Annotated in this window: 46 protein-coding genes and 1 riboswitch (1 of these 47 running past the window's edge); of the genes, 13 read left to right on the top strand and 33 right to left on the bottom strand. The window is 37.2% G+C overall.

Annotated features, from left to right (window positions below; genetic code table 11):
* Positions 1-223 precede the first annotated feature (223 nt).
* The 5 genes from B1B04_RS17720 to mutY form a co-directional block, all read right to left on the bottom strand.
* Positions 224-1,969, bottom strand: coding sequence for an ABC transporter ATP-binding protein (locus B1B04_RS17720; protein WP_079562729.1), 1,746 nt, complete (start codon positions 1,967-1,969; stop codon positions 224-226).
* Between the two features lie 192 nt (positions 1,970-2,161).
* Positions 2,162-2,386, bottom strand: a complete 225-nt coding sequence (locus B1B04_RS17715) for a hypothetical protein (RefSeq protein WP_079562728.1) — start codon at positions 2,384-2,386, stop codon at positions 2,162-2,164.
* Between the two features lie 115 nt (positions 2,387-2,501).
* The gene (gene ntdP, locus B1B04_RS17710; RefSeq protein WP_079562727.1) at positions 2,502-3,050 is read right to left on the bottom strand and encodes a nucleoside tri-diphosphate phosphatase; all 549 of its coding nucleotides are present in this window, start codon (positions 3,048-3,050) and stop codon (positions 2,502-2,504) included.
* A 339-nt stretch (positions 3,051-3,389) separates the two neighbouring features.
* Positions 3,390-3,566 carry a gamma-type small acid-soluble spore protein gene (locus B1B04_RS17705; protein ID WP_079562726.1) on the bottom strand — a complete coding sequence of 59 codons (177 nt, stop codon included), beginning with the start codon at positions 3,564-3,566 and terminating at the stop codon, positions 3,390-3,392.
* 82 nt (positions 3,567-3,648) lie between these two features.
* Positions 3,649-4,683, bottom strand: a complete 1,035-nt coding sequence (mutY, locus tag B1B04_RS17700; RefSeq protein ID WP_079562725.1) for an A/G-specific adenine glycosylase — start codon at positions 4,681-4,683, stop codon at positions 3,649-3,651.
* A gap of 205 nt (positions 4,684-4,888) precedes the next feature.
* Between mutY and B1B04_RS17695 the strand changes: the two genes are divergently transcribed.
* Complete coding sequence (locus B1B04_RS17695) at positions 4,889-5,875, top strand: metal-dependent hydrolase (protein WP_079562724.1); 987 nt, start codon at positions 4,889-4,891, stop codon at positions 5,873-5,875.
* Positions 5,876-5,914: 39 nt separating this feature from the next.
* On the opposite strand, the gene B1B04_RS17690 is transcribed toward B1B04_RS17695, so the two are convergent.
* From B1B04_RS17690 to recX, 3 genes are read right to left on the bottom strand one after another with little or no spacing between them, the layout of a single operon-like run.
* On the bottom strand, positions 5,915-6,184 hold the full coding sequence (locus tag B1B04_RS17690) for a YfhJ family protein (RefSeq protein WP_079562723.1): 270 nt from the start codon (positions 6,182-6,184) through the stop codon (positions 5,915-5,917).
* The gene (locus B1B04_RS17685) at positions 6,185-6,514 is read right to left on the bottom strand and encodes a YfhH family protein (protein WP_079562722.1); all 330 of its coding nucleotides are present in this window, start codon (positions 6,512-6,514) and stop codon (positions 6,185-6,187) included.
* Positions 6,511-7,314, bottom strand: coding sequence for a recombination regulator RecX (recX, locus tag B1B04_RS17680; protein ID WP_079562721.1), 804 nt, complete (start codon positions 7,312-7,314; stop codon positions 6,511-6,513). Before recX ends, B1B04_RS17685 begins: the two co-directional genes overlap by 4 nt.
* 303 nt (positions 7,315-7,617) lie before the next feature.
* On the opposite strand from recX, the gene B1B04_RS17675 reads away from it, so the two are divergent.
* On the top strand, positions 7,618-8,436 hold the full coding sequence (locus B1B04_RS17675) for a polysaccharide deacetylase family protein (RefSeq protein ID WP_079562720.1): 819 nt from the start codon (positions 7,618-7,620) through the stop codon (positions 8,434-8,436).
* Between the two features lie 44 nt (positions 8,437-8,480).
* Positions 8,481-9,860 carry a 23S rRNA (uracil(1939)-C(5))-methyltransferase RlmD gene (rlmD, locus tag B1B04_RS17670; RefSeq protein ID WP_079562733.1) on the top strand — a complete coding sequence of 460 codons (1,380 nt, stop codon included), beginning with the start codon at positions 8,481-8,483 and terminating at the stop codon, positions 9,858-9,860.
* Between the two features lie 551 nt (positions 9,861-10,411).
* On the opposite strand, the gene B1B04_RS17665 is transcribed toward rlmD, so the two are convergent.
* A complete protein-coding gene (locus B1B04_RS17665; RefSeq protein WP_079562719.1) occupies positions 10,412-11,590 on the bottom strand; it encodes an MFS transporter in 1,179 nt (392 codons plus the stop codon).
* A gap of 369 nt (positions 11,591-11,959) precedes the next feature.
* On the opposite strand from B1B04_RS17665, the gene B1B04_RS17660 reads away from it, so the two are divergent.
* A complete protein-coding gene (locus tag B1B04_RS17660) occupies positions 11,960-12,145 on the top strand; it encodes an SE1561 family protein (RefSeq protein WP_049668848.1) in 186 nt (61 codons plus the stop codon).
* Between the two features lie 46 nt (positions 12,146-12,191).
* Here the strand turns inward: B1B04_RS17660 and B1B04_RS17655 are convergent, their stop codons facing one another.
* Positions 12,192-12,983, bottom strand: coding sequence for a YwqG family protein (locus B1B04_RS17655; RefSeq protein WP_079562718.1), 792 nt, complete (start codon positions 12,981-12,983; stop codon positions 12,192-12,194).
* A 434-nt stretch (positions 12,984-13,417) separates the two neighbouring features.
* On the opposite strand from B1B04_RS17655, the gene B1B04_RS17650 reads away from it, so the two are divergent.
* Positions 13,418-14,956, top strand: a complete 1,539-nt coding sequence (locus tag B1B04_RS17650; protein WP_079562717.1) for a fumarate hydratase — start codon at positions 13,418-13,420, stop codon at positions 14,954-14,956.
* A gap of 392 nt (positions 14,957-15,348) precedes the next feature.
* Complete coding sequence (locus tag B1B04_RS17645; RefSeq protein WP_079562716.1) at positions 15,349-17,253, top strand: heavy metal translocating P-type ATPase; 1,905 nt, start codon at positions 15,349-15,351, stop codon at positions 17,251-17,253.
* Positions 17,254-17,308: 55 nt separating this feature from the next.
* Here B1B04_RS17645 and B1B04_RS17640 read toward each other — a convergent pair whose 3' ends face one another.
* Together B1B04_RS17640 and B1B04_RS17635 are read right to left on the bottom strand one after the other, a co-directional pair.
* Complete coding sequence (locus B1B04_RS17640) at positions 17,309-18,247, bottom strand: YihY/virulence factor BrkB family protein (protein ID WP_079562715.1); 939 nt, start codon at positions 18,245-18,247, stop codon at positions 17,309-17,311.
* A gap of 24 nt (positions 18,248-18,271) precedes the next feature.
* A complete protein-coding gene (locus B1B04_RS17635) occupies positions 18,272-18,598 on the bottom strand; it encodes a hypothetical protein (RefSeq protein ID WP_079562714.1) in 327 nt (108 codons plus the stop codon).
* 203 nt (positions 18,599-18,801) lie between these two features.
* Here B1B04_RS17635 and B1B04_RS17630 point away from each other — a divergent pair, with 203 nt between their 5' ends.
* The gene (locus B1B04_RS17630; protein ID WP_079562713.1) at positions 18,802-19,023 is read left to right on the top strand and encodes a DUF1128 domain-containing protein; all 222 of its coding nucleotides are present in this window, start codon (positions 18,802-18,804) and stop codon (positions 19,021-19,023) included.
* Between the two features lie 66 nt (positions 19,024-19,089).
* Here B1B04_RS17630 and motB read toward each other — a convergent pair whose 3' ends face one another.
* Together motB and motA are read right to left on the bottom strand one after the other, a co-directional pair.
* Positions 19,090-19,860 (bottom strand): flagellar motor protein MotB, encoded by a 771-nt coding sequence (gene motB, locus B1B04_RS17625; RefSeq protein ID WP_079562712.1) that lies wholly within the window; start codon positions 19,858-19,860, stop codon positions 19,090-19,092.
* Entirely contained in the window at positions 19,844-20,647 is an 804-nt protein-coding gene (motA, locus tag B1B04_RS17620; RefSeq protein WP_079562711.1) for a flagellar motor stator protein MotA, read from the bottom strand. Before motA ends, motB begins: the two co-directional genes overlap by 17 nt.
* 878 nt (positions 20,648-21,525) lie before the next feature.
* Between motA and B1B04_RS26475 the strand changes: the two genes are divergently transcribed.
* Positions 21,526-21,660, top strand: coding sequence for a hypothetical protein (locus B1B04_RS26475; RefSeq protein WP_276207769.1), 135 nt, complete (start codon positions 21,526-21,528; stop codon positions 21,658-21,660).
* Positions 21,661-21,840: 180 nt separating this feature from the next.
* Complete coding sequence (locus tag B1B04_RS17615; RefSeq protein ID WP_079562710.1) at positions 21,841-22,404, top strand: beta-class carbonic anhydrase; 564 nt, start codon at positions 21,841-21,843, stop codon at positions 22,402-22,404.
* A gap of 51 nt (positions 22,405-22,455) precedes the next feature.
* Here the strand turns inward: B1B04_RS17615 and B1B04_RS17610 are convergent, their stop codons facing one another.
* Positions 22,456-23,043, bottom strand: coding sequence for a GNAT family N-acetyltransferase (locus tag B1B04_RS17610; protein ID WP_079562709.1), 588 nt, complete (start codon positions 23,041-23,043; stop codon positions 22,456-22,458).
* Positions 23,044-23,329: 286 nt separating this feature from the next.
* A complete protein-coding gene (locus tag B1B04_RS17605; RefSeq protein ID WP_079562708.1) occupies positions 23,330-24,160 on the bottom strand; it encodes a polyphosphate kinase 2 family protein in 831 nt (276 codons plus the stop codon).
* A gap of 203 nt (positions 24,161-24,363) precedes the next feature.
* On the opposite strand from B1B04_RS17605, the gene B1B04_RS17600 reads away from it, so the two are divergent.
* Positions 24,364-25,077 (top strand): hypothetical protein, encoded by a 714-nt coding sequence (locus tag B1B04_RS17600; protein ID WP_079562707.1) that lies wholly within the window; start codon positions 24,364-24,366, stop codon positions 25,075-25,077.
* A 24-nt stretch (positions 25,078-25,101) separates the two neighbouring features.
* Here the strand turns inward: B1B04_RS17600 and map are convergent, their stop codons facing one another.
* From map to thiT, 3 genes are all read right to left on the bottom strand, one after another.
* Complete coding sequence (gene map, locus B1B04_RS17595; RefSeq protein WP_079562706.1) at positions 25,102-25,857, bottom strand: type I methionyl aminopeptidase; 756 nt, start codon at positions 25,855-25,857, stop codon at positions 25,102-25,104.
* A gap of 322 nt (positions 25,858-26,179) precedes the next feature.
* A complete protein-coding gene (locus B1B04_RS17590; RefSeq protein ID WP_079562705.1) occupies positions 26,180-26,725 on the bottom strand; it encodes a DUF7010 family protein in 546 nt (181 codons plus the stop codon).
* Positions 26,726-26,969: 244 nt separating this feature from the next.
* Positions 26,970-27,530 carry an energy-coupled thiamine transporter ThiT gene (gene thiT / locus B1B04_RS17585; protein WP_079562704.1) on the bottom strand — a complete coding sequence of 187 codons (561 nt, stop codon included), beginning with the start codon at positions 27,528-27,530 and terminating at the stop codon, positions 26,970-26,972.
* Positions 27,531-27,660: 130 nt separating this feature from the next.
* Positions 27,661-27,768, bottom strand: a riboswitch (TPP riboswitch).
* A 127-nt stretch (positions 27,769-27,895) separates the two neighbouring features.
* Between thiT and B1B04_RS17580 the strand changes: the two genes are divergently transcribed.
* On the top strand, positions 27,896-28,228 hold the full coding sequence (locus B1B04_RS17580) for a magnetosome magnetite crystal formation protein family (protein ID WP_079562703.1): 333 nt from the start codon (positions 27,896-27,898) through the stop codon (positions 28,226-28,228).
* Positions 28,229-28,434: 206 nt separating this feature from the next.
* On the opposite strand, the gene B1B04_RS17575 is transcribed toward B1B04_RS17580, so the two are convergent.
* The 9 genes from B1B04_RS17575 to B1B04_RS17535 form a co-directional block, all read right to left on the bottom strand.
* Positions 28,435-31,515 (bottom strand): AAA family ATPase, encoded by a 3,081-nt coding sequence (locus tag B1B04_RS17575; RefSeq protein WP_079562702.1) that lies wholly within the window; start codon positions 31,513-31,515, stop codon positions 28,435-28,437.
* Positions 31,512-32,669 (bottom strand): exonuclease SbcCD subunit D, encoded by a 1,158-nt coding sequence (locus B1B04_RS17570; RefSeq protein ID WP_079562701.1) that lies wholly within the window; start codon positions 32,667-32,669, stop codon positions 31,512-31,514. Before B1B04_RS17570 ends, B1B04_RS17575 begins: the two co-directional genes overlap by 4 nt.
* Before the next feature lie 231 nt (positions 32,670-32,900).
* Positions 32,901-33,815, bottom strand: coding sequence for an SGNH/GDSL hydrolase family protein (locus tag B1B04_RS17565; RefSeq protein ID WP_079562700.1), 915 nt, complete (start codon positions 33,813-33,815; stop codon positions 32,901-32,903).
* 30 nt (positions 33,816-33,845) lie between these two features.
* The gene (locus tag B1B04_RS17560) at positions 33,846-35,075 is read right to left on the bottom strand and encodes an aminopeptidase (protein WP_079562699.1); all 1,230 of its coding nucleotides are present in this window, start codon (positions 35,073-35,075) and stop codon (positions 33,846-33,848) included.
* A gap of 1 nt (position 35,076) precedes the next feature.
* Positions 35,077-36,225: a DEAD/DEAH box helicase gene (locus tag B1B04_RS17555; protein ID WP_079562698.1), complete on the bottom strand. Its 1,149-nt coding sequence runs from the start codon at positions 36,223-36,225 to the stop codon at positions 35,077-35,079.
* Positions 36,226-36,486: 261 nt separating this feature from the next.
* Entirely contained in the window at positions 36,487-37,188 is a 702-nt protein-coding gene (gene cuyB, locus B1B04_RS17550) for a cysteate racemase (RefSeq protein ID WP_079562697.1), read from the bottom strand.
* A complete protein-coding gene (locus tag B1B04_RS17545; protein WP_079562696.1) occupies positions 37,188-38,417 on the bottom strand; it encodes a carboxylate--amine ligase in 1,230 nt (409 codons plus the stop codon). Before B1B04_RS17545 ends, cuyB begins: the two co-directional genes overlap by 1 nt.
* A gap of 194 nt (positions 38,418-38,611) precedes the next feature.
* The gene (locus B1B04_RS17540; protein ID WP_079562695.1) at positions 38,612-39,598 is read right to left on the bottom strand and encodes a C39 family peptidase; all 987 of its coding nucleotides are present in this window, start codon (positions 39,596-39,598) and stop codon (positions 38,612-38,614) included.
* Between the two features lie 302 nt (positions 39,599-39,900).
* Entirely contained in the window at positions 39,901-41,403 is a 1,503-nt protein-coding gene (locus B1B04_RS17535) for a class I adenylate-forming enzyme family protein (RefSeq protein ID WP_079562694.1), read from the bottom strand.
* Positions 41,404-41,842: 439 nt separating this feature from the next.
* On the opposite strand from B1B04_RS17535, the gene B1B04_RS17530 reads away from it, so the two are divergent.
* Positions 41,843-42,439, top strand: coding sequence for a metallophosphoesterase family protein (locus tag B1B04_RS17530; RefSeq protein WP_079562732.1), 597 nt, complete (start codon positions 41,843-41,845; stop codon positions 42,437-42,439).
* 110 nt (positions 42,440-42,549) lie between these two features.
* Here the strand turns inward: B1B04_RS17530 and B1B04_RS17525 are convergent, their stop codons facing one another.
* The 5 genes from B1B04_RS17525 to B1B04_RS17505 all read right to left on the bottom strand — a co-directional run bounded on the left by B1B04_RS17525 (position 42,550) and on the right by B1B04_RS17505 (position 44,244).
* Entirely contained in the window at positions 42,550-43,131 is a 582-nt protein-coding gene (locus B1B04_RS17525) for a DUF305 domain-containing protein (RefSeq protein ID WP_079562693.1), read from the bottom strand.
* Positions 43,132-43,235: 104 nt separating this feature from the next.
* Entirely contained in the window at positions 43,236-43,409 is a 174-nt protein-coding gene (locus B1B04_RS17520) for a cysteine-rich CWC family protein (RefSeq protein ID WP_079562692.1), read from the bottom strand.
* Positions 43,410-43,543: 134 nt separating this feature from the next.
* A complete protein-coding gene (locus B1B04_RS17515) occupies positions 43,544-43,741 on the bottom strand; it encodes a gamma-type small acid-soluble spore protein (protein ID WP_079562691.1) in 198 nt (65 codons plus the stop codon).
* 15 nt (positions 43,742-43,756) lie between these two features.
* The gene (locus tag B1B04_RS17510) at positions 43,757-43,966 is read right to left on the bottom strand and encodes a hypothetical protein (RefSeq protein ID WP_079562690.1); all 210 of its coding nucleotides are present in this window, start codon (positions 43,964-43,966) and stop codon (positions 43,757-43,759) included.
* A 44-nt stretch (positions 43,967-44,010) separates the two neighbouring features.
* Positions 44,011-44,244 carry a hypothetical protein gene (locus tag B1B04_RS17505; RefSeq protein WP_079562689.1) on the bottom strand — a complete coding sequence of 78 codons (234 nt, stop codon included), beginning with the start codon at positions 44,242-44,244 and terminating at the stop codon, positions 44,011-44,013.
* A gap of 147 nt (positions 44,245-44,391) precedes the next feature.
* Here B1B04_RS17505 and B1B04_RS17500 point away from each other — a divergent pair, with 147 nt between their 5' ends.
* Positions 44,392-44,662 carry the 5' portion of a L,D-transpeptidase family protein gene (locus B1B04_RS17500; RefSeq protein WP_079562688.1) on the top strand. It continues 224 nt past the right edge of the window, so the window shows 271 of its 495 coding nt (coding positions 1-271); it begins with the start codon at positions 44,392-44,394; its stop codon lies beyond the right edge, outside the window.

Raw genomic sequence — 44,662 nt, 5'->3', positions numbered from 1 at the left:
ACAGCTTCTAATTTCACTTTTTCTTTAAATTTAACCATACAAAAACTGCACCTCCAATTGTTAGATTGAGTGTCTAATAATTGGGGAGCAGTTCACTTAAACGGAAGGCTATTTTTAAATTATTGACTCATTAATAAAATATTGGGATGATATTTTTGCTAAAAACCATAGGTCACGGAAATTAATCCCATGTTATAGATTTTTTCTATTATAACGTGGTGTATCAATCTAAATGTTGCACCTGGAATAAACTAAAGTAGGTGCCCTCTTTTTGCATTAATTGCTCGTGCGTACCACTTTCAATTAATTGTCCATGATCTATAACAATAATTTTATCTGCATGTGTAATCGTAGATAGTCGGTGAGCAATTATTATTGTCGTACGTTCATGTGCAAGTACATCCAATGATTCTTGAATAAGTGCCTCACTTTCTAAATCCAATGCAGAGGTTGCTTCATCCAGTATTAAAATAGGAGGATTTTTTAAAAACACACGAGCGATCGCTACCCGCTGCTTTTGTCCACCTGATAACTTCACACCGCGCTCCCCGACCTTTGTGTCATAACCATCTGGTAAGCTCATAATAAAATCATGTGCATTGGCTGCTTTTGCCGCAGCAATAACCTCTTCATCAGAAGCATCTGGCTTACCCATTAAAATATTTTCTTTTACGGAATCACTAAACAAAATATTATCTTGTAGGACTATTCCAATTTGTGAGCGTAAAGAATGTAGAGATACGTCACGCACATTATAGTCATCAATACATACGGTGCCACTCGTTGTGTCATAAAAACGAGGAATTAAACTAATGATCGTTGATTTTCCTCCACCACTCATTCCTACAAACGCAACTGTCTCGCCAGGTTTAATTGTAAAATTGATATTGTTTAAAATTTGTGAGCCCTCTTCTTCGTATTGAAAGTTCACATTGTCAAAACGAACTTCACCTTTTACCCGAGGTAGCTCTAACGCATTAGCCTTGTTTTTTATTTCATAAGGTTCATCTATTAATTCAAACATTCGATCCATTGATGCAATGGACTGTGTTAACATTGTTGATGAACTTACAAGGCGACGAAGTGGACCATAAAGTCGTTCGATATAGGCAATAAAGGCAACCATCGTCCCGATTGAAAGAGATCCATTAATAACCTGATAGCCTGCATAAGCAATGACTAGGAGTGGTGCTACATCCGTGATTGTATTCACCACTGCAAACGATTTAGCATTCCATCTCGTATGATCCAGCGCTTTCTCTAAAAATTCTCCATTTGCTTCATCGAATAATTTTTGCTCATGTTTTTCGAGCGTAAAGCTTTTAATAATACTCATTCCAGCTACACGTTCATGTAAATAGCTTTGCACTCCAGCTAGTGCTTGTGAACGTTTACGTGTTAAAGACCGAAGCTTGCCAAAGAAGAACTTTACGCTAAACGCATAGAATGGGAACGCAATCAATGCTACTAGCGTTAACTTTACATCCATAGCAAACATAATACCGATTGCAATAACAATTGTCGCAAGGTCCAGCCAAACGTTCATCAAGCCTGTCATAATAAAGTTTTTTGTTTGTTCCACATCATTAATCACTCTTGAAATCACGTCGCCAGCTCTTGTATTGGCATAATATCTTAAACTTAGTCGCTGTAAATGTGCATATATTTGTTTTCGAATATCGAAAAGCACTTTGTTACTGACATTTTGAGCAAAATATTGACGGTAATACTCAATCGGTGGTCGAATAATAAAGAATACAATGATCGTGCCACCTAACCAATAAAACAGTTCTTTAGTCTTCTCTGCATCCGTTAAATGATCTGCAGCAATAATATCATCTAACACAATTTTTATGAGTAATGGAATAAATAACGGAATTGCAAATTTCACTATACCAATTAAAATCGTTAAAATTATTTCCCATGTATATGGTTTTACAAATCTCATATAACGCTTTATACTACCCAATTCATTATCACATCCTTATCAAAAAACCTTTAGCAAATGCAAGGGGAACTCCTTGTATCACTTCGTACATAAAAAGAAACAGACATCCACAAAATGAATGCCCAAACGTATTATAGCAATATTTTGTTTTAAATACAGTTAATTTAGCTTTGTCACGAACTATTTTACAAACAGCTTATGTAACATTCCTTTTTACATTTTTTCCTTTAATCTTTTATATACAAATTCTAGTAATATAAAGATTAAACCTACTAGTATGAACCCGAAAGAAGGTACGTATAATTCCTTATTCATATGTATAGAATCATTCACAAAGTGACCCAAATATCGGACCGCCTCAGCTACAAGTCTGTGCATGAACAACATAAAACTACCAGTCAAAAAAAATAATGTACCTATAATATAACCTGTATTCATAGTTTCCCTCCAAATATTTGTAATACTTTACAATATTACTATAACAAAAACACTGGTAGAGAATTACTTATTTTTCCGATAAAAAAACACCTATTAGTAAAACTAATAGGTGTTACTAACAATCATCTGCTTGCATATCGAGCTGAAACTTATATCGACTTGTCCAGGCATCGATAAAATCAGGTGCAAAGGGTCCTCTTTTTTGTTGAATCCAGCTAATTAATTTATCGACATTGCGCTTTAAAATTTTATCTATGACATCTGGATAAGACATTTCCTTACGATGCAGCTCATATTCATCCTCATCTAAGAGTGAATAAGACAGATCTGGGAAAACTTTAATATCTAAATCATAGTCAATATATTTAATGGCATTATTATCGAAAACAAATGGTGAGCTTAGATTACAATAATAATACACACCATCTTCACGTAGCATGCAAATGATATTAAACCAGTACTCCGCATGGAAATAACAAATAGAAGGCTCTCTCGTTAGCCACGTTCGACCATCGGATTCTGTCACAAGTGTCCGCTCATTCGCACCGATAATGATATTTTTTGTTCCTTTTAAAACCGTTGTTTCTTGCCAAACACGGTGGATACGGCCATTGTGTTTATAACTATGTATTTGTATCGTTTCTCCTTCTACCGGTATTGCCATCTTTGAAGCCCACCTTTTCGTCTATGCTACCTAAATCTAGCAGTCTCTAGTATATTATAGCAATGTGTAGGCGAAAGGTGTAGTTAGAAAACCACAAATTTCCCTGCGCTCTTTTAAATTTGTACTAAATTTCGTTAATTTAAAGCTATCATAACACTAACCTAATTGGAATTTTTTGTTTAAATTCATGTATCGGAGCATGGTTTTATCAGCTACCCGAGCAGTTCCTTATCACCTGAACCGTTTTCTATCTTGCTATAAAAAAATTCAAAAGGAGCTGCCTTTTTTAATCTTTTCGATTTTAGACAGCTCCTCAGAGGTAAATGCAATTACAAAGTGTTATTCACCAAGATCTTGGTTAGTTTTATTGAAGTTACCTGAAGCTTGAGCTTTTTTCTGCTCTGCTTTAGCATTTTGCTTTTGCACTTCATTAACGTCTGTTTCATAACCAAATTCTTGACTTTGACGTTGCATGTTTTTATTCGGTTGGAAATTCTGGTTGTTTTGCTTTTTCATTTTCATTCACCTCCACGCTCATTATTGTGTACCGAGGTGAATGCTTTTATGCCTAAAAATTTTATATAAATAATTTTCTAGATTAATCCTTTATTTCCTGCCAAATTTTTAGCATTGGAACGGACATTGGTAACAATTCTATTTGTTCACGAGTCAGCCATTCGCCCTTTTCTGCTGAATTACATTTCATAAAATAGCTATTTATATGCCATGTTAAATGTGAAAAAATATGTTTAAATGTCAGCAAATCCTGTTGCGATTGAACATTCATAGCATAATCATTAATAAAAGTATCTATTGAATCTTTACCATGCTCTAGCATTGGGAACTGCCATAGATCAGCTAGTAAACCCTCTGCTGGACGCTGCTCTAATAAAATTCGCCCTTTGTCATCTTGACATACAAGCACATCGTATGTGAGATGCTTCATCTTTATTTTTTTAGATTTGATAGGTAATTTTTCAGGCTCGCCTTCATTAAAAGCAGTACAGTATTCCCGAACTGGACATAATAAACACTTTGGTGAAGTTGGCGTACAAATAAGTGCACCCAGCTCCATTAAGCCTTGATTGAAGGACGATGCATTTTTAGGATCAATTAGTTCTTCAACAGCCTCTTCAAATATCTTTTTAGTCTTTGGAACGGCTATATCATCATGAATAGTAAGCACACGACTTAAAACACGCATAACATTCCCATCCACTGCATGTTCGGGCTTATTATAGGCAATACTTAAAATAGCTCCAGCAGTATACGGACCTACGCCTTTTAATTTTGAAATCTCATGGCGATTATCGGGTACTACCCCACCGTAGTTTTCTAATACCTCACGAACACCCGCTTGTAAGTTACGTGCACGGGAATAATAGCCGAGGCCTTCCCAATGCTTTAATAAGTATTCTTGTGGAGCTTCCGCGAGTAATTCTAATGTTGGAAAACTTTCCATGAAACGATTGTAATAAGGAATAACTGTGTCGACACGTGTTTGCTGTAGCATCACTTCCGATACCCAGATTTTATAAGGGTCCGTCGTATGCCTCCAAGGTAAATCACGTTTCTCAACATTAAACCATTCGACTAAAGATTGTCGAAATTCTGTTACATATGGATAATTCACAGTGACCTCCAGTGTTTTTACGATTTTATTTATAGTAAAAAGAGTATACAATTAAAAAAAGACCATCTGTATAAAACGACAAAAAGCGCCATTATTTTCTAGCTTCAAGATTTAACACGACAGTCTTAATAAGTATTACGGATTATTGAAATATACATGTATGCAAATTGTACTCTATTTAGATGCATACAAGGAGTGGATATTTTTGGATTCAGGCACACATTTCGTTATGGGTATAGCCCTCGGTGGTCTTGCGTTAGCTGATCCCGTTGTAGCAAGTCATTCGATGACCTTTACCGCAGTAATGGCAGGTACAATTATTGGCTCGCAGGCACCTGATGTCGATACAGTTTTAAAACTGCGCAACAACGCAATTTATATTCGACATCATCGTGGAATTACACATTCACTACCAGCAGTAGCTATTTGGCCCATCTTAATTACAGCGGTTTTAGCACTTCTTATTCAAGACGCAAATGTGTTTCATTTATGGCTTTGGACATTTTTAGCTGTAGCACTTCACGTCTTTGTTGATATTTTCAATGCTTATGGTACACAAGCACTTCGACCGTTTTCTAGAAGATGGGTTGCACTTGGTGTCATTAATACATTTGATCCTATTATTTTCACCCTACATTGCATCGGCATTTTGCTTTGGGCATTTGGTGTTAATCCTGTTTGGACATTTAGTATCATGTATCTCATTATTATCGTTTACTACATTTTACGATTCGCAGTCCAAAAGGCTGTAAAGAAAGCTGTGCATAATACCATTCAGGATGAAGAGTATGTTATTGTAGCCCCTACAATGCGGTTCTTCCACTGGCGAATTGCAGCAAAATCTAAAACGCATTATTATGTTGGCCGTGCTTATGGGCGAGCTGTTAATATTTACGATAAATTCGAAATAAAACCTTTACCGAAAACGCCTCTTATTGAAATAGCATTGAAAGATCCCAATCTCGCTGCATTCGTGTCATTCTCACCATTGTATCGTTGGGAAATTTCAGAACTCGATAATGGCTTAACAGAAGTTAGATTAATTGATCTGCGTTACCGTAGTGATAATCGCTATCCTTTCGTAGCTGTCGCTCATTTAAACGAGGACAATGAGATTATCACTTCATACACAGGCTGGATTTTTACAGAAGATAAACTCCAGAAAAAATTACAAGTTGGCGCAAGTAATTAAACATCAGTAAACCCTGGCCATAATTTGGCCAGGGTTTTGTTATTGTACCATATCATCACTAGCATCAAGTAAATGTGCGTACTTGGGATTACGTCCCGCAAATGCATGCAGTTTATCGCCATAGCTGGCAATTAATTGACGCACCAAATTTTCAGTGTATTCCGTACCGCGATAAGCGTAACCAGCTTTCGCAGAAGTCGATTCAAAATCACTCCATAAAAGCTCGATCCATACTCGTGCACGCCCTACTGACATTTCTGGATTTTTTGCAAGCAACTCAGCTGTTAGCTTTTCAATTTTTTCATCCATTTATTTGCCCACCTTTACAGGTGATAGCATTGAAACAGGTAATGCCTCTTGGTATTTTTCGCCCCCTAAGCGATGGCCCCATGCGAAACGTCCTTTTAAATAATCCACTTGGAAAAATTCATTTTCAGAACCGTCAATACGATACATTTCTCCAGGAATTATTGTATCTAAATCCACTAAATAAGCTGCAGCCATTAAAGCCTTGCGCTCGTATACTGCGAATTCATTAATGATGCCTAGCTGTTCCGCTTTACGTGCTTTTTCCTTTATCCTAGCTATTTCTTCACGTAATTCATGCTCTGACATCGCAGCATAATTTTTTTCGTTCATTCCTCATTCTCCTTCTCTTCTATAAAACGATCTATAACTTCTATAGGAAAACCCTTTTGATAGAGCGCCTGCTTTATTTTCATTTTTAATTCAAAACCAGTATACTTCGATGAATACTTTTTCCAAACTTTTTCCCCTTGCACATCAAGTAGCTGTTGCCATTCATCTTCCTCTTGCTCAATCTCTATTTGACTAAGCACCTCATCTACAACACTAAAAGAATAACCTTTTCTCATTAAAAAATCTTGAATTTTAACTTTTATTTGTGTTGGCGTTTTCTTTTTTTCCGATCGAATGATCTTTTCAGCCAATTGTGTCGCAAGCTTTACCTGTTCCCCATGACTATATGTAGCCAATACCTCATCCTGTAAGCTTTTATCAATCCCTTTTTTCATAAGGTCTTGCCTAATTGCTTTGGGTCCTTTTTTCATCGTAGCCTTTTTCGTATCGAGCAACGCCTTGGAGTAAGTCTCATCATTTAAAAAGCCATACGATTTAAGCTTTTGTATAGCCTCTAAAATAACCGCTTCCCCAAATTCTAACGAGAGCAGCTTTTTCTTAACCTCATGCTCACTGCGCATTTGATAAGATAAAAAATTTAACCCTTTATTAAAAGCTTTTCGAATCTCATCCTCATAGGCAATTTCCTGAATATCAAATTCCTCAAGCATTTTGCCCTTCGTTAACCCAAATTGAATGAGAATTGCCTCATCTACAGGAAAAGCGTATTCTTCGTTCAAATATATATTATAACGTTCTGGATTGTTTTTTTGACGTGCAATCTTCGTAATAACACGCATTCGTAACACCTCACTATAACCATTATAACATTTTTCGTGAGTATTGCTTTTTAGGTACTTTCTCGGTTAGCGGGTATTCGCTTCTCTTCCGCGGGTATTCACTTCTCTTCCGCGAGTATTCGCTTCTCTTCCGCGGGTATTCGCTTCTCTTCCGCGAGTAATCACCTCTCTTCCTATAGAAGTGGGAGACTCCCGCTAAAAAAGTTAAATTTCCCTATTTAAAAGGAACTTTTTTAATGAAATCAAGTAGGATAATTTTTAAAAAAATAACACATTCTAATAAAAAAGAAAGGATGCGTTTTTATGTGGAAACAGCATATAGTGGGATCGGTAATTGCTACTTTTATTATTGCCGCGGCAATTAGCTTTAATCCATTTTCGGCCTCCGGCTCTGATGAATACAACTGGGGCATTAAACGAGCGAAAAACGGTGAACCAGCTGAAGCTGGGGCACAGCTTGATCAGATAGTTGAGAAATATGGTGCCATTTATAAAGGAAAGCCTGATAATAAAGTTGCTTATTTAACCTTTGATAACGGATATGAAAATGGGTTTACGGAAAGCATTTTGGATACGTTGAAGAAAGAAAACGCACCAGCTACCTTCTTTTTAACTGGTCATTATTTAGAAAGTGCCCCTGATTTAGTGAAACGCATGGTTAAAGATGGCCATATGATCGGCAACCATTCATATGGTCACCCAAATATGGCGAGACTAACTCCCGATGGTATGCGTACAGAATGGAAAAAGCTTGACGATAAACTACGTGAATTGACAGGTATTGAACGTACAACATATGCTCGCCCGCCTGAAGGTACATTTAATGCGAAATTATTAGAAATAGGCAATGCTGAAGGCTATCGTCATATTTTCTGGTCTGTTGCCTTTAAGGATTGGGAAAGGGATGTACGACGTGGCGCAGATTATGCGTATAACGCATTAATGGAACAGCTTCATCCTGGTGCCGTAATATTAATGCATACTGTTGCGCAGGATAACGCTGAAGCTCTTCCTAGGTTTATTGCTGAAGCGAAAAAACAAGGTTATACATTTTTATCCCTTAACGACTTAGTTTTAGAACATGAAGATTTCCCTGTCGCTTTGCAATCGTCTACTCCTTAGTTATAATGGGGAGATGATATTAAAAGAACAGGGACGTGGAAAGCTTGACGCAACAAACAATAATGGAAGTAGGACAAAAATTTCCTCTAATAATAAAAAGACTAGGTATTAATGGTGAAGGCGTAGGCTTTTATAAGCGTAATGTCGTATTTGTAAAGGGTGCCATTCCTGGTGAAGAAATTACAGCACAAGTGACTAAAACACAGCGAAATTTTGCTGAAGCAGAAATAATAACGATTCGCAAAGCTTCAAAACATCGCCAGGAAGCACCATGCCCAGTTTACAACGAATGCGGCGGCTGTCAGCTTCAACATATGACATATGAAAAACAGCTGATTGAAAAGCGTGATATCGTCGTTCAAGCATTAGAACGTTATGCTAAACCATTAGCTAATTCAGTCGAAGTTCGTAAAACTCTAGGGATGGATAATCCATGGAATTACCGAAACAAAAGTCAATATCAAGTACGTAAAGAGGGTAAGCGTGTCTATGCAGGGCTATTTGCAGAAGGTAGCAACAAGTTACTGAACATCAATGATTGCCTAGTGCAACATCCGGTTACATCAAAAATCACGGTGGCAACACGTAAAATTTTACAAAAACTGAATATTACTATTTACGATGGTCGTACGCTTGATGGCTTAGTGCGTACGATTGTTGTTCGTACAGGGATTCGTACAGGTGAAACACAAGTCGTGCTTGTCACAACACGTAAGGAAATTCCACATCTAGCCGAGCTCATTGCACGTATTAAAAAAACCGACCCAAGCATCGTGTCGATCGCTCAAAATATTAATCGTGAGAAAACATCGTTAATCTTTGGCGACGAAACGATTGTCCTCGACGGTAAGGAAACGATTCACGAGGAGCTTGGTGAATTAGCCTTTGATTTATCAGCTCGTGCCTTTTTCCAACTGAATCCAACACAGACTGTTCATCTCTATGATGAAATCAAAAAAGCAGCAGCATTAACAGGCAGAGAAACAGTTGTTGATGCTTACTGCGGTGTTGGAACAATCGGTTTATGGCTAGCTGACAAAGCAAAAGAAGTTCGTGGGATGGATGTTATTCCAGAAAGCATTCAGGATGCACGTAAAAATGCACGTAACCATGGCTTCAAGCATACAAAATACGCAGTCGGGACAGCAGAAAGTGTTTTAGCAAACTGGCGCAAGGAAGGATTTACACCAGATGTTATTACAGTGGATCCACCACGCACAGGTCTAGCACCAGAGTTTATCCGCACGGTGTTGAAGCTAAAACCGAAGCGCTTTGTCTATACGTCTTGTAATCCGTCAACATTAGCGAAGGATTTAAATGAATTATCGAAGTTTTATGATGTAGAGTATATCCAGCCAGTGGATATGTTTGCACAGACGGCACAGGTGGAATGCGTTGCGAAGCTCGTGTTGAAAAATAAATAATGTGAAGAAGGACGTCTTGAGGTATACGCTAGGCGTCCTTTTCGTTTTAAAATCGTCCATTTTATATACTAATTCGATGCACCCTAAAAAATGAGTTCTTATAAAAGCAAAACAAACGTCTCCTAAAATTAAGAGACGCCCGTTTTGTATTTTATTTTACTATGTAATGGACAGCTCTGGCTGCATGGATTAGTCATCTAAGTTAAAGTTCTTCTATTATATAGCGATAGACATCAAAGTCCAAATATTACTTGTCAGCAAATTTTATTTGATTTTATGTTTGCTTGTCTGTATAATATCATTCTAGGTGCCAAACCTATGTGACTTGGACGGAACATCCTTGTCACGCAAAGAACGCCATAACAGCACGGATTTGCTGGGCGTTTTTTGTTTTATGAGCGGGAAGATGAGCCCCGCTCTTTTATTTTGCCCAAAATTATACATAGCGCAAAAGCTTCCAAGCTAGCAATTTACTCGAGCTGTTACTTCCTCTACCCGAACTATTTGACTGACTCTCTTCTTTCCGCTTCAAGGATGATTTCAAAAAGACATTACATCGACACTATTCGCTTATTTTTATTTCGTCCAAATACTAACAAAATAATAGCTATAATTAGCAAAAGCATCGCCACTAATAAAAGGAAGCTATAATTTACATATTCTAAATAAATGCCGCCTAAAAATGGCCCTGTTAAGCTACCGATACTAAGGGCAATGCCACAAAGCAGATTTCCTGTTGGTAGAAGCTCTTTTGGTGTTAGGTCTGCCATATAAGTAATACCTAATGAAAACATCGAACCGACTAATGTACCTGTAAAGAAAAATGCTACGGCTACTGCCATTTGAGAATACTCTAAAAAACTGGCAATCCCAAAAATAATAGCCCCTCCAAATGACCCAATCATCAGGACATAACGTCGTCCTATTTTATCCGCTACTGCACCAAGCGGCACCTGCGTTAATATTCCGCCAAATGTAAAGACTGATAACATAATAGGAATCATATTGACGTCAAAATCTTTACGTAAAGCATAGACCGGGAACAAAGCATTTAAAGCAGATTCTAAAAATCCATAAGTGAATGGCCCTAAAAATGCAATCCATCCAAATGCAATGGCTATTTTATAACGATGCCAGCCTCTTGCATGTAAGTCTCCCGTTAAACGCTCTGGTTTTTCATTATGTAAAAGGAATACAAAAGCCCATGCAAATAAACACATAGCAGAGGACACAATAAACGGTAATGCTTCTGCAACTTGTATAAGTTTCACCATTAAAGGTCCAACTGCGAAACCTGTACTAAAGGACAGGCCGTAAATGGCCATACCCTTTCCTAAGCTTTTATGATCTGTGGTGCTTGTAATCCACGTTTGTGTCGCAAAGTGTAATGCATGGTCTCCTACTCCAATGAGTAAGCGTAGGACAAACCAAAAAGTCACACTTTTCCATAAAGGAAATATTAGCAGTGAAACAAACACAAATGCACCGCCAATTAATATAATCGGTTTATAGCCCCATTTTCGTAATGGCTGCTCGATAAATGGTGAGATTAATAAAGTTCCTATGTATAGACCTGTTGCATTCAATCCGTTCAACGCGGAGGATACCCCATCACGTTCGAAAATAATTGAAATTAACGGTAAAAGCATCCCTTGTGAAAAGCCTGAAATAGATACAATCAACACTAGAACGGCAAATCTTTTTTTGCTGTAATCTGAGAAGTACGTCATCTTTTCCTCCAACATCCAATCATTATTCCAAAGAACAGCATACAAAAAAGCCTTAGCGCTCACCACATGTGATTTTACGCTAAGGCCTAACTAACACTTATCTCCATTTAATTGTATAAACACGAATTTCGGCTTTTATATTGGCCGAGTACTTGTTTAAACTCCCTCCTTTTCGAGTTAGAGTCTTTTTAGATTTTTTAAATCAGCTCCTTTGCTTTTTCTTAATATTAATTTAACACACGCCCTCAATATTGTAAATATTCCGTCTATTATTTTTTTAAAATAATCGCTAAGTCCTAGGTGTTTACCTAAACATTGAAATTTAGTCCCGAATCAGCTAAGATGGAGGGGACGAAATGAGGTGTACGTATGTCAAATCCAATCACTGATAAAAAACAGCAAATGAATTACTTAAAAGAGCGTCTTGAAATGTTTTTAGAAGTTTTAGATGCCATCGATCCTGAAACAACTGAATTAGAGGATATTGATCGTTTAATTCAAATGATGGATGATTTAGAGGACAAAATGGAGCAATTTAATGCTCGTGAACAATAACTGATAAAAAGCAAGTGGAAACGCATCCACTTGCTTTTTATTTAAATTAATAGCAATCCCAATTATATAGAACTTTACTAAAATCTTTACGTTTTAGTTCATCCTCTGTGATGAAAAAGTTGCCGACCCCGACATCCCCCCACAGAATATGATCACCTACACTGTCAATTTGAAGCAACAAAATTGTTGAATCTGTATAGTCACCATAAGCTCTTGGATCTTCTTGAGTAAAGAATGGGTATCCCCCGATTTTATGACCTGTACTATTTAATGTTTCATAAAATGAGTCTACTAATTGATCATCGTCTTCTATAGCAACAAGGATCTTCGCATATGTTTTTTCACTTCTAAAGTCATTTGCTGATAATGGTTCATAGCCTGTTCCAAAGGACAATGCCATCTCTTTTTCCACAGGAAAGTATAATTCTTCTTCGTTCGCTTCAACAAACGAGAAATCTTGTACTAACTGTGACTCATCACTAACAATATGTTCGTGAAAAACAACGCGGAAGCCCTCATGATTTTGACCATTGTCAAAATCCATCCCAAGTACATCATCGTAGCCATCAATATAAAACTGCAAGATTCCCTCTTTAGGGAAGTTTGGTAAATACTTCGGAACATCTGCAAAATTAATTTGAGCTAGTAATTTTAATGGTTGCCCTTCTGGACTTTTCGGATACTCCATTGACAGTGGAAAATACGGATCGCCAGCAAACTTACTTTCAAATAAAGAAGTTTTTCGTACTTCCGTTTCAATCAATACAGTCGGCTGTATCGTATCCTCTATTACAGTCCTATTTTGTTCAAATGCTTCAGGTAAATTAAGTAACTTCATTCTATTACCTCCTAAAGTAAATTCACATTAATTATAGAACAAACGTTCCGTTTTAACAATCTTAATTATGATGAATCGATAGCTTATGAATAAGGCAAGAAACTTCCGTTCAGCGGTAGGTATAATCAAATAAGTCCATAAATCAAGTGCTTCTCGGAAGTTTTATCTTACCAGTTCTTAAATCCATCTGCTTCTCGGGAAAACGACTTCGATTCCTACTATATTCCTCTTAAGATATTATTTATTACCCTGCTGCAATTATCTTATTACAACCTTAACAATAAATTGATTAACATAATTTCACATTTATATTTCCTCTTTTTGAGAATAGGCCTTTAATTCCGACCACAATGAGTTGAACTCTTTTTTTCATTAGTTGAAAAGAGTATAATATTACGTGGGAATAATCAAATTTTTATGGGGGGCAATACTAAATGAATATCCAAACTTTGGAGAAAAGTCTTTATGATTTAATTACTGAAACGTCTACGGATCTACCAAAAGACGTACGTCGTGCTATTAAGAAAGCTAAAGAAGCTGAGAATTCAGGTACTCGTGCGGCAATGAGCTTAGACACAATCTCAAATAATATTATTATGGCAGAAGATAATGTATCGCCAATCTGTCAAGATACTGGTCTACCAACATTCAAAATCTATACTCCTATTGGTGTAAACCAATTAGAAATTAAAGCAGCTATTAAAAAAGCTATTGTCGATACTTCTGCAGATGCAAAATTGCGTCCAAATGCGGTTGATTCATTAACAGGTGCTAACAGCGGTAATAACCTAGGTGACGGTCTACCTGTTATGAAATTCGAACAATGGGAAAAAGACTATATCACAATTAAATTAATCCTTAAAGGTGGCGGCTGTGAAAATAAAAACATTCAGTATAGCCTACCTTGTGAGGTTGAAGGTCTTGGCCGCGCTGGTCGTGATTTAGATGGTATCCGTAAATGTATCCTTCACTCAGTATACCAAGCGCAAGGTCAAGGCTGTTCAGCTGGTTTCATCGGTGTAGGTATCGGTGGCGACCGCTCTTCTGGTTACGACTTAGCGAAAGAACAATTATTCCGTCATGTGGAAGATACAAATCCAAATGCTGAACTTGCTAAGTTAGAAGAGTATGTAGTGAAAACTGCTAATACATTTGGAATCGGTACAATGGGCTTCGGTGGTGAAGCAACATTACTTGGTTGTAAAATTGGTGTTATGCACCGTATCCCTGCTTCATTCTACGTATCAGTAGCTTATAACTGCTGGGCATACCGTCGTATGGCTGTGGACATCAATCCTCAAACTGGCGAAATTATTAACTGGCATTATCAAGAAGGCGAAAAAATTACATTTAAAGAAGATGAAGTTGCAGCAACAACAGAAGATACTACTACAGATGTAGTGGAACTTACTGCTCCTATTTCTGAAGAACAAATTCGCTCTCTAAAAGTTGGTGACGTTGTATCAATCACTGGTCGTATGTATACAGGCCGTGACGCAATTCACCATCATTTAATGAGCCACGATGCTCCAGTTGATCTTAATGGACAAGTTATTTATCACTGTGGCCCTGTAATGGCAAAAGACGAAGAAGGTAACTGGACAGTAAAAGCAGCTGGTCCAACTACTTCTATTCGTGAGGAGCCATATCAAGGTGACATCATGAAAAAATTCGGTATCCGCGCTGTAATCGGTAAAGGCGGTATGGGACCAAAAACACTTGCTGCATTAGAAGAACACGGTGGCGTTTACTTAAATGCAATCGGTGGTGCTGCACAATACTACGCAGACTGCATTAAAGGTGTTGACGGTGTTGACCTAATGGAATTCGGTATTCCAGAAGCGATGTGGCACTTAAACGTTGAGAAGTTCACAGCTGTTGTAACAATGGACTCTCACGGTAACTCACTACACGCAGATGTAGATAAATCATCTCTAGAAAAACTTGCTCTTCACTCAGAACGAGTATTCTAATAAAGAAGCAATTTCTTTCAGAAGTTAAGCCATTTTTACTACACAAATTTGAAAAGCACAGAATATTCCTATGAATATCTGTGCTTTTCATTTGTTCAAAAACATTTCAAAAAGCCTCACAATCACCCCAAACTCCATCTAATTCCACTTATATTCCACTTTCTATCAATTATACCTCGGCATAATTGCGTTTAAAATCGACTTCGTGCTTAGGCCTGCTGAAAAAAGTTAAAGTCCTTTCTAATTTCACACTTTCTTTTTCCAAATTCCTTTGTTATAATAATTCTAAATTAGAAAGAAGTTAATTGAAATCTATTTTCAATTAGAAAAAGTTTATAATCATTGATTTATATAGATTTTGATATTGATTTTCATTATCAGGAGGGATAAAAATGGAGTATACTAATCGAGAAAACATTAGTTTAATTGAGAAAACAAAAGAACATGCTGAATTAATCGCCGCCCTTATAGCAGGTTTGTTTATTTTGCTTGCATGGCGTTTAGATACTAGCGAGCAAACAACAGCTTCTATTCTTTTATATATTATTGCATTTTGCGTTGGTGGATTTGCTAAAGCAAAAGAAGGTATTGAAGAAACCATTGAGAATAAGGCGCTTAACGTTGAACTATTGATGGTATTAGCCGCGCTTGGTTCAGCAGCAATAGGTTATTGGACGGAGGGTGCTATTCTAATCTTCATCTTTGCTGTGAGTGGTGCTCTTGAAACATACGCAATGAACAAAAGTCACCGTGAAATTTCTGCACTCATGAATTTACAACCCGAAGAGGCATGGCTTGTTCGTGGTGGTTTTGAACCAATGAAAGTTGCTGTATCAACTCTACAAATTGGTGATCACCTACTTATTAAGCCCGGTGAACGTGTACCGGCAGACGGTGTAATCTTTAAAGGGCAGTCTTCTATCGATGAATCTGCAATTAGCGGCGAACCACTTCCAGTAGCAAAACAGGAAGGCGACGAGTTATTTGCAGGAACAGTGAACTTAAATGGTGCCATTACAATGGAAATGACAAAACCAAATTCTGAAACACTATTCCAAAAAATTATTCAACTTGTACAAAGTGCTCAGAGTGAAAAATCTCCATCACAACAGTTTATAGAAAAATTCGAAGGTACTTATGTGAAATTCGTGCTACTTGCCGTTGCCCTCATGATGTTTCTACCTCACTTTGTACTAGGTTGGGACTGGACGACAACATTCTATCGAGCAATGGTACTCCTAGTAGTTGCTTCTCCGTGCGCACTTGTTGCATCTATTATGCCAGCAACACTTGCTGCCATTTCAAATGGTGCAAAACATGGTGTGCTATTCAAAGGAGGCTTACACTTAGAGCACCTAGGTGCATTGCGTGCACTTGCAGTAGATAAAACAGGCACTTTAACACAAGGTAAACCAACCGTTACTGATTTCATTGTTCGCGAAGGATCAGACCGTAAAAATACAATGTCCATCCTTGCGGGTATTGAAGCTCAATCGAACCATCCACTTGCTCAAGCAATTACTTTATTCGCAAGAAAAGAAGGGATCATACAATTTCCTCAGACCACTATTAAAGATATTCCAGGTTGGGGTATTAAAGGTTACGTTAATGAGGTCGAGTACCTTGTTGGTAAACCAGATTTTGTTGGTGTAGATGAGGCAAATAAATTTGCAAATGGCGTAGCAGAAAAACTCGCTTCAGAAGGAAAAACGGTTATTTTCATTCGTGACAAAGATGGCATCGTTGCATTGGCAGCCTTAAAGGATACCGTGCGAAACGAAGCAAAAAAAGCAGTTTCATTACTAAAAGAACTAGGTATTAATGTTGTCATGCTAACGGGCGACAATGAGAAGACAGCAAAGGTAATTGCCAAGGAAGCAGGTGTGACAGAATACGTCGCAGAGTGTCTCCCTGAAACAAAAGTGACTGAGATGAAACGACTTCTTTCTGAACATAAATTTGTGGGCATGGTCGGTGACGGCATTAATGATGCACCCGCATTAGCAACCGCCACTACCGGAATCGCTATGGGAGAAGGAACAGATGTTGCTTTAGAAACAGCTGATGTCGTTTTAATGAAAAATGACTTATCAAAAATTGCCTATGCCGTACGCTTATCACGCAAAATGCAACGGATCGTCAAACAAAACATCTTCTTCTCAATCGGCGTTATCGTTTTATTAATTACCTCAAACTTTTTACAAGTCGTCGATTTACCCCTAGGTGTAATCGGTCATGAAGGTAGCACCATTTTAGTTATTTTAAACGGCTTACGTATGCTGAATAAAAACGTCTAAAACAAACAGCCTCGTATCACAAAACGTGATTTCGAGGCTGTCCTTTTTAATATTTCTAACTATTTGTTAAAGTCTCCTGCATCACAAGTTCTTTTTGCAATGTTTTTTTCTGCATCGTCGCATTTAAAACGCCACCAGAAATCACAATAATCCCCGTGAAATATAGCCAAAGCATTAAAATAACTACGCCCCCAATACTGCCATATGTAGCGGAATAATTCGCAAAATTATTAATATAAAAGGAGAAAGCGAACGTAACTGCCAGCCAGCCCAAAGTCGAAAACAATGCACCCGGCCAAACACTCATTAATTTCAAACGTGGATTTGTATTCGGAATAAATCTATAGACCCCTATTAATACGATAAAAATAAGTAAAGGTGGTATCCACCAGCGCATTCTATGCCAGATAATTTCAAATTGCTCCTCAATGCCAACAATCGAAAATAAGAAATGCCCCACTTGTTGCCCAAAAACCGGTAAAAGTAGTGCGACAGCAAAAACAACGACAAATGCTATAGTGAAAATAAGGGATAACCCTCGTTCTAATATACTCCCCCTATTTTCTGTATCGTAGGCCTTATTCAAGGCTCTAATCAACGCATTAATCCCTTTAGATGCAGACCAAATTGTTCCAAGCACCCCGATGGATAATAGACTACTATTACGACTTGTTAAAATTTCATTTAATGTATTTTCAATAAGCCTATATACCTCGTCCGGCATAACATTCACCAGAAAGGAATACACTTGCGTCGTCTCTAAATTCAAATACGGTAGTAATGTAACTAAAAAAATTAATAGCGGGAAAAAAGATAGTAAAAAGAAATAAGCCAATTCTGCGGCAAGAGCTGATATTTCCACTCGTTGAAAGCGGAGAATTAAATCTTGCATAAAGCCTCTCGATGTCATTACATCTACAGTGTCTTCGTCTGGTGAGACAAATGATTTCACCACACCAACAGCTGTACGTATCGATGCTTTTTTCTTTTTCATACAAATTTCCTCCTGTACGAACAACTATTCTTTATCAGGTAAAGCAAAGGCTGCTTTTGTATCATTAATCATGCTTTCGATTGTGGAAGGTAATTCTTTAAATTCATCCACTTTATCAGCAATCGAATTTACATTTTCTGACACACCTTCACATAGCACTTTTGCGGCCAATACTTTTTCCTCAACTAGCACTTGTAATTCCTCTCGATTGGCTGCATAATACGTGATTGCTTCTTTCATCTGTTTCGTTGTAGCTATTGTTTTTTCACGCGTTGTACGGTCTAACATGCTTAACGCAGCACCAACTGCAGCACCAACTACGATGGATGCTAATAATTTACTTCGTCCCATATTAAATACCCCCTGTTTTAAATGTGTTAGAATAATAAATTAAATACGCCTCGACATACTTGCCGTCCAGAGGCTTTAACTTCTTACTGCCCTTATTCTACCCAATAACAGTCTATTTTTAAAGCAATGCCCAAATCAGTGTTGACATTTTTTTTATTCAATGAAATGATATTTCCGAGGATGATGAAAGGTAGGTTTAAATAATGGATTTATCAGTACCGTCAAAAGAGAACGTTATTTATATGGTTGATCAAATGAAAGAAAAGCTTCGTATGGTGAATGTCGATGCAATGAAATCGGAAAATTTCAATGAAGCTGATTACGAAGATCTTGTTTATTTATACGAAATGGTCATGAAGCGTGATACATTTAGTCCGAGCGAAATGCAGGCTATCGTTGCTGAATTAGGCGCTTTGCGCAAATAAATAGGATTTTGTAAATAAAAAGCTATTAGCAATAAGGCATCAAAGCCTGTTACTAATAGCTTTTTTCTATTTTGCTTTTTTTGCAGCAGTACCATCCTCAGTGACAAGAGGTTGTATTAAGACTTCTACACGACGGTTTTTAGAACGTCCTTCTGCAGAATCATTTGGTGCAATGGCACGGTTCTCACCGAAACCTTGTGCACTAAAGTTTCGACGATTTAACTCCGAGTTACTGTTTATTAAAATTTCTGCGAAGTTCACTGCACGCAATACTGAGAGTTGTAAGTTAGAAGTGAAGTTAGGACCAGCTGGAACATTATCCGTATGGCCCGTAATCACAATACTACGCGGTGGATTAGATACTAATACATCTGAAAGTTCTTTAGCTATCGAATTATATTCTGGTTTAATCTCTGCTTTCCCTGGATCAAACAAAATACTATCACGAATTGTTACAAGTAAACCCTCATCAGTCATCGCTGTTGCAAATTGACCTTCCATCTCATTAACTGCGATAAAATTATCAACGTTATCTTTAATTTCAGCTAACTCCTTCTGATCCTTTAAATACGCGGAGTTTTGCGCTTGTTGTGGTGTTTTGTCACTTTCTGCATTTGGACTTTCTATCGGTGCAGGCTGCTCTAAAAAGCCTGTACCACCATCAAATACTTGATTAAACACAGCTGACATTCTCTCTAGTTTTTCTTGGTCTACTGAACTTGATGCAAATAATATGATAAATACTGCTAATAGCAGCGTTAAAATATCTGCATACGGAACTAACCAAGACTCATCGATATGCTCATCATGCTTTTTTTTCTTAGCTTTCTTTGCCAAGGCCGCCCGCCCCGCTTTCATCAGAAATTTGACGACGTTCTTCCATTGTTAAGTAAGAAGATAATTTTTGTTCGATAACACGTGGCGCCTCCCCTTCTAAGACAGAAAGGATGCCTTCAATCATCATTCTTTTTTGCTTAACTTCGATAGCAGATTTACGTTTTAATTTATTCGCAAATGGATGCCATAAAACATAACCTGTAAAAATACCTAGTAATGTAGCCATAAAAGCAGCTGAAATAGCATGTCCTAGCTTTTCTATGTCATTCATATCTGCTAACGCAGCGATTAAACCTACTACCGCACCGAGTACCCCTAAAGTCGGGGCATATGTACCAGCTTGTGTAAAGATTGCAGAACCACTAGCATGACGTTCTTCCATTGCTTCGACTTCTTCTGTTAGGACGTCACGAATATAATCCGCATTTTGACCATCAATTGCTAACGTAAGTCCGTTTTTCAAAAATGGGTCTTCTATTTCTGAAGCTTTACTTTCAAGCGCTAGTAGACCTTCACGGCGAGCTAAATCAGCCCATTGTGAAAACATCTTAATAATCTCAATATCATCCGCTAATTTTGTTTCTTTAAAAAGAATTTTAAATAGCTTTGGTACACGCTTTAACTCCTTCATTGGGAAGGCAATTGTTACTGCGGAAATTGTACCGAAGATGATAATTAGAATGGCAGCTGGGTTATAAAACGCACTTAAACTTACACCCTTTAGCACCATTCCTGTTAATAGCGCTACTAGCGCAAGTATTAACCCTACAATCGACGATATATCCATTCTAGAACCTCCAAATCTCCTATTAAGCTTTATTTCGTCTTTTTTTCCATAATTTTAATATAGTATAAATGTATTTCACATTTTTTTCGATGTAATAAATACTTTTTATTCACTTTCCGACCATATTTGATTATATCGAATTAAGAATAATACATTAAATTGTCTTTATTTGAAATCACTTAAGAATTTGTTATTAACCTTCAACACAAAACTATTAAAATTTGCTGAACGAGTCGTAAAAGAAGGAGTAAATACCTAAAAATATCAATTTCACTATATAAGCTATTCGACGGACAATCAAAAACCACTTCAGATAATTACTAAAATTTTATAAGAAAATAGTGTAAAACAACTGTTTATTGATGTGTCAGACGATACTTTTTTTCACTCTCACAATTAAAGTGCTTCTAAAGAATCATTTATTTTTTTCCTCTATTTAATCAATTATACCTCGGCATAATTGCGTATGGATTCGGCTTTATGCTTGGGCAAAAAACTTTTTTCACCACCTAAAGGTACGGAATTACCTATTTCACTGTCTTGCTACAGAGAATGCTGCCTATTATTTTCGTATGGAGGGTAGAAAGAGAATGTCGTTTGGAGAGCTATTGAAGAATGAGCTAAATCAAAGCTTGACGCATGACTTTACGATCAATCTTGAGGTAAATGAATATAAATAACATTACTGCGGATAGGTAAAAAAGAATCTGTTCTTTGTAATAAAAACTAGGCATTTTAAGTATTTTATACCTACTAATCTTAGTCCAGACTAGGTATCTTATGGATGTCATAAATTCTCCTTAGATTTTCCTAGCAACCTATTGTATAATTACTTTAGATATTATTGTAGATTATTTCAGTAGAGAGGAGCTTTTATTATGTTCATTACGACTGTACTAGGCTTTTCAGCCGTTTTACTAATTTCTACGGGATTCTTCATTCACTACCTACAAGTTGGTTTAGATACTAAGTCTTCAGTAACTATAGATCCAAAACCAAGTGAAAAATTCTAATCTATCTATAAAAAACAGCTACATAACGTAGCTGTTTTTTATTTTTTTACTTATTTCATTTCGCTAAAAGATTACTAAACTTCTTTTTTTCTTAAAAAAATTGCGTGAATATTGTCATTATTATTTGCATATTGATCATTTTGCTCTAAAATATTTCTGTAGGGAAGGGAGCAATCTTTCATGACAATGTTACAAGATATTCTTAAATTTAATGAAGATTTCGTTCAAGAAAAAAAGTATGAGCCTTTTATTACAACAAAGTATCCTGATAAACGCATCGTTGTGTTATCGTGTATGGATACTCGACTTGTAGAGCTGTTACCTAAAGCTATGAATTTACGTAATGGCGATGTAAAAATCGTTAAAAGTGCTGGGGCATTAGTTAGTCACCCTTTTGGTGCAATTATGCGTAGTTTACTTGTAGCTGTTTATGAACTACAAGCAGATGAAGTGTATGTTGTTGGACATTACGACTGCGGTATGAGCGCAATTGACCCAGAAGCAATGCTAAGTAAAATGGTTGCTAGAGGAATTAACCCTGAAACTATCAAAACGGTAGAAAATTCAGGTCTTGATTTAAAAGAGTTTTTACGTGGCTTTGGCGACGTAGCAACAAGTGTTAAGAAAAGCGTAGATACAATTCGCAATCACCCGTTAATGGTGAAAGATGTGCCCGTTCATGGATTAGTAGTTGATCCAAATACAGGTCGCCTTGACTTAATCATAGACGGTAGCAAACAATAGTAAAGATAAGAAGCGTCTATCCTTCATGACTTGAAAGTTAGACGCTTCTTTTTATTCGTTCTCTAAACGTGCATACATGTAATGATCCACCCATTTGCCATTAATGTACAGCAGCTCTCTCAAGAGGCCTTCTTGCTGAAACCCAGACTTTTCTAAAACACGGATAGAAGGATTATTTTGTGTTGAAACATAAGCCTCTACACGATGTAAGCCTACTTGCTCGAACGCAAATTGCACAACCATATTAACCGCTTCTGTTACGATCCCTTTCCCCACATAAATTTCATCCATCGCATAGCCAACAAATGCACTGGAATACGGTAAACGTTTTACTGCATAAAGAGCAATATGTCCTATTAGATTATTTGTACCCGGCTCAAAGATACCGAAAGTAAACTCCCTCTTTGAGTCCATTAAGTATAAGCTTTCTTGAATTTTTTTATATTGAGCATTAATTGTATAATATTCAGGTCGTTGTAACGGTTCGTATGTAGACCAAAAATATTTATTGCGGCTTACGAGATCAGTTAAACTTTGTGCATCTTTTTCGTAAAATGTGCGAATGTAGCATTTATCCCCCTGAATTGATACCACATTTTCACCCTTTTTCCTCAATAGTCTCCAAATTTTAAGCACCATTTCTCCACACTAACCTTCCGATAATTGTTTAAAGCCTGCATTCATTTTCAATGGATCTAACCCTAATAGCCTGAAGTTTCACTGCATCTCACTTTAAAGGTCAGTAACTGTCGTTCCCTGTTTTAAATTGATTTTCAATCAACATAGTCGACGATTAGCTGACTATTATGCTCACTAACAATTTGTGGGTAAACACCCACCGAATTGAAGTTTTATTTTATTGTATGTAAAAAAAGATGCTGCTACAACTAAAACATCTCGTCTTGTTGTTACAGCATCAATAACATTATTTCACTTTTTGTTTTTGTTTTTTAGGCTTCTCTTCTAGCAATTCAAGGCTAGACGATTCAGCATCTTCTAAATGCGTTTTGTCTAAGACATTCGTTAAATGAAGGCCACGTTTTTTTGCTTCACGTTCGATATGTGCTAGTGTCTCTTGCAGTACCTGTACACGAGCATACTTTTTATCGTCTCCTGATATTAGAACCCATGGAGCATTTTTCTTATCAGTCTTCTCAAACATTTCATTTGCAGCTTCTATATACAGTGGTGTTTTTTCACGATTTCGCCAGTCTTCATCTGTTAGCTTCCAAGACTTATATGGATCCTGCTCACGTTCTTTAAAACGTTTAAGTTGCTCCTCATCTGATACTTGAAGCCAAAACTTAATGACAATATAATCTCCTGCCGTTAAAATCTTTTCAAAATTATTCATTTCTCCGTATGCACGAGACCACTCTTCATTTGTTGCAAATCCTTCAATACGCTCAACTAATACACGACCATACCAAGAGCGATCAAAAATTGCGATTTGTCCATGCTGTGGCAGCTTTCTCCAAAAGCGTTGTAAATAATTGTAGCGTAGTTCATGGGGCTGAGGCGCTGAAATCGGGTGTACGACATAACCACGTGGATCAACACGTTCAATTAGACGCTTAATAGCGCCCCCCTTACCAGCGGCATCCATACCTTCAAATACTAAAATTAACCCTATTTTATTGTTTAATAAAAACTGTTGAGCATTTAACATTTCATACTGGAGTACTTTTAATTTCTTTTTATACATTTTCTTATCTAGATTAACTGTTAGATCTAGATCATTTAAATTTTGAGTCATTAAAACTTCACTCCTTACATTTGTATACTTCTATTGTACTAAAGAAATATATGAACGCCTATTTAAATGGTAAATTGTAGATAATTTTAGCGAAACAACACGATACATTGTTGGAAATTTCCGTTATAATGAAAATAGTACGTTACAGTCCTATACTTATTTGTCTTTTCCCTATACAATTTAACACGAAGGGAGAGGAAAACATGCCTCGATTTTTTTTGATGACAATCACTTACATTGTCTCACTTATCCTAACCTTTTCATCCTATTTCATGAAAATAAACGGTCAATCTTCCTTAGAGATTTCAAATCGTTTTCCAGTAATATTTGCACCGTTTAATGTTAGTTATGTGATTTGGATTGTGGTTTACATGTTACTTGGTTATTGGTTAGTCATGAATCTAAAAAAGACATCTATTAAACAGACTGTTCTCTTTAGTAGCATATGTATCATGCAGGCGCTAGCAATTGTTGTTTGGCATCACGAATTATTTATCATGTCAATCGTCAGTACGTTTATTTTAGTACTGTATTTATCAAAGTTGTACAAAACGTACCCTTTCAGCAATAACTCACTTACAGGTCGTTTACCCTTCTCTATTTACTTCGCATGGGTTACATTCAGCCTGATGACAAATGTAAGCTTCACGCTAACATCCTACCAATGGAATGGTTTTGGACTTAGTGATCCACTGTGGGCAGTTATTTTACTGACACTTGGGGTTGCAATAGCACTACATATTCGATTCCATTATTTTGATATTATCTATCCAAGTGTATTTATCTGGTCCTATATAGGGGTCGTATTACATAATGGTTTTGATGAGCTACTTGTGTCAACGGCAGCCTTGTTTTTATGTGGGGTGCTACTTGTCGGTATATTATTTATTAAAAAAAATCCTGCCCACCAAAAATAAGTTGGTAGCAGGATTTTAGCTTTTTTATTGTTCATCAAGTGAAGTTAAAATAATTGGTTTGTCTTTTGTAACGATAATTGAATGCTCGATTTGAGCAACTAATGATTTGTCTGGTGTAACGAATGTCCAGCCATCACCAGACTCCACAATATGCTCCGCTTTCGCTGAGATAAATGGCTCAACTGCAAGAACCATACCCTCTTTCATAATTGTAGAATCCCATGCATCATAATAGTTTAAAATATGGTTTGGCTCATCATGTAAAGAACGACCTAAACCATGTCCTGTTAGGTTCATAATCACTGTTAAATCATTAGCATATGCTTCACGCTCAACAGCTTTTCCGATTTGGTTTAATTTTGATCCAGCTTTTACTTTTGTCATCGCACGATCAAAAGCACTTTTGGCTACGCGACACAACTTTTCTTTATCCTCATAACCTTCACCAACTACAAATGAAATGCCTGTATCAGCAAAATAGCCGTTTAATGAACCAGATACATCTATATTGACGATATCTCCTTCTTTAATCACACGTTCACCTGGAATACCATGTGCGACTTCCTCATTAACACTAATACATGTGTATCCTGGGAAATCATACTCCCCTTTAGGTCCAGAAACTGCTCCAGCCTCAGCAAACATACGGCCTGCAATTTCATCTAGTTCTAGTGTTGTTACACCTGGTTTTGTAGCAGCCTTCATTGCTTCACGAATTTCAGCACAAATACGGCCAATTTTTTTAAAGGCTTCAATTTCTTCTTGCGTTTTTACAATCATTTTTAACGTCCCTTTCATCTAATATCTACTATTTAATATAACATAACTTTCTATGCTTAAAACGCTAAACGCTTTAAATATTATATGCCATCTTAAATTATAAAGTGCTGAAAACAGGCTTATCTCCATAACGTGAGATTGATTTCCGTTCCGGCTGGGCGCTTTGTTGCTGGCGCTTCGCTTAACTCTGCTTTTTTATTTTCCGCTAACTGAATCTAACTATTTCACAGTTGCAGCATTAGAAAAGACAAAAAGCACCTTTATTTCAGATGCTTTTTAAAAAGATTCAGTGGTTTACTGTTATTCAACTGACAATAGGTGCTTAAACATGACTGACTTTGAGTTCTCTTAGAATTAAAAGAGCACCAACTCCATAAACAATAGACATTGCTAAAGGTACTAGAGTGAAAGCTTGACCAACAAAGAAGCCACCTAAAATTAGAGCAGAAAGACAGATTCCTAAAGTAACAAATAAATATGCTTTGCTTTTATAAATCCATATGTAAGGCAGAAAATGAGAGCCTGCTAGTAGGCCAATTGTGAAGGGCAGGTATTCAGGTATTTTCATATACACAATTATAAATACAGGTATATAAAAAGCTTGAGGAGCTGCTACTATTCCACTTAAAGTACCTAAAGGGTTGTCAGTAGAGAGTAAATTAACACCCAGAATTTTACTAATGACAATCCCAATAGGAAAGATGACACCTAAGCCAAATATCCAAATTAAACGTATAGCTTCTATTGGGAAAACTAAGGGCATAAAGGCGAAAATTAAAAAGACAACGGCGCCAGAAAGCAAAATGGGGTATCCTTTTTTTGCTTCAAATATAATTTCTTTTTGTAAATTTTCAAGTGTTTTATTCATTAACGCGCTCCCTTTCGTAAAATCGGCAAAAGATTTATATAATATACCATCATTCAACTATTATTACCATTGATTATTCAATAATGCAATTTTTGTCATAATTGAAAGCTATGGAGAAATTGCTTAGGAAGGGAAACTTGATTACTGCACAGTATCTAAATTTAATCTGTCTTTATGTTTTGATAGCAACAATCTTTAACAGCCTAAAAATAAAAACCCTTCACTCATGTGAAGGGCATAATCATTATGATTTTCGTTGCATTAATTGAGGTGCTGCCGTAAATAACAAAACACCGACAATCGCTGTTAAAATCGTTGCTGGTAGCATATATGTTCCATTATAGATGATTGAATAAACCCATGCATTTTGATCGCCAGCATACTCTGCGAAAAATACAGCGCCTCCAATGGTATGTGCTGCATAACGTAAAAAGCCCGCTAATACCGTTCCTACAATAATATAAAGCGCCATTTTCTTTTTGTTTAAATCTTTTGCTGCCTCAAGCACTGGCCCACGCACTACGGCCGCTAAGCCTACTACCGTAAAGGCAACACCATAATCAAGTGTTCCTTGAAGCCAATGTATAATATAGGCGCCAAACATTGTTTGCATAACACCAATAAGTAAACCCGTTACCATGCCTGGAATAAGGCCCCAGCGAAATGCTATTAACATTATTGGCACCATTACGAGACTAACAGAGCCTCCTTGTGCCCATACTTTAAAGGAAACCTGGTCAAGCACAAGGCCAATCGCTGCGAATATCGCAATTTCCACAAGCATTAATAGTTTTTTATTGTCCATAATTATTCTCTCCTTTGTTCCGATGTAGGATACAAGAGCAGGAATAGAAATCAGTTGGCAAATATGTCCCTATCTAGCATCAATAAAGATAAAAAAACGATGCCAGGACAGAGCCTCACATCGTAAAAGTGTCGGTTTCTATCCACATCCCTACGCAAGCGTTAACTTACAGGTTCAAAGAGTTAAGGCATTACGTGCCCAGTCTCAGCTGACATCATCAGCTCCCCTTGTGGTCGTTACATCTTAATTTAGTTGAACAACCTCATTGTACGCAAACACTGTAACGATTACAACCTCTTCCACATTAATTTTTTTTGAAACTTTACTGTTTTTCATGCGTAAATATTTAAAAAGGAGGTACAACTATGGAGAACCAAAAAATTTTATCTGCCTTTAGTTATCTCAGTATCTTTTTTGCACCCTTTATTGTGCCATCAGTCGTTTACTTTGTTTCAAAAGATAACGACGTAAAGAGTCATTCTCTTCGAGCATTAATATCACATTTAATCCCAGTCGTATTTGGAATAATATTTTTTGCAGTCTTTATTTTCTCAACTTTATCATTCAACACTTTTGAACCAGATTCAGGTAGTAGTTCTTTTCTTATCATTTGGTTAGTTTCATTTTTGATTTACATTCTTGTTTCAATCGGAATTGTCATTTGGAATATTATTCAAGCAGTTCGCGTTATCCGATAAGTTTCATTTCAACCTTGAACAGAGAGTACTAAAAGGAGCTGTTATTTTTTGAAAGTATCTAAAGTTGTCAAAACCGCCGTTAAATTAGCACCAATCGTTATTCCAATTGTTAAAAAAGTAATCGCTGCAAAAAAAGGAACATATCCTTACGTAAATAAAAAGTAATAAAAAGGCGTATTTCCACACATCGGAAATACGCCTCTTTTTTATTTCACTTCAAAATATGTTTGACTGTGACCATTCATTGTTTTTTCAACGTGCAACACTGCAGGCATTGTAGCTTTTAACTCTGCAACGTGCGAAATGACGCCAATCATGCGTCCAGAATCTTGTAAATCAATAAGCGTATCAATCGCCTTATTTAATGCCTCTTCATCAAGAGAACCAAAGCCCTCATCAATAAACATTGTTTCAATACGGATATTACCTTGAAAGCTTTGAATGACATCTGCCATCCCAAGGGCAAGACTTAAAGAAGCATTAAACTTTTCTCCCCCTGATAATGTTTTTACATCACGTAATTGGTCTGTATAGGCATCATACACATCTAGCCCAAGTCCACTTTGCTTAGCATGCTTTTCTAAACGATCTGAACGTCGTAGCTCAAATTGACCGTTGGATAAATGATAAAGCCGGACATTTGCTGCCTCTGTAATTTTATCTAAATAATTGATTTGAATATAACGCTCAAAGGACAGCTTTTTCACATTTTGCCCATTTAACATTGCATAAAGTTCCTTTACTCGTCCCGCTTCTTTTTCAAGTAAGCGTATTTCCAGCTCCGCTTCCTCTACTTTTTCGATAAAGTCTGTGCAAGCTTTCGCAAATCCTTCCATCTGCTGCAATACTTTAAAGGCTTCCTCATAGGTTACACGAAGCATCTCTAACTTTTCTTCCATTGCCGTTAAATCTTGTTTCTCTTGTCCTTTAAGGTGCTTCGCTCCCTCAGTAATTTGCACCTGTAAAGTGTGGATTTGCATAGCATAATCACTGCATGCCTTCCGTAAAGCTTCTATTTGCAACACGCTACGCTTCCCAGTAGCAAATTCTTCATAGCTTTCAAAGCCGGCTTCCTTCATACTTACTGAAAATTGTTCGCGCTTTTCATCCATTTTCAGCTTTAGCTCCTCAAAAGCCTGTTTCGCTATTTCGACGGTCATTCTAGCATTGTTTGCTGCTTCCTTGGCAGCTTGCAAACTTTGTTGGCTAATAGTCCACGCAGTTTGTAAGGCAACCTTTTGAGAACCTATATGAGCAATTTCCTGTTTCATTGCATGTAGCGTCGTAAGATTTTCTGGAATATGTTTTTGCTGCTCTTCCACAACTACTTGTTGTTTAGTCAATTCCTTCGTCTTTTCAGCTAAATATTGCTCTAGCTTTAATTGCTTTTCTTGTAGCTGCTCCATTCGTGCACGATGATCCTTTTGTTGCATGCGTACATCAGACAATTGATTGCTTACTACTTTTAAGATAGTAATTTGTTGCTCTATATTTTGTAAGGAAGCTACAATTTGTGCTTGGTTCGATTGATCAACCTCATTCAACTCTAACTGTTCTAATGCCTCTTGCAGAAGATGCTTTGAAGAATTCAATAAAGCTTCTTTCTCTAAAAACTTGCGCTCAGCATTAGTAGCCTTTACTCGCAAAACTTCCACCTGTGCTAATTCGATCATCTCTAATTGCTCACGATGTGTTTCGAGATGTGTTGTACTACCGCACACTGGGCAAGCCTCTCCATCTTTAAGCTGCTGTGCTAAAATACTTGCCTGACTCGCAATCCATTGCTGCTCCAACTTTTGAAGAGCTTTCTTACTTTCTTGATAGTGAACATTAGCCGTGGCTACATCCTGTTCTGCCATTTCTACTGCTCTAGTGTATTTTTCAACTTGCGCTAAGTATGATACTTGCTCTTTTAGCTTCGGTAACTGTTCTAAAAAACCTTCATATGGCTCAAGTTGTTTTTCATATTGTTCAATTGTTGTTGCTAGATGCTGAACTTGCATTTGTCCTGTTTCTACAATTTTACGATTATCGTCTACTGCTAGTTTGGCTGTTGTAACATATTGTTCAGCTATTCGCAGTTGCTGAAGATTATTCTCATACGCCTCGAAAGTTGGTAATAATGCTTGGAGCTGTAACTCCCGTTGTAAAACGTGTTGGCGTTCAGGTTCCTTCGCCTCTTCAACATTAAATCTTTCTTGCGCTATTTTTAACTGAGCTTCTGCGTTTTGTTGCTCTGTCACTGCTTGTTGACAGGATTGTTCTTTACGATTTTGCTCAGCACGTAAATCGACGCATTGTTGCTCAAGTATAACAAGACGTTCTGCTTTTTCTGCTAATGCAATTTCACGTTCTTTTGCGCTATATACACCTTGCTCTTGTAGCAATGCTTGCAAACGGTTCTGGCGATTCGTTTGCTCATCAAATTGCTCAATCAATGTTTTCGCCATACTATAAAACTCTTGCTCTTTTTGATGATGCGCATAAGCTACTTTATAACGTTGCTGTTCCAATTGTATACATTCAGTATAGTAGGTCTGCTCTTCTTCCAGAGCCTTCTTTAGCTGATGCATATTTTCGGTATTATTAGTAATGCAAGTAAATAGAGATGACGTGCGCTGTGGCAAAGCCCCCGCAATTTGGCCAAGAAGATGCTCTTTTAATTGCTTCGCGCGCAGTAAATCACTTTCTGTTTCTTTTCGTTTCGCATCAAGTCTTTTTGTCATAGCACCAAAACGGTCTGTTTTAAAAATCTTGCGCAAAATAACTTCTTTATTCGTAGAATCTGAAGTTAATAGTTTGCGAAATTCACCTTGTGGCAGCATAACAATTTGACTAAATTGATCCTTTGTCAGGCCTATTATTTCCTGTAGCTTTTTATCTATCTCAAGTGTTTGCTGTTTTTCTACAATACTATAATCAAGTGTGTCTCCTTTGATTTCAGCCAGCTCTATTTTCTTACCAGTAACACTTTTGTTCTTTTCTTTAATATGACCTGGCTGACGTACTATTTGATACACTCTATCATGCATTTCAAAAACAAGTTCCACAGCAGTATACACATCATCATCTGCAAACCCGCTTCGTAACATTGCCGTATCTTGACGGTCTTCACCACTACCCGATCCGTAAAGTGCATAGCATATAGCATCAAAAATCGTCGTTTTCCCCGCACCTGTTTTTCCAGATATCGCAAATAGACGATGTTCACCTAGCTGTTGAAAATCAATAACCTCTGTATTTTTATATGGACCGAATGCAGTAATCGTTAACTTTAAAGGCTTCATTTTACTGTTTCTCGCTCCTCATCTAATAATTCTTGCAGCATCTCTGTAAATAGACGCTCTGTATCTTGATCTGGCTGTATACCTATTATATCTGTAAAAAATGATCGGAATAAATCGATGTCTTCTATCTTCTCTGTCTCAACCGCTTGAATTTCTTGTGCTACTTCTTGGCGTATTGTTTTACGCTCAACATGCATCGCATGAGGAAACACTGTACGAATACGTTCCATCGGCGAAGTTACTGGCGTAGTATCTGTTAAACGTACAAATACATAATCATCACTTGGTGGTAATTGCAATAAATCATCCAGTATCCCCTCTACCACTCGTAAATCTCGTCTCGGTATAAGCTTTCGCTTCGTAACTGTTATTTCTCCCTGTTCATCTAGCTCAACTATTAAAAAGCCCTTCTCATGTAGGTGCTCTGATAATGAATACTTCAATGGAGAACCGGCATATCGAATCGTTTCATTCAACACAAAATGCGCTTTATGCAAATGTCCAAGTGCCGTGTAATGAAAAGGCTTAAACAATGCCGCATTTATGCAATCCGAGCCCCCTATTGATAAAGGTCGCTCTGATTCACTCGTATTTGCTTCTTCTTCTCCATACTTCGTCACAAAGGCATGTCCAACAAAAACATTACGTTTTGTAGAATCTAAACTTTGCCCAATATATTCAATAATTTTTTCCATCGCCTCTTGATGAGAACGAATGGAATCATCCTCTAAAATCGTCCGTACTGACGCTGGCTCTGCATAAGGTACGAGATGAAAATGTACTTCACCATATTCATCATGTAAAACGATCGGTGCATGGTCTTTCGTAAACTGGCCTTTAATATGTAATCCACTATCACTCATTAAACTACTTCCAAAGTTTAATCGACCTGCACTATCGTGATTCCCGGCAACTGCTAACACAGGAATTTTCTTATCAAGCACAATTTCCGCCAAAATATCATTTAGTAAATTCACTGCCTCAATCGGAGGCATCGAACGGTCATATAAATCACCTGCTATAACGATAACATCTGGTTTCTCTTCATCTATAGCTAGCTTAAATTGCTGTAAAATAAAATGTTGATCCTCGGTCATGTAGACGCCTTGTACAAGCTTCCCTAAATGCCAATCTGCTGTATGAAATATTTTCATTTTGTGCGCCTCCTATCTATTTCATTTTATCATGGCTGTTGGATTGTTTGTTTTTCCTTTTATTAGTTTGAAAATTATAATAGGGCCCTCATCATAACTTAGGGTTCTGACGTGTCAGGGTGTATCCATCGTTTCGGGCTGTATCGGTCACTTCGATGATTCTTTCCGTCGCCTATATTTTGATAGATCTTCAACATAAAAAAGAGCATCCTTATCGAATGCCCTGTTACATTAAAAATTTTCTTTAGCTCTTACCTTCTCCATAAAAGCAGCATATCCTTTAAAACTTGGGAGGGCACGCGCTGTAGGAGTTGTTTTTTCTTTTTCCTCTCGTTTCTGCTCTGCCTTCACCAGTTGTTCTAAAATCTGGTCAAATGAAATAGGGTTGAGCTTTGGCAATTCGTTTGAAGAAATGGCTAGAGCTTTACTTCCACTATATTCATGTAAAAATGCATTTGCCATTTGGCGATAGCCTTCAAAATTAGGATGTACATCAGAGATATTGGGTAAAAAGTTTCTAGCGTTTAACCCAAAAGCATCATATATGTCTACATAAGCTGCTCCAGCATGCTCTGCCTGTTGCTGTAAAATCTTATTTAGCTTAACGAGCTGTGCATTTGTTCCTTCTTTTTGCGAAGGGTGAACATTTGGATAAGCAAAATAATAGCCCATTACATAAATTTTTGCTTTAGGTGCTCGCTCTTTTAACCCTTCTAAAATCTTCTCCATATTTTTTCTGGCAATGTTTAATGCATAATCGATTTGTAGCTGTGAAAAGGCTAATGTACCGGCAGTTGGATTAACTTGCACTAGCCGCAGTAAATCATTGGCGCCTGCCGAAACAGTAATAAGTGTTGCATTTGCTAATAAGTCACTTGCTTCCTCTGATTTTACTCGTTTCAAAACGTCGGCTGTTGTATAGCCTGGAAAAGCGAGCTCCTTCGTATAGAAGCTCAATTGTCCAGTCATTCCTAATTTCATGGCGATTAAATCACTGTAGCCTGTATCAATCTGTTGATAAGGTGTTTGACCAGCCGCCAAGGAATCTCCAATTGACAGGTAGTTTTCGGTCTGAGCTAAAGCAGATGAAATACTAAATACCATCGTGAGTATAACTGTACCAATTATGGTTAGTAATCGTTTCATCTGCTCAACTCCCTTCTTTAAATCAAGAGCCTAAAATGCCCAGCTACCTTTGCGGAAAATTGGCTCTACAGTTCCGTCTGGTAAAATACCGTCGATGTCCATCTCACCGCTGCCAATCATAAAGTCCTCATGTGTTACTGAAATATTTGCACCTAATGCTTCAAGCTGCCCTTTTTCTAAATCTCTTCCACCCTCTAAGCAAGTTGGATAAGCTTCGCCAATCGCTAAATGGTTCGATGCATTTTCATCAAACAATGTACTAAAATATAAAATCTCTGATGCTGAAATTGGTGATTCATGCGGTACAAGCGCTACCTCACCTAAATAGCAAGAGCCTTCATCTACATTAATAAGCTCCTGTAATAAATCATGCCCTACCTGTGCTTCAGCATTAACAATTTTTCCTTCTTCAAATGTTAGCTTAAATCCATCGATAATATTCCCTTGATAAACTAATGGTTTTGTATTACTGACATAGCCATTAACACCTTGTTTCATCGGTAACGTATAAACCTCTTCTGTCGGCATATTAGCAATAAAGATCGTATCATCTGGCGTTTTACCACCTCCAGTAATCCATTTATGCTGTGGCGCTAAGGCAATTGTTAAATCCGTACCTGGCGCTGTATAGTGAAGCTTCGCATATTTTTTACTGTTCAGTAGGGTCGCACGAGATTCTAAATTTGTTACATGTTCATTCCAGTTTTCAACAGCATCGCCTTCACCGATACGAACAGTTTTAAAAATAGCCTCCCATAATGCTGGTACTTGCTCCTCAGCAGCTAAGTTCGGGAATACCTTCGAAGCCCACTTTAGTGAAGGGACGGCAACGATCGACCAGGCGATTAAATCTTTCATTATTGCGTTGCGATAATTTTTCAGAGCAGCTCCTGATACTTTTTGATGGGTAGCTAGACGATCTGCTGAAATACCTGCTAATTTATCAGGGTTTGCAGCATCAATCCATAATAGTGCTCCTTTACGTTCGATCACCTCATCACGCATTTTAACTACCCATTCTGGGAAACGATTAAATTCTTCATCTGAGGCATTCTCAAAATAAGCTCGATCCATTTCATCATCTGAAAAATTAACATGAACACGTCCTGCCCCAGCTTTATAAGCCTCTTTCACGACTAAACGGGCGAAATCCAATGCATCGACTGATGTATTGATTAATAAATATTGCCCTTGTTGAATATTAACACCGACTTTTACCGCAAGTTCTGCATATGCTTGTAATTTTTCTTCAAATGTCATATTATTTACCTCGCTTTTGTCCAATTGTTTTTGAATTGCCCTCCATTAGCTTGCCTTCATGCCAAATTTTTTGCACAGGTTTTCCAGAGATTTCTCTAGTCCATTTTTTATACGTTTTTTCATCACGATATGATAATAATGTTAATACTTCGCCATCTGCTCCAGCACGACCTGTACGGCCAGAACGATGTAAGTACTGCTCAATTGTTCTTGGAACATCGACATGAATAACATGTGTTAAACCTGCAATATCTAAACCACGTGCAGCAATATCAGTAGCAATTAAAACACGCGCTTCTCCTTTACGGAATGCATCTAATGTCTTTTTACGTTCTTCTTTTTTCATGTCAGAGTGTAATGTCACAATCGGTGCCGCACGGTATTGTAATTTCGTTTCCTTCATTAGCAATTGATCTATATTGTTGACGAAAGCTAGTGCACGTAATCCTTCAGTATGTGATAGTCGACGTAGGAAATCAGTTTTATCTCGCTCCTCTACTTTCACGAAAGAGTGTACAACTTTACCAACCTTCAACATATCTTCAGGTTTAATTTTGAAGCGTACTGGCTCGAACATCATGCGACTAGCTACTAATTCAATTTCCTCCGTAATTGTTGCTGAAACAACAACTACTTGTCGTCCATATGCTGAACCTTCGATAAAGGATTTTACGACAACGCGATATTCACGACTAAGTAACTGATCACATTCATCTAAAATAACTGTTTCTATTTCTTTTAGCTTTAATTTTCCAGCACGTGCTAATTCATTTAATCGGCCTGGTGTTCCTACAACGATCGTCGGTTTTTTCTTTAACTTTTCGATTTGACGTGCAGAGTTTGCACCACCAATTAGTTGCTGAACCGAAATATCAGAACCTGCTGTCCATTCACGGATAACCTCTACAATTTGCATTGCTAGCTCCTGTGATGGGGCTACGATAAGTCCTTGTGTTTGTTTTTTTGAACCGTTTACTTTATTTAGTAAAGGAAGTACATATGCTAACGTCTTCCCCGATCCTGTCGGCGATTCAGCTACAATATCCTTGCCCTCAAGCATTGCTGGAATCATTTCTTCTTGAATTTTCATCGGTTCTTCAAATTTCCATTTTGCTTGTAAATCTTCATTTAATAAATTTATTACTGACATGTAATTTCCCACCTTCTATCTACTTGACACTAGTTTAACACACTAATCATTTTCCTACTTCATATGTACATAAACCAATTTATAAACTCACCTAACGAATTTTGAGATGGGCGTCTTCTTGCACAATAATGCGAAAAAAATCTGCCCGATTCATCCACGGGAATTGTAAGCCTACAAGCCCTCATAGACACCGGAGTTTCTTTGAAGGTTTACAGCTTACCCGCGTAGAGCGAGCAGATTTTTATTTGGTTGATTCAATTGTTAATCTACTATTTCATAGCCGCATGCTTCTATAGCACGCTCTGCTAAAACAATTAATGAGTCGATATAGGTGTCACTTAATTTTAAATCTCGATTGACGACAGATAATTCTGTACATCCTAATACGATACGATCACAATTAAGTGCAAGCATTGCCTCTTCTATCGGTTGCCAATCCTCTTGAGAGACATCTTTCCCAGCCTTTACATAATCATAAATAATAGACATGACTTTTTCTTTCATCACATCGTCTGGGACAACTGGTGTTATGCCAAATTCCTCTAACGCATCTTGATACATACGTGAAGTCAATGTACCTGTTGTCGCTAAAATACCTACACGCTCAGCCCCTAAATCAGAGGCACGCTTTGCTGTTTCCTTTATCATATGTAATACAGGGACTGGAGAACCTTCAACAATCTCATCGTAAAAGGTATGTGCTGTATTACATGGAATAGCAATTATATCTGCCCCAACAGAAGCAAGCTTTTTAGCATCTGCGACTATTACTGGTACAGGATTTTCCTTTGTATCATCTAAAATAAAGGCAGTACGATCAGGGATATTCGTATCATTATCAATGATTGTATGTAAATGCTCCTGATCCTTCGATGCCTTCGTACGTCTTACAATCATTTCACCGATAAACATCGTTGCTAGTGGACCTACGCCACCTATTATACCTAAAGTTTGTTTTTTCATTAGTTTGACAGACCTTTGTTGTTAAAATATTTCTTATATTGGCGATAAAAACTTAAATTATCGAGCGTTATATTCAACCAACGCTTCGCATTCATATCCTTATAATTAAAGATGGAATCCGTAGCCATTCCTTGGCGAATAAGGCTCTTCGCTTCAATTACTAGCTGTTCATTTTGTACATATTTAAAGAGTACACCATTTGGCACAATCGTCCAAAGATGCTTATTCTGAACATAAGTTAGCTGTTGCTTACTTCCTCGGATAAAATCATCCGCAACATATTGCATTAAATTATAGCCACTTGCTGTCACATAATAATTAGAAAGTTCATTATGTAATTCAATACTTAATAACTTATATTGACCGTCGCGTTCATCATACTTCATATCAAACGTGGCAAAGCCTTGGAATCGAATCTCCTCTAGAAACAATTTGACGCGTTCCATTAAGTCTTGATCATATGCTGTCATTATGGCTACATAGCGACCAATCCCCTCTGGAGAATGCTCTTCTAAAATCGGGTTACCTACAGAAAGCAACTTTACCTTATTATCTTGCCCAACATAAGCATTTACGACACACATATGAGCATCTTCGCCTGGAATATATTGCTGTACCATTATGTCATCTCGGTATGCAGATTCCTTATAAATGGCGTGGAAAATAGCATCCTTTTCGTCGTTATCTTTCGCAATATACACTTTTTTCTTACCTGGAAAAATACATGCAGCATACTTTGTCATATTCAGCGGTTTAATGACTACTGGATATTCAAAAGGGATGTCAAGTTCCTCATAGTCATTGACAGTGCAAACATGCATTGCCGGATAGTGAAAGCCGAACTTTGCACAAAGTTCATACATACTCTCACGTGTTAATAACTCTTGCGCAAGGTTTGCATCCACATAAGGAACTACAAAATACTCTGCTAGCTCCTCTTTATGTTGTACAATTTTTTTTACGTAAAATTCATCGCAGGCTAATAAAAGCAATTTTTTACCTGTAAATTCCTCTGCAATTGCCTTTAACGCCACGACAAAACGATCTTCAATATGGAGTCTTGGAACTTCACGAAATGTTAATAAATCACTGTGCTGTATTTTCTCCATATTCGTATGATTTAATGCAAGTGGTTTAACGCCATAGGACTCGTAAAATGCTCTCGCCATGCCATAAGCATTCATTTCATCTCCTAATAAAACCGGTAAAAAAGCGTGCTCAATGACCATTCTGCTCAACTCACTTTAGTTTTTTAGGCCTATCACCATAATGTGGGGTTGATTTCCGTTCTGGCTACCAGCCTCCACCCCAATCAACTTATATAAATGGACTTTTTAACGAATGTCATCCTTATTACTTGGTGATGAGTCTTTTTTATAAGTGTAACATACTTTCCTTGTACTCCTTATACCTCTTCTTTGAATCATTTATGAACGGCTACAGCATGTTTACCTAACTCTCTATAGCTTTTAAAAAACTGATCCACATTATACGTGACAAAGCCTTTTAATGGGTCCATGACAACTACTTTATCACCTAAATGCCCAGTTAAAACAACAGCATGTAAGTTCATATACGCTTCATGCGGCAATGTTTCACCTTCATATACCCAGCCCTTTTCTGAATTTTCCTCCGGCTTTGATAAATCCAATGTAACCCATGTCACAACAGGGACTCCATCTCGAACAAGCTGTAAAATCTCATCCTGCGAGGCATTGCTCTTATTTGTCACTCGTAAATCTGCCTGTTTATCCGCTATGACTGCTTCTGCTGCTTTGACAATCGGAGCTGCAAAGACATACATTCCATGTGTTTTATCACGAGGATTGCCTGCAAAAGCCTGCTCTGGATTTGGACCAAATCGCTGTCCGTTGACAGTGCTTATTGTTTGCTTTGGTAAATAGTGATCAGCCATTTCCAGCTTCGTAACATCCAGCCCATAATAATTTAATACAGCTGTTAATGATGTTATTTCACATCCATGTGGTAGTTCCGGATTTTGCATAACAACTGGTACATCTAGCTCCTGCTCGTCTCTTGAAAAATGTGTTTGCAATCGATAATACGGCTTTGTCGCATCATATGTAAAATGTTCGATTGTCGTATAACCATCGTTTTTCGTACTATTTTCAAGTGTAGTTGCAGCTATCGCATATTGCTGCCCCTCTTTAAGTTTCGAAAATTTCGCTTCGCCCTCTTCAGAGCCAACTGCATCCTCCACTACCTCACCTGTCTTTACATCTGTAGCAGTGATATAAAGGTTAGGTATCGGTGCACCACTATTAAACTCTACCGTTAACACAGTTAATCCATTGTTTTGCGTTTCCTGCTGAGAAAACGAATTGCAACTCGAAAGTAGCATGATGATCATAATACCTATTAGTAAAAGGCGTTTATACCTCGTCCACAAGACAAATTCCGCTCCTATCTTGTTTGAAGACAATAACTTCAACTCTATTATATTTCAATTTGTCGTAGACTCTATTATACGCTAATTTCATAGACGTTCCTATTTTAACCTCTTTCAGCAAAGTGTTTTTTGGAGCGAAAGCGAAGCGTCAGCTACAGATTTTTTTGGAATGAAAGACTGCCACTGGCCTAAAACCTCTATCGAAAGTTACGGAATTAGGCCGAGACATCATTGATCTTCATTCACACTTTACCGATAAAGGTATTATTGGCTTTGCTACTTTCGGGTTTCACTTTACACGCTTAGTTTATGGTGCTGCTTACGCTTGGTCGTAATGTATGCTTCAAAACCTTACCAGAAGCATTGCGCGGCAGTTCAGTTAAAAATTCAATTTCATGTGGCACTTTATATTTTGCAAGCTGCGTCCGACAATAAGCCAATATCGCCTCTTCATCGGAAGACTCCCCTTCCTTCAATACGACAAACGCTTTCGGAACTTCGCCATACACTTCATGTGGTAAACCTACAACGGCTGCCTCTAAAATTTCTGGCAGTTGATATAAAACCTCTTCTATCTCGATAGGATAAATATTTTCGCCACCTCGAATGATCATATCCTTTTTACGATCTACAATATAGAGATAACCTTCCTCATCAAAACGCCCTAAATCTCCTGAATAGAGCCAGCTATCTTTAATTGTTCTAGCTGTTTCTTCAGGATTACGTAAATAGCCTTTCATTACCTGGGGTCCTTTGATACATATTTCTCCTACCTCACCCGTTGGTACAGTTTCACCAAAGCTATCAACAACACGGACTTCTGTTTGTGCTAAAGGTTTTCCTACCGAACCAATTTTCGTCAAGGCATCGGCATCTAAAAGGGAAGAGGTCGCAGGCGAATTTTCAGTTTGTCCATACAGGTTTTGTACTTTCACATTAGGAAAAGTCTCTTTCACTTGCTTAACAAGTTCATAAGGCATCGGTGCCGCCCCGTAACATAATAAACGTAAATTTTTAAATGTATGTTCCTTAAAATTAGGTGTGTTTAAAATTATTGTATACATTGATGGAACACCAAAGAAAATTGTCGCAGCTGTAGCAGCAAGCTGTTCTAATGTATTTGACGAAGAAAACGCCTCTTCTATAAAAATCGTACCGCCTTTATAAAACATCGGCATCGCAAATACATGAAGACCTGCACAATGAAATAAAGGCGTACAAATAAACATGCGATCCTCATTGCTCATATCCATTGATGACGACCATATATCCGCAGTTGAAACAATATTTTGATGAGTTAGCATTACTCCTTTTGGTTTTCCCGTCGTGCCAGAAGTATACATAACAACAGCAGTATCATGAGGCTCCAATTTGATATCTTTTCTTTGACCTGAATTGTTTTTAATAATGTCTTTCATTTCATTGAGCCCTACAATATGTTGAAATGGATTCGCAATCGTTGTGAGTACATCCTCTAACCTTTCATCATAAATAAGTCCTTTAGCTTCAGAATGATTAAAAATATATTCGACCTCTGGAGCTGCTAATTTTGTATTAATGGGCATGACAACGTAACCCGCTAACTGAACACCGATATAAGCAATTAAAAATAAATCTGAATTGAGCGTGTATAATGCAATTACATCATCTTTTTCAAAGCCTTGCTCTTGTAAGTACGCTGCAAATTTTTCTGCACTTTTATAAAATTCACTATAGGATAGCTCTGTCCCATCGTATATCGTCGCAATCCTTTTTGGTTGTTGCATAGCATAGTTTTGTAAAATGTCTGTCATTAACATCGTCATCATAAGCCCCCCAAATCTTTAATTCATTTCCCTCTTACCGTACAAAATCGCCATAAATTAAATAACACTAAGAAAATTCAGAAAATTACAATTATATTTTATCAATCTATGAAAAGGTTGGCAATTTTTCTTCCCATAAAAAAGTTGAGATTCTGAGTGAAAGCCCTGAGGGCCCCAATTGGGAACTGAAATTAACTCCGCGTTATAGTGATGAACGAAAATATGACGAATATGTAACTAAATATACATAAACATTTTACTTTTCTATCAATTTCTGTTAGGTGTATGATATTTGTATAATGATTAGCTTCTTTCAGCAAATGTTTTATGTACCGAAAGCAAAGCGACAGGTACAAATGTTTTATGTACCAAAAGCAAAGCGACAGGTACAGGTGCTTTGACACCCGCTGAAAAAAGTTTTAAGAAAGGCCTGATTAAAATGCTGTACGCACTTTTAGGAGATTTACATTCTAATATAGAAGATACGAAGGCAGTTCTAGCCCATATTCAACACACTGCGAAAGATGCAAAAGTATTGGGATTAGGTGATTTATACGAATGTACTGTAAGTAAGAAAAAAGCACAAACAATGTCGGGTTTACCGCTTCAAAAAGCTGCAATAGTGGAAAATGATTTTGAAAGTTTGCTAACGTTCCCCTCTATTCGTGGCAATCAAGAGGAGCGAATTACGCGCGTAACTGGCATCGAACGTTTTAAAGAGCTACCTGAAACAATGGAGATTGATGGTGCTACGCTTATGCATGGCCATCAATTTCAATGGAGTGTGACGTGGCAACCAACATTTCCGCCATTCAAAAAATCGCTCCTTTTCTTCGGACATAGTCATGAATCAGGTCTTTATCATCGCAATAAAAAGTTACGTATTCGTATTCGCTTTGGCGAACCAATCGCATTACAAGAAAAGCAGTATGGCATCAATGTTGGATCAGTTGTCGATCACCGTGAGTGGTGTCTCTACGATAGTCATAAACGAACAGTAACATTTATGTGCGCTCCATCTGTTGAGAATGATTAATTTTTTAAATCCTAGGTAAGCCTTACTCTGTAGTTTCGCTAATATACATAGCACTCACAAAAAACGCTAAAGTCGGCTTCGACCCTAGCGTTTTTTAGCTCCATGCTCAACTAGCAATTTTCGCAATCCTTTAAAGCATCCAGTAATTTTTCCATTTCACAAATACGATCGCACATAGTTTTAATCATATTTTGAAGAATCGGTATTAATTCCTGGCAAATACAGAACCTTAAAACATTTTGTGCTAGTCGAACGCCTCCTTGATGATGAACAATCATTTCTCGAAGAAAGTTTATATTAATATTATTAGATACTGGTGGTAAACTCATTGCTTGGAACATAGCCCCGGTAATTTCTTTGTATGCACACATATATTCATACAATTCACATTCCGAATTTTGTACGATACAGCACCTATTTTGTATCGCTTCCAGGCATTCAACAATTTCTGTACTAGTTGCTATTATTTCTAATGCGAGATTTTGCACAAATATATTAGTGGTATATCGTAAAACATTTTCCGACATTCTAATTGCAGCTACTTGATGCGGTAATATTTGCTTAATAAAATTTTCTGAAATACTGCAGGTAATTGTCACATAGGTCATACCCTGCATCATTTTATTGAGGATTCTTTCGTATTCCTCTAAATATGCCTTTGTTACATTACTAAGTACAATTGGTTTAGTCATTAGACACACTCCTTTCAGAGTAATATATGTCCGATAGGTTGTTGTGCGGTAGACAATTGTACCAAATGACCTTTATTGTTTCGTAACAGCAGTTGAAGTTATTTTTAATCATCTTTTTTATATGTATCCAAGCATTTTTGACAAATACATCGCTCTTTAGGTACCGCTTCAAAAATTTCTTTAGGAAAACTTTCTGTCATACACCAGCAATCCTTTTGCCCCTTTACTATCCCACAATGATTTTCTTGCCCACATAACGGACAACGTTTTTCCTTCATTCGTCCACCTCCTTACATGTGCTTATATTTTATAATATAGCGAGATGTTAGTCAGTGAATTTTCTTCATTTCAATCGAGCTTTACGGCATAAATAAGAGAGGAGTACTTCATTTCATACTCCCCCCATAATAATTTATTGGTTTTTCCCATGAATCTCTTGCTTTACTTCTTCAACATCTGTATCACTATATTTTCTCGTACCAACCCCACCGCTTTGGGCTAGCAGTTTTTTCACTTCATTGTAAGATAAACCACTTTCCGCATTTTGTCTTTTTACTTCATTAATATCCGTTCCAGCAGAAGTAAACTGAGTTTCGTTATGATCAGTCATGAAAATCCCTACCTTCTATAATTCATCTGGCTGCAATTCGATCAATTCATCGCCTTCTCGTTCTACTTTTTTATTGAGCTCCTTAACCGGTATAGCATCAACCGTTTGCATATCTTCGTGTAAATCGAAAATACTTATATTATCAGATTCCACCATGTCTGGCTTGTTCTTGCTTGCTAAGTTCATAAACACCTTTTTTTCATGTGGTAAGTTTTCTATGTCCATCATTGCTCACTCCTTTACTAATAGAATGTGCAGTGTTGAACAAATCATGTACCTTTCGTTTTCGAGCTTTTATCGATGCGATGATATTCAGATATTTGAATGACCCGAACATATCTTGTATGCAGCTCATGATACATCCCTCTACTGTCTGTAAAGGATATATATTGATCTCGTTCGCTTCGAACTAATGCCTCTGCTTTTTCTTGTGATTCTATATGGATAAATCTCCTTACATAATGCATTTCATCAAAAAAATAAGTAATTTTAAATTCTTTCATAATAACTCCTCGATTACTGGAAATGGTTTGTTACTGCTTATCCTATCCAACTAACTACAGTTGCTATTCTCATGAAAATATAAAGGTATTTTTTATATCTACGGCATAACCTGTATTAATGCAACCACTTTATAGGAGGTGATGATTTTGATCCATACAGTTAAAGTAGGCGAAACCTTGTCCCAAATAGCTAGAAATTATCGTACACCGTTATCGTCCATAATTGCTGCTAATCCAGGGATAGATCCGAATGTACTTTATATAGGACAACAAATTGTTATTCCTGGATTCCCTAATCCAAATACGATCCCTTATAGAATAGATATTTCTACTGAAAATCGATGGCTACGGTTATATAAGGATAATGTTCTTCAAAAGCAATACCCAATTGCGGTTGGAAGGATGTTACATGATACAC

The organism is Lysinibacillus sp. KCTC 33748 (genome assembly GCF_002237755.1).
Lineage (GTDB): Bacteria > Bacillota > Bacilli > Bacillales_A > Planococcaceae > Lysinibacillus.
Note: the sequence above shows the minus strand (reverse complement) of the source record. Positions and strands in the feature narration are given on the sequence as shown.

What these genes read in the sequence shown, in the direction of transcription:
- B1B04_RS17715 (WP_079562728.1), bottom strand. Translation starts at nt 2,386, where the DNA reads ATGAATACAGGTTATATTATAGGTACATTATTTTTTTTGACTGGTAGT.
- ntdP (WP_079562727.1), bottom strand. Translation starts at nt 3,050, where the DNA reads ATGGCAATACCGGTAGAAGGAGAAACGATACAAATACATAGTTATAAA.
- B1B04_RS17705 (WP_079562726.1), bottom strand. Translation starts at nt 3,566, where the DNA reads ATGAAAAAGCAAAACAACCAGAATTTCCAACCGAATAAAAACATGCAA.
- B1B04_RS17690 (WP_079562723.1), bottom strand. Translation starts at nt 6,184, where the DNA reads ATGGATGAAAAAATTGAAAAGCTAACAGCTGAGTTGCTTGCAAAAAAT.
- B1B04_RS17685 (WP_079562722.1), bottom strand. Translation starts at nt 6,514, where the DNA reads ATGAACGAAAAAAATTATGCTGCGATGTCAGAGCATGAATTACGTGAA.
- recX (WP_079562721.1), bottom strand. Translation starts at nt 7,314, where the DNA reads ATGCGTGTTATTACGAAGATTGCACGTCAAAAAAACAATCCAGAACGT.
- B1B04_RS17675 (WP_079562720.1), top strand. Translation starts at nt 7,618, where the DNA reads ATGTGGAAACAGCATATAGTGGGATCGGTAATTGCTACTTTTATTATT.
- B1B04_RS17665 (WP_079562719.1), bottom strand. Translation starts at nt 11,590, where the DNA reads ATGACGTACTTCTCAGATTACAGCAAAAAAAGATTTGCCGTTCTAGTG.
- B1B04_RS17660 (WP_049668848.1), top strand. Translation starts at nt 11,960, where the DNA reads ATGTCAAATCCAATCACTGATAAAAAACAGCAAATGAATTACTTAAAA.
- B1B04_RS17655 (WP_079562718.1), bottom strand. Translation starts at nt 12,983, where the DNA reads ATGAAGTTACTTAATTTACCTGAAGCATTTGAACAAAATAGGACTGTA.
- B1B04_RS17650 (WP_079562717.1), top strand. Translation starts at nt 13,418, where the DNA reads ATGAATATCCAAACTTTGGAGAAAAGTCTTTATGATTTAATTACTGAA.
- B1B04_RS17645 (WP_079562716.1), top strand. Translation starts at nt 15,349, where the DNA reads ATGGAGTATACTAATCGAGAAAACATTAGTTTAATTGAGAAAACAAAA.
- B1B04_RS17640 (WP_079562715.1), bottom strand. Translation starts at nt 18,247, where the DNA reads ATGAAAAAGAAAAAAGCATCGATACGTACAGCTGTTGGTGTGGTGAAA.
- B1B04_RS17635 (WP_079562714.1), bottom strand. Translation starts at nt 18,598, where the DNA reads ATGGGACGAAGTAAATTATTAGCATCCATCGTAGTTGGTGCTGCAGTT.
- B1B04_RS17630 (WP_079562713.1), top strand. Translation starts at nt 18,802, where the DNA reads ATGGATTTATCAGTACCGTCAAAAGAGAACGTTATTTATATGGTTGAT.
- motA (WP_079562711.1), bottom strand. Translation starts at nt 20,647, where the DNA reads ATGGATATATCGTCGATTGTAGGGTTAATACTTGCGCTAGTAGCGCTA.
- B1B04_RS26475 (WP_276207769.1), top strand. Translation starts at nt 21,526, where the DNA reads ATGTTCATTACGACTGTACTAGGCTTTTCAGCCGTTTTACTAATTTCT.
- B1B04_RS17615 (WP_079562710.1), top strand. Translation starts at nt 21,841, where the DNA reads ATGACAATGTTACAAGATATTCTTAAATTTAATGAAGATTTCGTTCAA.
- B1B04_RS17610 (WP_079562709.1), bottom strand. Translation starts at nt 23,043, where the DNA reads ATGGTGCTTAAAATTTGGAGACTATTGAGGAAAAAGGGTGAAAATGTG.
- B1B04_RS17605 (WP_079562708.1), bottom strand. Translation starts at nt 24,160, where the DNA reads ATGACTCAAAATTTAAATGATCTAGATCTAACAGTTAATCTAGATAAG.
- B1B04_RS17600 (WP_079562707.1), top strand. Translation starts at nt 24,364, where the DNA reads ATGCCTCGATTTTTTTTGATGACAATCACTTACATTGTCTCACTTATC.
- map (WP_079562706.1), bottom strand. Translation starts at nt 25,857, where the DNA reads ATGATTGTAAAAACGCAAGAAGAAATTGAAGCCTTTAAAAAAATTGGC.
- B1B04_RS17590 (WP_079562705.1), bottom strand. Translation starts at nt 26,725, where the DNA reads ATGAATAAAACACTTGAAAATTTACAAAAAGAAATTATATTTGAAGCA.
- thiT (WP_079562704.1), bottom strand. Translation starts at nt 27,530, where the DNA reads ATGGACAATAAAAAACTATTAATGCTTGTGGAAATTGCGATATTCGCA.
- B1B04_RS17580 (WP_079562703.1), top strand. Translation starts at nt 27,896, where the DNA reads ATGGAGAACCAAAAAATTTTATCTGCCTTTAGTTATCTCAGTATCTTT.
- B1B04_RS17575 (WP_079562702.1), bottom strand. Translation starts at nt 31,515, where the DNA reads ATGAAGCCTTTAAAGTTAACGATTACTGCATTCGGTCCATATAAAAAT.
- B1B04_RS17570 (WP_079562701.1), bottom strand. Translation starts at nt 32,669, where the DNA reads ATGAAAATATTTCATACAGCAGATTGGCATTTAGGGAAGCTTGTACAA.
- B1B04_RS17565 (WP_079562700.1), bottom strand. Translation starts at nt 33,815, where the DNA reads ATGAAACGATTACTAACCATAATTGGTACAGTTATACTCACGATGGTA.
- B1B04_RS17560 (WP_079562699.1), bottom strand. Translation starts at nt 35,075, where the DNA reads ATGACATTTGAAGAAAAATTACAAGCATATGCAGAACTTGCGGTAAAA.
- B1B04_RS17555 (WP_079562698.1), bottom strand. Translation starts at nt 36,225, where the DNA reads ATGTCAGTAATAAATTTATTAAATGAAGATTTACAAGCAAAATGGAAA.
- cuyB (WP_079562697.1), bottom strand. Translation starts at nt 37,188, where the DNA reads ATGAAAAAACAAACTTTAGGTATAATAGGTGGCGTAGGTCCACTAGCA.
- B1B04_RS17545 (WP_079562696.1), bottom strand. Translation starts at nt 38,417, where the DNA reads ATGGTCATTGAGCACGCTTTTTTACCGGTTTTATTAGGAGATGAAATG.
- B1B04_RS17535 (WP_079562694.1), bottom strand. Translation starts at nt 41,403, where the DNA reads ATGACGATGTTAATGACAGACATTTTACAAAACTATGCTATGCAACAA.
- B1B04_RS17530 (WP_079562732.1), top strand. Translation starts at nt 41,843, where the DNA reads ATGCTGTACGCACTTTTAGGAGATTTACATTCTAATATAGAAGATACG.
- B1B04_RS17525 (WP_079562693.1), bottom strand. Translation starts at nt 43,131, where the DNA reads ATGACTAAACCAATTGTACTTAGTAATGTAACAAAGGCATATTTAGAG.
- B1B04_RS17520 (WP_079562692.1), bottom strand. Translation starts at nt 43,409, where the DNA reads ATGAAGGAAAAACGTTGTCCGTTATGTGGGCAAGAAAATCATTGTGGG.
- B1B04_RS17515 (WP_079562691.1), bottom strand. Translation starts at nt 43,741, where the DNA reads ATGACTGATCATAACGAAACTCAGTTTACTTCTGCTGGAACGGATATT.
- B1B04_RS17510 (WP_079562690.1), bottom strand. Translation starts at nt 43,966, where the DNA reads ATGGACATAGAAAACTTACCACATGAAAAAAAGGTGTTTATGAACTTA.
- B1B04_RS17505 (WP_079562689.1), bottom strand. Translation starts at nt 44,244, where the DNA reads ATGAAAGAATTTAAAATTACTTATTTTTTTGATGAAATGCATTATGTA.